The following is a 57,671-nucleotide window of genomic DNA, read 5'->3' as shown; positions in this document are numbered from 1 at the left end:
TTGATATGTCCCTGAATAAAAGCCGAAGAATATTGGTTGGCGTCCAAAAGTTCCGGGAAATTAAACACCTCATCCACACTGAAATAAGTATGGTAACGAACCGTTGATTGCGCTTTTGTTCCTCGCTTGGTCGTTACGATGATTACCCCGTTAGCAGCATCCTTACCATAAATCGCACCGGCAGCAGCATCCTTCAATACACTGATTGACTCAATGTCCTCAATATTTACGGCCTGCTCCAGGCTGGTTCCGGTACGCACACCGTCCACAACAACCAATGGCGCAGTACTATTCAAGGAGGTGATACCTCGAATACGAATCGTTGCTCCCGAACCAGGCGCTCCACTGCTTTTGGTAACATTTACCCCTGCCGCACGGCCCTGAAGCGCATTGCCTATCGTTGGTGAGGAGATATTCTGAATATCGTCAGCGGCGATGGTGGCCACTGCTCCGGTAATATCACTTTTCTTTTCTTCACCAAAACCCACCACCACAATCTCATCCAATTCTTTCACGCTCTCCATCATCGTGATCTGAAACTCGCTTTGGTTACCGATTTTCACTTCCGTATTTTTGTACCCTACGAAGGAAAACACCAGTGATGATGTTGGGGTAACAGATTTAGTGGAAAAAGTAAACTTTCCATCAAAGCCCGTTATGGTACCATCATTGGTGCCTTTAATTACCACATTAACCCCTGGCAATGGCTCTTTATTCTTGTCTGTTACTAACCCACTTATAGTGAGGGACGATTGGGCTAAAAGGACATTATTAATAAATAGAAAAAATAATAATGTAAAAATCCCCTTCAACCTTCTGGAAAACAAGTTGATGTTTTTCATAAAAGTTAAGTTGTAAGTATAAAAATTAGACTCATAAGTAAAAAAATTGCAATAGCCGCCAGTATTCCTAAAAGAACCACCGATTGCTTTACTTTTTTATTGGTTTTCTCTGCTTCAATATCATTTATCAGCTCAGCCATAAACTTCTGCTTTGTGAATTCTTAATTTGATGGAAGCAATCTGATAAAAAATTAATAGGAACATTAATAATCTATACTCAGTAGTTGTAAAATTGGATCCACATCCTTATTTATTTGATTTACAGGATTTTACATTGTATTATGGAACTATTTTTACAATAAAATTCAAGCAAAAACAGTTAGGTAGAGGCAAAAATGAATTCAAGACAGCTGTTTACACGCTCGAAAATCACAAATGGGACTCACCATCAACTACCATAGACCTCTTAGCATCCCACTGTTAATTTCTCTGCTTTTCACGAATTTTTCATCCCCCAGACTTTGTAAATTTCTACTAGGCGTTATGCGTAAGTTGATAAAGATGGGTGCTGTTGATTTTTGAAAAGCCCAAATTTGGCTTAGCTTGCTTTCTCCTCTTTCCCCTACTTTGTTGGAAAAAAATTGAAATAGAAAATGATTGCTTCTTTTTCCCACCTTGCAGCAAAACAAGGATTGAGAGCGAATTTAAAGCCAAAATTCGCAGCGAAAATTTGATGAATGCAGAAGCGATTAAGGATTATTTTAAAAGAATAGCAGCGCTATTGTTGAAAATTATCCAAAACCGCTTCCCATTTTTCTAATTTGCCATCGGATGATGCAGTTTGTATCGCGCGCTTAGGATTGCTTCTGATGAATATAATCTGATGGTGTAATTTTAAAGTGCTCCCGGAAACATTTGGTGAAGTAACTATGACTATTAAAACCTACAGCATACATCACTTCGGTCACATTACTTTCCTGACTTCTTAAAAGTTCGGCGGCATAATTCAATCGCTCAATTCTGATATATTCATGCACACTCCTGTTGGTCAGCGCCTTGACCTTACGATACAATTGCGCACGACTCAGACCCAGTTCACGACAAATCAATGTGTTGTTGAACTCATTGTTGGACATATTGTCCTTGATCACCTGATTTAAGGCATTGATGAATTTTTCATCCGCCTTATTTCGGTGCAATGGCTTGAGTTTATCCTTTTGGTTACCAACCAGTTTTTGAGCATACTGCTGTCGGTTATCAATGATATTTTTGACTTTCAACTGCAGTTCCGCACTTTGGAACGGCTTGATGACATAGTCTTCGGCTCCCAGTTCGAGGGCCTGATGCACGTTGTCCTTATTGGTTTTTGCCGAAACCAGAATGATCGGAATATGGGAAGTGGTGGTATCAGCCTTTAGCTTTTTGGTGAGCTCAATCCCGTCACACACAGGCATCATCACATCACTCAAAATGAAATCAGGCACATGCTCAGTAGCCAGTTCATAGCCTTTTTGCCCATCTTCAGCCGTTAAAACTTTGTAATCTGAGAAAATATGAACCAAATAATCCCGCATATCGGCTTCATCCTCAATGATCAATACCGTCGGCAGGTTGAGTTCATTGTCCAGGTGTTTGTCCTCATAAAGGGTATTGTCATCCTCCGATACTTCCTGAGCCGAGAGCATCTCCGCAGGAATACCCGACTGACCGACTTCTTCTTCTTTCTGTTCCTGTGAAACAGGCAGGTCTATAGGAAGATCCACCGTAAAAATCGTCTGCTCGCCAGGTTGTGAGCTGACCGTAATTTCTCCCTTATGCAGCTCAACCAATGATTTGACAATATACAATCCGATGCCATTACCGGCCGTAGATTTATCATGGTAAAATCTGTCGAAAATAAGCTCCAGTTTCTCGGGGCTAATACCCTTGCCGTTATCCTCAATCTCAATCCTTACCGCTTTATGCTTCGATTCGACCAAGGATAGGCGCAATTTCACCACGCCCTGAACATCCACATTTTTGATGGCATTGGAAACAAGGTTATACAAAACCTTCTCAACCTTATCTACATCAAGTGTTCCCTGATAGTCGGCAGGGGCAATCTGTAAATCCACCTTCTTGTTTTGCTTCTGAGCCTCTATCGTCCAGTTTTTATAAATATTGGTAACGACCTCCTCAACATTGCACGGACGGATTTGCATATGCATAAATCCATTCTCAATTTTAGAGAAATCCATGATCTGAGTGGTTAGTCGCAAAAGGCGCTGCGCATTTTTGTACACCAGCTGCAGGTTGAACTGTGCCTCTTTATCCTCCTTATAATTATTCATCAGGTCCACGATCGGCCCGAGAATCAGCGTCAATGGTGTTCTGAAATCATGGGAAATATTGGTAAAAAACTGAATTCGTGTGGATTGCAACTCCTGATCCTTCTTATTCAGTTTGTCCTGGTTATCAATATGCAGGTTTTGAATCTGAACCCTGTGCAATAATTTCTGACGCATAGAAGCCACATACACGATGAGCCCTATAATAAAGGTGATCAAAACAAAGTAGCAAAGGAAAGCGAAAGGTGTACGGTACCAAGGTGGTAAAATCGTTACTTTGAGTCGCTTACCTTCTCTGTTCCAAACCCCATAATTATTACTTGCCATAACATGCAATTCATATTTACCGGCAGGAAGATTGGTGTAATTGGCGATTTTTTGATTATTGATATAATTATAATCTTCCTCAAAGCCAATAAGCCGATAAGCATACTGATTTTTTTCAGGCTGCATAAAATTCAGAGCGCTAAACTGAACAGCAAAATTGGACTGATCTGATTTTAGTGCAATGGAATCGGTCGACGAAATGAGTTTATGTAAAATATCACTATTTGAATTTTTATCCACCTTGTGATTTTTAACATACAACTGCGTGAACGCTATCGGAGGAGGGGTGTTATTAATGGGAATCCTAAACGGGTTGAATCGGAACAGCCCCTTTTTACTACCCAAAATCAATTCATTTCTCCTAAACCGAATACCATCATGGCCTCCGACCATCGCTCCGTCTGTCTCATCATAAAAAACAATCGACTGATCTTTTATGCCATATCGGATTAACTGGCGGGGAGTACTGAGCCATAAATTCCCCTTTCTATCGCGAACGATATTCTTCACCGGACTAATAGGCAATCCGCCAGAACCAGAAATTTGTTTAAACTTTTTTGACACCGGGTTAAAGGCGATCAGCCCTTTGTTTGTCCCAAGCCAAATTAAATCCTGATCAACAATATCTATACAATAGATTTTATCCGTTGTCAGGCCGGAACCGGAAAAATCCGTGTAGAAACGTTCGATCGTTTTTTCCTGCCGATTGAATTTTATCAATCCACCATTAGGGGAAGAAGAAACATAAATATTATCATCAGCATCCACGGCCATATCATCGACCTCAAGTCCGGTCAGACTATCTTTATCATAGACCATATAATGCTCGAAACATTTATCATATGGATTAAAATAGTCCAGATTTCCTTTGTACATTCCTAGCCATAAACCACCGTCTTTGGCTTTACGCATGACCTTGATATCCACGGAGGATAGCTGTTGATGCGCTTTTTCACCGCTCTGCATATTGATGGTAGTGAAATTTCCATTTTGGAACAAGGACAGTCCTCCCCCCCAACTACTGACCCAAATACGGGAAAGGCTGTCCACCACAAGCCCGGTTACACCACCCGCAGGTAAATTAGACTTCCCATTATGCTGATAATGGTGCTTCAGTTCAAGTTTTTTATCATAAATAATCAAGCCATTGTCCACCCCCACATAAAGATCACCCGAAGGATGTTCAAAAAGCGACTTGACGAAATGAGTCTTGGGGTCAGGGGATTGATTAATATAGGGGAAATTCTCATAGAAATTTTTCTGATAAGTGGGCAACATACACAGGCCATTATCACGGGTGCCAATCCAAAGCAAGCCCTCATCATCCTTCATCAGGTAATCTACAATATTGCTCTGTAATGAATTCTGATCCAAGGGGTCATACTGATAGTTCTGGAAAACTCCCGATCGTTCATCAAGATGACTGAGCCCTTTTTCAGTACCAATCCACAGGTTATTTTTTCGATCTGAGATCAAAGTATTGATCCGATGATCGCTCAAACCGTCTTTTAGTCCGAAATGATCGAACTCCACCACAATGGTATCAGAATAGTAAGATATCATTCCCTTGGACAGTTGACCTTTAAAAGCGCCCACCCACAGGTTGTTGCGCTGATCCACATGAACCACCTTGAGGCTATCAGTCTTTAAAGTAGTATTTGTTTTATTGTAGGTAAAAAAGCTCTCTTTTTCAGGATTAAACATCAACATACCACTATGAGAGGTCATCCATAGGTTGCCATGCATATCTTCTGAAATACTTAAAATGGCCGATATTTTCCCACCAACCTTTGTCTTATTATTATGTAAAAATCGCTTAAACTTTCCGGTATTCAAATCAAAAAGACTTAAGCCATTAAAGGTACCGACCCAAATTCTCCCTTTGCTGTCCTGGTACAGGCTACTCACCCAATTGTGGGATAAACTTTCGGAATGTGCTGTTTGCTGAAAATTAGTGAAAGTACCATAAACAGGATCATAGACATCAAGCCCCTGCCCGGAAGTACCAATTAATATTTTCTTGGAATTTGTTTCCAATAAACACTCAATGCTATTGGAATGAATGGATAGGGAGTCCTGGGGATCATTGGAGAAGGTGTGGATTTCATAACCATCATAGCGTTTGAGGCCGACATTAGTGCCATACCAAATAAACCCCTGATCATCCTTTATGATCGTTTTAACCCATGCATCAAAGGCAGGATCATTGGCTTTGATTTGCTGAAATTTGGGCTGTGCCCAAACGGAGGTATAGCTCAATAAAAGAAATAGTAGTAGGTAGCGTTGGTTCATAAGAAAAAATAAAAAATATATATTCAAGATAATAAAAAATTACTCAGACAAGTATCGATCAGTAGATAGATCATTTTAAGCCGGATTATTCAAGCCTGAATCCTCCTTTGGAGCATGCTTAAAAGCCAAAATTCGAATTTGAAGCCGGATCGTGTGCTTTTTAGCTACAAGGCAGGATAAGTGAAGGAATAGTTCCCTATTTCATTTTTTCCCAACAAAGCAGATGCATAAGGAGAAAGCAAGCTTGCCCAAATTTGGACTATTCATAATTCAGCAAGAACAACCTTATTGAAATTAAATTTCTTAAGGTGAGTTACCAAATCTACTGTTGTTTAATTCGGCTTAAACTAACGGAATATATGCTAATCGTAAGTCAGCATACTTCCCCACCAATCTGCATTAGGCTCATAATCAATACGCTGCTGTTCCTTTCGGATTTCCTCCACCTTAGGCAATAAGCGCAGCTCTAATTTTTTTAGATAAGCCTCTTCCTTTTTGGCATCATACTGCTGATCTATGGGAGGTTCCTGAGCACCTACCGCATCCAAATACTCCTTCATCATTACGAGTAAGGCCTCCCTTTTTTCCGGATAAGCTGCACTCAGGTCAAATTGTTCGCCTACATCATTTGCCAAATGATAGAGACTGCTTTTTTCATGGTCATAATCATAGATCAACTTCCAGTTGCCCAAACGGATCATACTTGCTGGTGCTCCACCCTGGTTACTATAATGCGGATAATGCCAGATCAAGGGCCTTTCCTCCACATTTCCACCATTGAACAAGGGGCTTAAATCCTTACCGTCAAGATATTGGGAAGGATACTTTTTCCCTCCGGTCAAAGCTAAAAGCGTAGGGTAAAAATCGGACCCAATCACCGGATAATTCACCTTCAATTGGGCAAATTCCCTATTGGGTAATTTAATAAAAAAGGGTACCCGGATTCCTCCTTCAAACTCGAACCCTTTTCCGGCCCGAAGCGGAGCATTGGAGGTTGAAAACGAATCTCCAGCAACCACTCCACCATTATCAGAAGTAAACACAACGATCGTATTATCAGAGGTGCCACTTTCTTCCAGGGCTTTCAAAACATGTCCAACAGCCTGATCCATATGCTCCACCAGTCCGGCATACACCGGATTATCCTGATGCAGTCGAATAGGTTTTCGCTCCCCCATTTCAAACCCTTTGGGACTTACCCCTTTTTGTTCAATCTTATTTCTATATTTAGCCCATGTGTCCCGATCAGTCTGTATAGGGCTGTGAACGGCATAAAAACTCAAAAAAGCGAAAAAAGGCTTTCCTATATCCGCCTGATTCTGAATAAAATCACCTGTTTCTTTGGCCAGACGAAAACTAAGGTTTTCCCCCGCCTGATGGTCTTCCAAAGCAGGGTTTTTAAAAGGAGAAAAATAACCACCCTTTGGGCTACCGCTTTCATAACCTCCTTTGTTGATGTCAAAACCATGATCTTCAGGCAAGGAACCATGATCTCCGATATGCCATTTCCCTGCGAAGAAAGTAGTGTAGCCTTCTTCCCTGAAAGCCTCAGCAATAGTGAACTCTGAGGTGCTTAAGCCTTTGGCATAGGTCGCGGGCAACCGTTTGGTATGTCTGCCCTCGGTGCGCCATGCTTCTCCCTCCTTCGCGCCGATCCATTCCGTTATGCCATGACGTGCCGGAAATTTTCCGGTCATGATACTTGCACGTGACGGACTGCACACTTGGCAATTGGCATAGCCCTGTGTGAAATTAACGGAAGCAGAAGCGAGTTGATCGATATTCGGAGTTTCATAGCATGAACTTCCGGTAAAAGACAGGTCATGATAACCCAAATCATCTACCAGTATAAATAACACATTCGGACGATTTTGCGCCCTACTAATTGGCATTGCTAAAAAAATAAAAACCAGGATAAAAGCTAAAATTCTCATAAGGGTTCATTTTTGATAAAATGAAAGTACAGTATTTCTTCCAAAAGAAATAATGGCATTTTCTCAAAGCCTGTCGCTCGTGCACGCCCATCTTTCACCACTTGCAATGGGGTATCATATCATGTAAATCGGGTATCATTTTCATGTTTTTCGACCATCATAACAATTGAATATAAAGCACTTGAATACCTTAAGCTTGTTATTTTTTTATAAATGAATTCAAGAACATGAAACGATCACCTTTATTTTTTCTTTGGCTTTTGCTGTTGCCTTTTTCCGTTTTTGCTCAGAAAATAAATGCGCCCAACGGGAAATTATCTGCAGAAATAACTCATCAAAAAACGCTGAAAATTGAGGTCTTCTACGAAGGGGAAAAAGTGGTCAGCCTGTCGGATCCTCAAATAGCACTCGATGGCAAAAAACAGGTCCGTGGAAAAGTCAAACCTGTTTTAGGCAATGGAACCGATCAGTTCGAAGCAGCAGTTCCCTTGAAGTTCAGTCAGATTAATCAGCCCTATACCTCAGCCAACTTTTCCTTTAATGACGTACAACTTCAGCTACGTTTGTACAATGATGGTTTGGCTTATCGATTTAAAGGAAGCAGGGATAAGGTGATGGGTGTAAATGAAGGCCTGAAAATCCAATATCCTGAAAAAAGTACCGTTTGGAGCACCAATATCAAGGATGATTTCGCCTCAGCATACGAGAAACCTTACAAACCACATGACATCAAAAACTTCAGCGAGTATGAGGTCAACTTCCTGCCCATGTTGGTTACTACACCCCAAAATACGCAAGTCCTTTTGACGGATACGGATGTTCTGGACTATCCCAATATGTTTGTCCGAAAATCAGACGCTCCCAATACACTTGAGATCTGTTTCCCCAAAAAACCGAAACAGGTAGTTTATAGTGGCGATCGCCGAAGCGTGGTCAAGAGCACCGAGACCTATATTGCCGAAACGAATACCAAGCGAAATTTCCCTTGGAGGATCTTCGTCATCGGAAAAGATGCAGACCTGCTCACCACCACTTTGCCTTATCATTTAGGACCAAAGCCTGTCAGTGATCAAACCGACTGGGTAAAGCCTGGGCAGGTTTCCTGGGAATGGTGGAACGGATGGAACCTCTATGGCGTGGATTTCGAGGCGGGCATCAATACGCAAACCTATTTGTATTATATTGATTTCGCCTCAAAGAATGGCATTCCTTACTTACTCTTGGATGAAGGATGGTCGATCTCCACAACCGATATTTCCAAACCTGCCCAATCGCTTGACCTGAAAAAAATCATTGCTTACGGGAAAGAAAAAAAGGTTGATCTGATCCTCTGGGCATCATGGATGACGCTGGAAAAACAAATGGAGGTTTTACCATTGTATCGAAAATGGGGCGTTGCCGGCATCAAGGTGGACTTTATGAACCGCGCCGATCAGGACATGGTCAATTTTTATGAAGAGGTAGCCAAAGCCTGCTGGGATAATCAACTGTTGGTGGATTTTCATGGTTCCTACAAACCTGCCGGCCTTCAGCGAAAGTATCCCAACATCGTTTCGCACGAAGGCGTGCTTGGACTGGAATACTCAAAATCCAAAACGTGGGTAACACCTGAGCATAACCTGCGCTTGCCATTTATCAGAATGACTGCCGGACCGATGGACTACACCCCTGGCGCTATGCGCAACTTCCACCCTACCGAGTTTTGTCCTTCCAATGATATCCGCGCTGGCGGACAAGGCACTCGGGCTCATCAGGCGGCCATGTATGTGGTTTATGAATCGGCAGTGAACATGCTATGTGATACCCCATCCAACTATGAACGTGCGCAGGAATGTACCGACTTCATTACGCAGGTTCCCACTACTTGGGATGAAACACGAGTGCTCGATGCCAAATTTGGAGAGTATGTGGTGATGGCAAGAAGAAAAGGAGAACAATGGTTCGTCGGCGGAATGTGCGCCAAAGGAAATTACAGCAAAACATTCAAGGCAGATTTCCTGCAAAACAAAACAGCGCAAATACTCAAAGACGGCATCAATGCTGACCGATGGGCAGAGGACTTTCAGTTCGTCAACAATCAATCTTTGACGGGAGAGCTAACAGTAGAAATGATCGAGAACGGTGGGTTCTCAGCCATCATTGATTAACTTTTTTAATAGATAGCAAATGAGACGATTTATAAAATTTTGGAGCATATTGCCGATTTGCATTATGATAAATAGCCTTGTGCTATATGCTCAAAACGGGCAGTACTCCCCTGATTACCTCAATACCACATTGACTACCGAGCAACGCGTCGATGACCTCGTTTCGCGGATGAGTCTGAAAGAAAAGCTGAGGCAACTCTTCAGTGCTGCCCCTGCGATTCCCCGTCTGCAAGTACCTGCTTACAATTACTGGAATGAATGTCTGCATGGGGTGGCACGAGCAGGAAAAGCGACTGTTTTTCCGCAGGCGATCGGCCTCGCGGCTTCCTTTGATCAGGAAATGATTTACAAAGTTGGCACTGCCATTTCGGACGAAGGCCGTGCCAAGCACCATCATTTTGTCCGCAACGATGTCCGTTCCATTTATACAGGCCTTACCTATTGGTCGCCGAATATCAATATTTTCAGGGATCCGAGATGGGGACGCGGACAGGAAACCTATGGTGAGGACCCATTCCTGACCGGCTTGCTGGCGACTCAATTTGTCAAAGGTTTGCAGGGTGATGATCCCGACCACCTCAAGGCAGTGGCGACCATCAAGCATTTTGCAGTTCATAGCGGACCCGAATTCAGTCGGCATTCCGATAATTTTTACACCAACAATATTGACCTGTACAACACCTACCTGCCTGCCTTCGGGACGGTCGTCAAAGATGCCAATGTGCAGTCGGTGATGTGCGCCTACAACCGCTTCCGTGATCAGCCCTGTTGTGGATCTTATTATTTGCTGGAGGAAATTTTGCGCAAGCAAATGGGATTTACTGGCTATGTGGTTTCTGACTGCGGGGCGATTTCTGATTTTTATAAGGAAGGAACACATCAGGTGGTGGATCAGCCCTCGCAGGCATTGGGTTGGTCGCTTTCGGCAGGTACAGACCTGAACTGTGAGGAGTCAAAACAATTCATGGAGGATCATATTGAGGAGGCCGTAGCTAAGGGAATAATCAGTGAAAGCGATATTGACCGGTCGGTGAAAAGGTTGTTCACGGCACGCTTTAAATTGGGGCTATTTGATACGGAGGATCAACAAAAGTATGCACAAAACCCACATGAAGTAGTGGGTAGTAAGCGCCATCAGCAGATCAACCTTGAGGCTTCGCAAAATGCATTGGTGCTGATGAAAAACAATGGCATTTTGCCCCTTGACCCTTCGCAAAAGATAGCCCTGATCGGCCCAAATGCAGATAATATTGACGTACTGTTCGGGAATTACAATGGTCTGCCGATTGCTCCTTCTACCCCATTGATTGGCCTGAAAAAAGCTTTTGGTGAAAATCAAATTTCCTTTTCGAAAGGCTCCGCACTGACTGCCGATAAATATGGTCATTACGATGTGGTACCCGCTGAAGTGCTCTTTCATAAAACAAAAAGAGGCAAACTGAAAGCTGGGCTCAAGGCGACTTATTTTAACCCCAAAAAAGCGGAACAATCCTTCACCCAAGTGGATCGACAAATAAATTTCACCTGGGAAAAAACACCTTTGAATCAGCAAATACAAGAACAGTTTTCCGTCAAGTGGGAGGGCATTTTGATTCCTCAGCGCAGTGGGCAATACCGTTTCGGAGGAAATGTAGAAACTAAAATCAAGGGCAAAAAAATACACAGCATCGTTGATCTGAAAAAAGGCGAGCAATATGAAATATCGATCAGCTACCAAACCAAGCCCGCCTGGTACAAAAACAGTATTTGTCCGCAGGCAGAATGGACATGGGTGCAGACCGATTTTGATTATCAAAAGGAAGCCATAGCAATTGCCAAAAAGGCTGAGGTGATCGTTTTCTGTGGGGGGATTTCACCGAGGCTCGAAGGAGAGGAAGGCAAGGAAATGGACATTGACCTCGAAGGGTTTTATAAGGGAGACCGCACCTCCATTGACTTACCGCAGGTGCAACAGCAACTATTTGATGAGTTGTACCAACTCAACAAACCGATCATTTATGTAAACTTTTCTGGTAGCGCCATCGCATTCACAGAGATCAACCAAAAAGCAGAGGCAGTCATTCAGGCCTTCTACCCTGGCGAACGAACAGGTGATGCCCTGGCAAATTTACTGTTGGGGAAATACCAACCACAGGGCCGCCTGCCGGTTACTTTTTATCAAAACCTTGATCAGATGCCTGCGATGAATGATTACAGCATGCAAGAGCGTACCTATAGATATTTCTCAGGCAAACCATTGTACCGCTTTGGTGCCGGACTTGATTTTTCCACCACCGAGCTGAGCAAGCTTGAGCTTCCTGCAAAGCTAACTGCAGGCGAAAATCTAAAGGGTACTTTTTATGTTAAAAACACAGGAAACGAACCCCTGACAAAAAAATACCAAGTCTACTTTAGCAGCGAAAATGCGCCTGACAGATCGATTAAAAAGCTGGTGCAGATTGTAAAAGTGGAGCTGAAAGGCAAACACACGCAGGAAATCGCTTTCGAAATCTCAACGGACAATATGGGAATTTATGATGCCGACCTTCAGAAAAAGATCAATGAGGGGAAGGCAAGCATCGAGATTTTTGATGGAAAGCAACAACTCGTCGGACAGTTTGAAATTGTAGGGAGCTGTGCGGTGAGTACAATGAAGCCAACGCGTTGATTACATTTATCGATCTTGTAAAGGCGTATTATTTCTGGTCGTAGGCTTCGGTCTACGACCAATTATTTTTTTTACCAAGGATAAAGCCTTGGCCTATCAATATAAAAAACCATTGAAATGGGTTGAAGCCCTCACCCATCGAAAATTGAACTCACAAATCGGATATTGATAGTTTTCTATTGTCCACAGATGACACAGATTTCCACAGATTATTTTTTCACGTTATTCTATTCAATCTATCGCGAGAGTCCCTCTCGTGATAGCCCATTTCAATAATCCGCCACAGGCTTATTCTGGTCGTAGGCTCCTGTCTACGACCCATTTTTCAATTTATGAGCCACCACACAACCATTTCCACAACTCACCCCACCTCATTAAACATGGAATGAATTCCATGTCTATTACAAAAAGGCCTTACAGGACTGCTGTGCCGAAGGTACATTTGGTAATAGCTGCGGGTTTTAACCCGTAGGACATAATGACCATTGATCACCCATCGGCAACCCAAAAGGATAGTAATTGGAGGCGGAAATCAGATCGCCTTCCCCACCGGCTTTGACCATTTTATCGGAAGAGACGGCAAGTACATTCCCCAAATGGTTACTGTACTCGTATTGTCGGTTACCGTGGGTGAATTCTCCTTCGGTATCCAGCGCCTTGATCATTCCAATGCGCTGACTACCATAAATCGGCATTTCTTTCAGTACACCCGCTTTGTCATAAACCGCCATAGTATTGCCAGAGGCATCCCACTTCGACAGGCTCAGCGACCACGGATGTAGATGCTACTTTGTCCATTATGTTGTTTAGATACCCGGTTGCCCGTGGCATCATAGGCGTAAGCGGCGTTTCCACTGGCCTGGCATTTGTTAATTTAACTACTTAATTATTAAATCCTTATTAATGGCGTTTGAGTCTAATGGAGTTTTATAATCGGCAATAAAATAATATTTTTCCTTATTTCGAATCACGTATAGTGTGTCACTATTTGAGTGTTTAACTATTCGGTCTCCTTTTTGAATAAATATACCAAACTCATAGTCCATTCCTCTTTTGGAATAAGATAAGTTGTCAGCTCCATTGAACAATAAACTATCCTGTTTTGCGCCTATTACCTTACTCCAACCTTTATCAAATGAATTTTCTTTAATTATAATATCAACCGAGTTTTTTAAAATAATTAATCGATACCTTCTTAGATTTTCATATCTACTCCCCTCAATCCAATTAACAATGTAAAATAAAGGTGGAATAAATAATAAAATTATTAAAATTGATCTAAAATATTTCTTGTTACTCTTCATCATATGCTGGGTTATCAAAAATAGTTATCGTTTTAGTTGTTGTCTTGCCATAATTAACTCCTCCTGTAATTGGAGAAATAGGAACTGATAAGCCAATAGACACTCCAGCAGTAGCCATTTTTTGATTAAAATCATCAGCAACAGATAGACTGCCATTTAGAGAAACTTCCCCGATAAATTCAACACCTAAACTTCCAGAATACCTATTTCCTGCAAACTGTTTATTGATCTTGAAATTTCTCGCTTCACCTGAATAAAAAGCCTTACCTTTCCCTATACTCACTGAAGCTGGATCCAGTCCTACTCCCACACCACCATCAGCATAAAGTGCTATTTTGCCAAAATCAGGGCCATGTAATGGGATAAACAGCCCTAACGAGCCTGAAGCACCTGCTCCAGAATACATATCAGCACCAACTTCATAGTATAATCCATCTCCTGTATATGCTCTCATAGCAGGGGAATCCCATAGCTTCAAGGCAGAATACATAAAATCAGGATTTGAATTATCCCGCCAATGTGGATTGTAAGAGATTGTACTTTGATCTCCATTCTGATAAGAATCAACATACAAAGCGCCCTTAGAAGGTCCATTATATTGGTTATCGTAACCTCCGTAGCCCATTCCCATGGTATAACTGTTCCAACCTTCAGTCCAAAAAGCATCCTTATTTTCTGCAGTAGTATATTGCCACATCGCATTCTTTATTTCAGAAAATCCTTTGTCTCCATATTGATAAGTAGATAACTTGGTAGATCCATCATCCAAATGACGGGTGATTACTATCCGCTCTTCCAATCCATCCAAATCCACTGCCCAAATAGGCATGTTCCCCGCAAACTGATATGGCGTATACCAAGGAAATTCCTTCGTCAACGGATCCACACTCAAGAACTTCCCTATCGCTGGATTATACAACCTGAATCCATAATCCTGAATCAGTTGGCTATTGGAGAAATTTCGGTCGTCTTCTTTACCGTTAAAGCCATATCGATAATCCGCCGTCCTCATACTCCGATCCCCAATCCTCAACCCAAAAGGATAGTAATTGGAAGCGGAAATCAGATCGCCTTCCCCACCGGCTTTGACCATTTTATCGGAAGAGACGGCAAGTACATTCCCCAAATGGTTACTGTACTCATACTGTCGGTTACCGTGGGTGAATTGCCCATCGGTATCCAGTGCCTTGATCATTCCAATGCGCTGACTGCCGTAAATCGGCATTTCTTTCAGCGCACCCGACTGGTCATAGACCGCCATGGTATTGGCGGAAGCGTCACACTTCGACAGGCTCAGCGACCACGGATGTAGATGCTACTTTGTTCATCATGTAGTTTAGATACACGGTTGCCCGCTGCATCATAGGCGTAGGTGGCGATTCCACTGGCCTTGGATACCTGCGCTACTTTGCCCTGCAAGTTCCATTTAATATTAGTGATTTCTTCGGAATTATCCGAGATTAAATTGCCTATTGGGTCATATATAAAAACATGGGTTCTTCGCCTTGCAATTCCTCCTTGAATACTTTCTTAAGCTGAATCAGCTGCTGCTGTTCTGTGTCGGCAAGGTTTACCTGTTCTTGCGTATCAGCTTGTAAATTATACAATTGTTCATCTACGGATCGACCCAATGGAATCATGATGTCAGGGTTGATTGCTACGCCTTTTTGAGGTGGAATATAGGCCCAATCCCCTTTTCTGAGCCATAGTCGAGCATTGGCCTCAAGCATTAAATGACTTCGCCCTTTTTCATTCAAACCGAATAACGTATTGGTCAAAGGCTGTGCATCAAGGTGTTGATCGACAGCTAAATGTAGACATTCGTTAAAGGTATTAATCAAATCCATCTGACAAATAAGGGCGTCTGAGGTTCCTTTTTTGACCATCTTGGGTGCCCAAACGATGAATGGAACGTTCGTCCCGGCATTGAACAGGCTGTATTTTCCACCTCGGTATTTACCCCATGGGCGATGGGTTCCGTTGTCGGCAATGGCATGATCGGCATAGCCATCGCTCAGCACAGGGCCGTTGTCGCTACTGAAAATGATCAGGGTATTATCCGCAATTTTTTGCTCTTTCAGAAAACTCATCAGACGGCCAATGGCGTCATCAGCTTCCAAAATAACATCCCCTCGGGCTCCCAGACCACTTTTTCCTTTGAATTTTGGATGGGGCAAGCGAGGAACATGCGGCTGATGCATGGCATAATATAAAAAGAAGGGTTGTTGGCTCTGATTGCTTTTTTGAATAAAGTGTTGGGCTTCAGCGAGGAAGTCATTGGTCATGTTTTCATCGACCCAATGGGCACTTTTCCCTCCTTTGACAAAGCCGATGCGTGGCACTCCATTGACGATGCTTTGGTTATGGCCGTGTGACCATTTCAGACGCAACATTTCAGGATGGGTCAGTGCAGTGGGTTCTCCCTCGAAATTTTCTTTATAATTCACCGCAATAGGATCTTTCGGGTCCAAATTATCTACCTTCCCATTTTTTACATAAACCGTGGGGACGCGGTCATTAGTCGCTGCCATGATATAGGAATAATCAAATCCGAGATCGTTCGGATTGGGACTGATGGTTTGGTTCCAGTCTATGTTTCCATTGCCGAGACCCAGGTGCCACTTTCCTACCACAGCGGTTCGGTAACCCGCTTTCTTGAATGTTTTGGGAAGAGTCGGGGCGTCGGTAGCGATGAGCATCGGTGCATCTCCATTGATCACATGAGCCTTCTTTTTCCAGGGGTACATTCCTGTCATCAGGGCATATCTTGAAGGCGTACAGGTGGCACTTGACGCATAAGCATTGGTGAACATCAGGCCTTCCTGTGCAAGCTGATCGATGTTGGGTGTTTGCAACTGTTTGCTGCCATAACAAGATAAATCACCAATTCCCAAATCGTCGAGGTAAATCAAAATGACATTCGGCCGCTCGGGACTGTTTTGCTTTTTGTTTTGGCAGCCCATTGGCAAGACCGCCATGAGCAACAGGTAAAGAAGCTTTTGCATATTTTGAGTTGAAAAAAACCACACACCGGTTAGGGTGTATGGCTGAAGTTGAACAGTGTGCTAAAATTATTTCTTTATGAACTTAATCGACTCTATACCATGGTTCGTCGCTATTTGCAACAGATACATACCGCTCGATAAAGATTGAATATCAATACCCTGAGAAGGTGTTGTCGTGCCTGTCCAGACTTCAACACCGCTGATACTCAAAATCTTGAAAGGTAAAGTCTGGTCTGTATTAAGGTTGATCACTGATGAGGCGGGATTTGGGAACACCTTTATCCTCGCCTGATCAACCGAAGTAACTCGATCTTCCTCCACCGTAACGGTACAAACATCTGTGAAATAGCCGAAGCTTGTTTTAACATAAATCTCGGCAGTACCAGGAGCGACCGCACGCACCAATCCCGACACATAATTTACGGCCACTACCTCAGGATCAGAGCTTTCATAATAAAATCCTTTTTCATTGGCATCCGAAGGAAAAACTTCCGCCTCGAGATCCTGACGGTCCCCTACTTTGAGTGTCAGTGTTTCATCGCTGATCATGATGCCCTCAGGGTACACTTGCTTAATGCCTGCCAGCTCAAATATTTTTTCCTTAGAAAGCACCTTTTGATAAATATAAACATCATCTATCAGTCCTGTAAAACGGTGCCCTGTTTCAAAACCATTACCAAAACAATCGCCTCCATTACGGGCACCCAAACCCGCACCATTGTTATGTCTTCCTACAACTTCAGGTGCATCTACGGTATTCATTTCCACTCCATTGAGGTAGAGGCTGAATTTTTTGTTACCGTAAACGAAAGCGACAAGATTCCAATCGGTGGAACTGAAGTTGGTATTGATGGTCGCTCTTTCAGATCCATTTTTGGCCATGGCCTGCAAGCTGTTGTTTTTTATCTGGAGGCCAAAACCTTTTTCCCATCCCCCTTCATCGAACAACAATTGTGTGCCTGAGGTGCTGTCTGCCTTAAACCACATGGCTACTGAACGGACGCTGGTTTCGTCAATCAGGCGGTCATCGCTGATATCCATCCAGCTTTCGCCATTCAACAAGGCGGAGTGGGACCCTTCTTTGGCCTCTTCGCTGTAAAGTTCATCCCCCTTGAATGCGATGTGATTTTCTCCCACCAAGTCATCACCTGACTCATTCAATGGCCAATACATCATCGGTTCCACCACACCATCAAATCGAAGGCTTTGAATGTTAAAGCCTCCTGTCTGAAAATGAACATTCAACTCTGCCATCTCTCCGTCTATGGCCAGCTCCCCAATTTCGATTTCCTCAAAAGTGGTCATTCCCCCTGTATTTTTCACGGCGATATCAGAGAAAACTTCCTCTCCATTGATTTCAATGGCCAACTTACCATTCGCATTATCTGAGGCGACGGTGGCATAAACCGTAACCGTTTGGGCAGAGGCTACCTGAATAGAATAAGACAACCACTCATCCGATTCAATATCGGTGATATAATAGATGTTTCGATCCTCTTCGGTTATTTTAGCAATATCCACCCCTTCATTCATTCGATACTCCCCACCTGTATTGACGTCGTCGCTGTCGTGGTAGGCATGGCTTTCTCCACCGATGTCAAAATTGTGCAATAGCACCTCGCCCGGTAAAGAGATTTTATCAAAGAAAGGATGTTTATAATTCACCATCGAAAGGGTGTCGGTGTAAATCGCATCGGCTCCCTGATCATCGGTAACGGTCAGGGTAATCACGAAAGTAGCAGAATCCCCTTCGGTGGTGAAAGTATGTTTAGGGTTCATTCCTGTGGCATTTTCCCCATCGCCAAAACTCCAGTGGTAGTTGGTGATTGTTCCGTCAGGATCTGCGGATGCACTTGCATCGAAGGTAACATTCAATGGGGCCACACCACTTTCAGGCGTCATCGTAAAGCTTGCTGTTGGTGCCAGATTTGGTGTAACATTACCAATCTCCAGGATCTGGATATAATCTTTGAGCATCAGGTCATATTCGGTAACATTTTCTGTGGAAGCAATCGCCCCTGAGGATACTCTTGGATTGTAGAGATTGATGCGTGGCTGAGCGCTCGCAAATTTCACTTTCACGGCACGCTCACTACTTGTCACAAACGAGCGGGTATCGAAATCATAGTTATCACCTGCATTCCAGATCATCAAATAATAAGTACCATCTGATTTCTGGAGTAAAGTGGTATAAGTATCATCATCTGCCCCTTCAATTTCAATATCCAATGGCGTGATATTGGTATGTTGCTCGTCCTCTTCGATAATCTTGATCAGGTTGCGCACGGCGATATAGGCAGGCGTGTAGCTCATATCGAAGCGAACGATTCCGAAGTCATCCTGAGCGTCACGAGGATCAGGTGATTTGTGATCCATCAGCTCGTAAATGAACGTACGCTGAATACCATTATTAAAATAATGAGCCAACATTCGTGGCAGGTAATAGCCTTCAGACTCTTCATGAACGCCATTTGGATTACTGTGCTGATAACCAATTTCGTTGTGGAAACCAGACTCTGTGGACCACATATTATCAGCCGTATTCGGATCATCGGGATTGGCCTCGGCTGTTTTAATGAAATAATTAAAGAAATGGCTATCGGCATACTCGGGGTAACGCGTCCCGTGGTAGGAGTGAATATTATAATGATCAGACTTATCATTCATCGGCCCCATCCAAGGTACGCGATTCGGGAAGGTTGGGGAAGGTGCCAATACAGGTTTGCTGTTGATCTCTGTTGCCTCATGGTTTTTTACGGCATTATACAGATAGGTATGATTTTCCTGCAAATCGTCTGTCCATCCTTCAGGGACATTGTAGTCCTTGGCACTGTGGTCGGCTTCATTGGCTCCTTCGATGGCAATGATCATGTCCGAATAATCTACCAGGCTGTTCAGCTTGTTATCCACCTCGTCAAAGCTTTTGTATGGGCTTCTCCATGGAAAAACGGCCACGGTTTTAATACCATAAGTATTGTACAAATATTCCACATGATCCTTGCCCTGTTGATTATCAGAGATGGCACGGTCACGAATATAACGGATACCCGAATTACCCAACACATGGGCTACGGTATCAAAGCGATCAACGTAAGGCTGACCCCGAAAAGAAAAGTGGGTACAGATACCAATGCTTTCCACAAAATCGAAGCCTGTACGGGGCGTAACCGCCTGTTGGGCAATGGCAGAAAGACTGCTTATAAAAAATAATAACAGTAATAAACGAGTTTTCATAAACTATTAAAAGTATGGGTTGACAGGTAAAAAAAATCTTTGATTGAAGGTAGCCAATCAGCATCAGCTACCTTATAAGTATATTCCTTTTGGCTGTGAAAATCTGCTCAAATGGACGAGATTAAAGGTAAATTGCAACGCATCTGGTCATGTTTTGGCTGTGAAATTCCTATGAGTAAAAAACACAAGATGACACCATAAAGGGTGGCTGGTGACTTGTGATCGGTGACTGATCGTTGATGTAATCCCAGGCACGAGGCACTGATCACTCCTCACATTTTACCGAATATGTCAGGCTTACAGGTTCACTTCCGATGGTTTGATTTCCAGGATCTGAATGTGGTCTTTGAGGGTGAGTTTGTAGGATTTACTTTGTGTTTTGGTATCCGATGGTTGGTCTGAAACCAATGGATTGTACAGGTTGATGTCCTTTGATTTACCATTGAATTGGATACTGATCTTTTTGTGCTTTCCTTCAACAAAACTGCGACTGTCGAAATCATAATTGGTGCCTGCATTCCAGATCAACAAATAATGCGTGCCGTCTTTTTTCTGTAAAAGCGTGTGGTAGGTATCGCCATCGGCTCCGTCTATTGAATAATCCAAAGCAGTCAGTGCGTTGGTTTGCTCTTTTTCATCAAGAATTTTAATCATATTCTGCAGCGCCAGATAGGTCGGTGTTTTGCTCATGTCATAGCGTACAATACCAAAATCATCCTGTCCGCCATTGGGGTTGTGGTCCGCATGATCGACCAACTCATAAATATAGGTGCGTTTGATGCCAAAGTTGAAGTAATGACAGAGCAATCGTGGCAGATAATACGCCTCTGACTGCTCATGAATACCATTTGGATTTTTGGCGACATAGCCAATTTCGTTGTGATAGCCCGCCTCGGTAGCCCATACATTTTGATTGGCGTGAGGGTCATTGGGGTTGGCCTCATTTACTTTGACCATGTACTTTCTCAAGTTACTGTCCTCGGCTTCGGGTTTGTTTGTTCCGTGATAGGAATGAATGTTGTAATGATCGGATTTATCAGTCATCGGGCCCATCCACACCACTCGGTTGGGGAAAGTCGGCGAGGGCGCAATCACGGGCATATTGGCGATGCGTTGGTTGGGATGTTGCTTTATTTTGTTGAACAAAAACTTTTGGTGCTTTTGGGTATCATCCGCCCAGTTGGCAGGCTCGTTGGGGCCTTTGGCCTGGGCATCGTTTTCGTTGGCGCCTTCTATCGCTACGATGGCATCGAGGTAAGGTGCAAGCCCATCGATTTTTTCGCTAACCTCTTCAAACGACTTAAAGGGTTTGTGCCATGGAAAAACGGCAATGGTTTTGATACCATAGGTATCGTAGAGGTGCATGATGTTTTTTCTTCCCAGGTCGGTATCGGCTACGGCACGGTCACGAATATAGCGGATACCCAGGTCGCCGAGCAGTTGGGAAAGGGTGTCGAACCGCTGAACATAAGGCTGACTGTTGTAGGAAAAATGCGTGCAGATACCGATCGACTCCATGAAATCAAAATTGGAGCGGGGCATTTCTTTTTGTGCGTATGCGAACGAGCTGATGAACAGCAATAAAAATAGGAGATGTCTTTTCATCGTAAAAAATTTATAATTGATGATATAAAAATAGCCACCAGAATCTCCAGTGGCTATCTCCATAGGCGCAAACGCTATAATCATTTACTCAATAATGACTTTGTAGGTGCCTGCATCCAACTGAACAAGGTACACCCCTGCCGATACGCCTTCGACATTGATCTGTGTACCTTCCCCGCTCAAAATTAATCTCCCTGTACTGTCAAGTAGTCGGTAATGCTGATCTCCTTCCCCACTGAAATAAATCACGCCATCTTTCACGGGGTTGGGATAGATCACGCTCCCACTCTCCGATGCAGCCATTCGTCGGGCGTTGCCCAAACTGCTGATCTCCCACTGCACGCAATTGCCCGTACCATTGTGGGTAACGATGCGGGTGCCGGATGTTTTGAGGCAGTCTTCGTTCTTCATCCTTACCCCTGCCCCCACTTTGCTTTCCAGCAGGAAGCGATCCGAATGGCCACTAAGGGGGATTAATTTCCATTTGGTGCCATCGCCCGTACCATTATGGGATTCTACTTTTTCTCCCAGGGTAGCGCTTTTATTGTCGGGACGAATCCACAGGTTTCGCTGTTGGTTTTTGATAAAATAATAACCGTCCTCCTCGGATTTGGTGAACTGCCATTGGTGATCAGTATTATTGCTGTTCATATTTCCCAGCGTAACAGCCTGACCTGCCGAGCCCGAAGGCATAGAAAGGTAGCGTTGGCTGTCAATGTTCTTCAAGGCATAAGTTCCTTCTTCAAGCAAGAAACCCGAAGGCGTAACTTCTACCACCAAAATATGATCATTGACCTGCAAAGAAACGCTCTGCTCGTTGTCATAAGTTTTCAACGGATTCAGTCCATTGGCCAGGGTAGATGGGTTAGTTGGCTTGAAGGTTCTGATCTTCTTTATAGGTTGATTGAAGGTAATCGTTGCCCCTTTGCTTGGTGGGTTGGTCAATTGCCCCGTGGCATCATTGAAGCTGTCCACCGCCTGCCACAAGACAATAAAATATCGGCCATCGCTGTGCTGAAATACCATTTCTTCCACCACGTCCAGACCAGCGCCACTTATGCTGTAATCCAAATCCCGAGTACTGAAATTAGAGCTATTGTCCTGCATTAGGGCAATCAGATTTTTCAGGGATTTGTACTGCGGTGTTTCGTTGAGGTTCCAGTCTATCATTCCCCAGTGTTTACCTCCTTCGTGAGTGCTGTTTTCATCCGCAAAGCGGAAATTGGCAATGTACCGGAAGCCCATTTTATAGAGATAAAGGTAGCTACGGGCAATGTAAATGGCGTCCGCTTCCGGAGAAACACCACCCGTACTCAGGTCATTGTGTGTCCCCATTTCGGTTGCCATCTTCACCTGCCCATTATGAATCAGATCACAACGGTCGAGCCACTCATCAAGTCGGGGGTGGAGCTCAGAGATTTCCCAGGTATAAGGGTGGGTATTTCCCAAATCCGAGTAGTTGGTCAAGTTGTCCAATTTGGTGTAACCATAGGAATGCGCCAGAGACGGGCCTGCTACCAAGACCCCATTGAAATCCGTATCATTTTTCACGGCTGGGTATAAGACTTTTTGCCATTCAAAAATTTCCGTGCTTTCTGTATTGGGATTAGGTTCATTGGGCCCTTCAATGACCATCAGTGAGGAACCATAATTTCTTGCCAGATTGAGGTTCGAAGCAAGGTTGGAGGTGTTTCGAAAGGTTCCGCTGTAGCCTGATACAAAAGAAACTTTTAGCCCATAGGGTGCGGGGTCATATCCTAACCATTTACCTGTCCGAAAGAATCGGGCGCCAAGCTCAGATGCTTTTTGATAAAAATAGGGAACGTCAACATTTTGAGCATCAAAGTCAGTCCAGTTATTTGCCCCACTGACCCCAACATTATCTAAAAAATCATTACACTTAATGACTTGTGCAGACAGTGAAACCGGTAAGCAAATAAAGAGCAGCAGGAGGCCCGATTGTAGGAATAAATTTTTCATAAAAATTAATTTTTGGGTTAAAAAAATAGATGGTGCACTATCAATTACTTAAAGTTCAAACAAATAACACGAAACACTTATCGCTATATTCTCAAAAACAGAACTACAATAAAATGAGACCCCAAGAATAAGTTGAGGCTGCCCTTTTCCTTACTTTTATTACATTCAACTGCTGTTATTATTTTTAGAATACTTTTTAATATGCGAACCGCACTTCCACTGTTTTTTATTTGTTGTCTGTTTTGGGCCTGTCAACCAGCGCAAAAACTTGACCTAAACTTACAATCACCTGATGGGCACATCAACCTTAATTTTGATCCCGATGCTTTCCAGTATACTGTCAAAAAAAATCAAAAAGCCATCATGGCCCCTTCTCAACTTGGACTGATATTTAAAGAAGAGATTGCCAATGGACCGTATCAATTGATCAACAGTACAAAAAATAATCATCAGGAAAAATGGCAACCTGTTTGGGGGCAATTTGATGAATTCGAGGATCATCATAACGAAATGATTTTGAATTTAGAAAATGCCCAGGGGTTTAAAATGAATGTGATCTTTAGGGCATTTAATGACGGGCTAGCTTTCCGTTATCAGATTCCAGCGCAGAAGACCAAAACCAGCCTTCATTTGATCGACGAACTGACGACTTTCGCACTCGCGAAAGAAGATACCGTTTGGTGGACCGAAGGAAATGCCAATACCTACGAGCGACCTTATCAAAAAACATTAACCACCGCCCTTGATTCTGCCAATACGCCCATTACCATTGAAGGGGAAAACGGTCTGATTGTTTTGCATGAAGCCGCTCTGGTTGATTATTCGGATATGCGACTTAAAAATGTAGGAAACAATACCTACAAAGCACATTTGTGTCCGTGGCCTGACGGGACCTTGGTTAAGACGCAAAGCCCGATGCAAAGCCCGTGGCGAACCATTATTTTAGCCGATGACCTCAATGGCTTGGTGGCTTCGTCAATGATTTTGAACCTGAATGAGCCTTCGAAAATAAAAGACACGAGCTGGATTCACCCCTTTAAATACATTGGCATCTGGTGGGGAATGCACACGGGTTATTATACCTGGACCGAAGGAGAAAGACATGGCGCAAATACTAAGAATGCCAAAGCCTACATTGATTTTGCTGCTAAGCATAATATTGAAGGCGTATTATTTGAGGGATGGAACAAAGGATGGGAGAATTGGGGGAAAGGAAATTTCTTTGACTTCGTTACACCCTATGATGATTTCGATTTTGAAGAAGTGGCTGACTATGCCCAAAAGAAAAATGTGCAACTGATCGGACACCACGAAACGGGTGGAAATATCCCGATGTATGAGCAAAAGCTGGATACGGCCCTGAAACAGTTGGTTCATTTTGATATGCATGCCTTGAAAACAGGTTATGCGGGAGGGATCATTCCCGAAGGGCAACCCAAGCATGGACAATTCATGGTCCGTCATTATTTGGAGGTGGTGAAGAAAGGAGCAGAAAATAAAATCATGATCAATGCCCATGAGCCCATTAAGCCAACGGGATTGGAACGCACCTACCCCAATATGATGACCCGTGAGGGCGCTCGGGGAATGGAATACAATGGCTGGAGTAAAAAAATTACCCCGGAGCACACGACGGTTTTGCCCTTTACCCGCATCATAGCCGGACCGATGGATTATACGCCAGGCATCTTCAATATTACTTATGATGGACAAAAACAGCGTTGGCACCCAAAAGATACTTTTGCCATTACGCGCGTGAATACCACTTTGGCGAAGCAAATGGCTTTGTGGGTGGTGCTTTACAGCCCACAGCAGATGGCTTCTGATTTGATTGAAAATTATGAAGGGCATCCCTGTTTCAAGTTCTTTCAGGACCTGCCGTCAAAATGGAATGAAAGCCGTGTGATTGATGGAAAGATTGGTGATTTTGCCGTTATCGGCAGAAGACACGAAAATGACTGGTACGTCGGAGCAATCACCGATGAGCATCCACGAAAGCTGAAAGTTGAGTTAGACTTTTTAGAGAAAGACAAAAAATATCGTGCGGTCATCTATGGCGATGGACCAGAAACGGATTATGATAAAAATCCTAAAGCCTATCAAATTAAAACGATTGATGACTTGAGTTCAGCAGATCGTTTGGAGCTTGATCTGTGTAAAAGCGGAGGCTCGGCGATACAGATTATACCGCTATAAAAAATCAAAAATTTTCCGATAAATCCTTTCGATGCGAGCTCAATCTGGGTTCGCTTTTTTTATGGTCAATCCCCTCCAATAATATCCCTTCCCAAATCCCCTACTTTTTGTATCTTTGTTTGATACAGCACCGAAGCAGTCTATGAAAAAATTACCCATTGGTCGTTCTGATTTTCGCCAAATTCGCCTGGAGGACAATTATTATATTGACAAGTCATTGTTCATCGAGGAACTGATGAGCGGAGGGGCACAAGCCTATCTGTTCCCGCGTCCACGCCGATTTGGGAAGACGCTCAATATGAGTATGCTGTATTACTTTTTTGATATAGACCATGCGGAAGAAAATAAAGATTTGTTCAAAGGCTTGGCCATTGAGAATTCGCCTGCTTGGGCGCATCAGGGAAAGTATCCTGTTATTTTTCTGACTTTTAAGGAATTGAAGCAACGCTCATTTGACGATATGCTGGAGGCCCTTCAAGAGCAATTGGGGCAATATTTAAAGAAAAATTTCAGTTACCTTTTGTCTTCTGATGAATTGGATGAGTTTGACAAAGCATATTTGAAAAAGATCATTTTGGGTGAGGGCCGAAAGGTACAGCTACAACAATTTCTACAATCCATCACAGAATTTTTACATCGGCACCATGGCATAGCACCGATTATTTTAATTGATGAATACGATGCGCCAATCCATGCCTCTTACGAAAATGACTACCTTGCTGAGATGCTGGATTTTATGCGTAATTTTCTCTCAGCAGGCTTCAAGGATAATGAACATTTGACCAAGGGAGTAATTACGGGAATCCTGCGAGTGGCGAAGGAGAATATCTTTTCTGGTCTGAATAATATAGCAACCTTTTCCATTCTGGATGAGCAGTTTTCCAGTCAGTTTGGGTTAACGGAAATGGAGGTTTCCAAAGTACTAAATGACACAGGTTTTTCTGGGGATCGCAGTCAGGTCGATGATTGGTATAATGGCTATACTTTCGGAAAAGTGGCACGCATTTACAATCCATGGTCCATTCTGAATTTCATTTTCAGAGATGGAGAGCTTAGTCCCTATTGGGTAAATACCTCTTCAAATGAACTGATTCAAAGGATTTTACCAAAAGCAGATAAGGTTACCCAAACTCTTTTATTTGACTTGCTGGAAGGAAAATCAGTTGAAACATCTATTGATGAGTTCACTGTCTTCGAGGACCTGTACAAAGGGAAAGCATCGACGGTATTCGGCCTATTGTTGTTCAGTGGATATTTGACAACAGCAGGTAAAGTGCAGAAAGAGGAAGAGCGACTGTATCATCTTCAGATTCCGAACAAGGAGATCAAGAGCATGTACAAACAGACGTTGAAGCGTTACCTGAAAGCGAGTGATCAGGTGTCAGACAATACTTTGCTCGAGGCTTTGCTCAATCAGCAATACAAAACTTTTGCCGATGCACTTCAGCGGTATTTGTTGAACTCATTCAGCTTTTTCGATATCGGTAAAAATGGTGATTCGCCCGAGAAAGTATATCATGCCTTCATGCTTGGGCTGATGGCTCATTTGAGTGGAGATTATCATGTTAAATCCAATCGGGAAACAGGCTTCGGGCGGTCTGATCTGATGATTTGCCCTAAAGATCCAAACGATCCCAAAGCGTGGATTTTGGAGTTCAAAAAGAAGAATCTTGATACCAAAGGGACTTTGGAAGAACTTGCACAAAATGCCCTGGATCAAATCAAGGAAAAGCAATATGTGCATGATCTTCAGGAGGCTGGTCATACGGAGATCTTTGCTATGGGCATTGCTTTCGATGGAAAAAAAGTGGCTTGTGCTTTTTAAGAAAAAAGCCACCCGAAAAAATTCAGGTGGCTCAACTTAGAGAATAATCTATCTTATTTAGCTGATGCTTGGTAATGCCAATATACCGTATCCTTCAACCGTTTGCCATCTATTTTGGCTTCGACGGTCAGTTCATTTTTTCCGCTGTTTAAGTGAATTTCATTGAAAACAAGCGTATGCATTGGGTTCATGTTTTTCTGATGGCTTATCTTTTTGCCATTGAGGTAAAAAGTTACTTTTTCAGCATTAGTAAACACTTTCATTTCTGTTTCTGCCTGTGCGCGTTGATCGTTTCGTCGCCCTTCGATATACAGCACAGGTTCGTCCGACCAGTTGGCTTTATAGAAATAGAAAGCATCTTTTTTGGTTTTGCGGTCATAGCTTACCAATCCTTTGTGGTTCAGAAAAGGAGTACCTCCCCGATTCCAGCCTGCCACCGAAAAGTCAAACATATTCCACACAAAACTCGCCCATACGAAAGGTCGGTCCTTGAGTATTTTCCATGTCAATTCGTGGTATTGGGTTTGTACCATTTCGGGAAAGTAACGTCCCGAAGGTTTTTCAAGCATGTCCGCCTGTTGATGCATCACATTCCCTCCGATACCATACTCACTGATGCCAATCGGTCGGTCAGGAAAGTCATGATGTGATTCATCCAAAAAGGTAGCCATGTCTTCAAATTCTCCATAGTACCACCCGAAATACTTGTTCCATGCCTGTAAATCGGTGATATTGCCCATATTCGATACCATCCCACGGTCACTTGCTGAGGTCGTCAGGCGGGAAGGATCCAATTCATGGGCCAATGAATTCAATGATTTGGTCAAAGGAACACAGGCTTCCTCAGGGCTGTCATAGGCACGTACTTCATTCCATATTCCCCAGAAACAGATACTTGGGTGATTGTAATTTTGCAGGATCAGCTCGGTTAGTTGTTGGTGCGCATTATCCCTTTCTCGTCCGCTGTAATCATGAACAAATGGAATTTCTGCCCAAACCACCAAACCTGCTTCATCCGCCTGCTCGTAGGTGATTTCCGAATGCTGATAATGAGAAAGGCGCAAAGCCGATGCCCCAATTTCCTGAACCAATTCCATGTCTTTTTGATGGTGATCCATAGTTAATGCAGGCCCCACATCCCGCCACTCCTGATGCATCGCTACTCCGTACAATCGGTAAGGTTCGCCATTAAGGAAAAAGCCTTTTTCCGCATCAACGGCAAAGGTCCGCAGGCCAAATTGCTCGCTTACCTGATCACCATTTGGCAATTTGACCACTACCCGATATTGTTTCGGTGATCGTTTTCCGTGCCATAGCTTTGGAGCGTCGATCGAAATTTTTTCTTTCAGAATATACTCCCTTTGATTTTCAGGCAAAGGCAGGTTTTGGTCGAACACCTTTTTTCCTGATGGATCAAACACTTGACAAAGAACAGTTTTAGCATGATCGTCCCCAAGCTGAAGATGAGCAGACAGTTCTATCTCCGCTGTTTTTTGATTTACCTCAAGCTGATTGACAAACACGCCAGAAGTTGCGTGATAAAGCGGTGAGATGTTTGATTTAGGCGTGGAAAAGACGGTAACAGGGCGATAAATACCGCCATAAATATTAAAGAGGTTGTCGGTTACCGGCAGAAATTTAAAGTTGGGTGCATTGGTTACTTTTACAGCAAGCTGATCTGTACCCTGTCCCGAAAGATGGTCCGTCAGTTCGAAGCAAAAAGCACTGTAGCCTCCTTTATGGACACCAATTTTTTTCCCATTCACAAAAACTTCCGCTTTGTTGCCAACGCCTTCGAAGCGAATAAAAATCCTTTCCCCTTTCATGGATGATGGTACCTGAAGCGCTTTCCGGTACCATGCAGGCCCACGGTAATAACCCACTTCCGTCAGGGCTTCCATCGAATAGGTATGTGGTACCTGAACCATTTCCCAATCATGATCCACATAATCAGTTTGTTTCGCTTGATTGATATTTCCTTTATAAAATTTCCATGCTTTTAATTCAATATTTTTGCGGTGGGTATAAACGGTGCTTGATGCAAATACAGAAATATTTATCAAGCACAAAATCAATAGGTTGATGATTATCTTCATTAAATTAACTATTTTTTCGCATCACTTCAGCCAAAATACTTTCAACAGAAAGTTCCGTAGAGGGTACTTTCAAATTTAAAATAATATCCTTGAATTCAGGTTCAAAAAATTGGGCATATTCAAACACGGACATGCCCTTTTCAGGTCGCCACGGGGTGCCAGGCTTGTAATGCTGATCGCCTTTTTCGTATCGGATACGGTCAAATTTCACCTTGGAATTAACCCATTGCGGATAAACCTTTTCCTTACGGGCATAAGGCAAGATATATCGTACTGATTTTTTCACTGAACCCCCATCGGCATTCTGATAGTTGTACCAATAATTTTTTTGCTCAGGCAGGCACAACAGCGTGGATAGCAAAGGCTTCATGCCCCCACAATGATAACTCATCGCATCGCGATAAACCATGTCGAAAGAGCGTCCATCAGCATACAGGTTTTTATCGATGTACTCCTGAATACCTTCATTAGCGTAGGTCAGAAGCGTTTTATTCCCTAAAATGGTCCCTGCCATAGCAGAAATTTTCAGGCGCTTGGATTTCCAGTTGCCCATTTCTTTTTTCCCGAACTGACTGTTGAGCGTCCCCAATTTCAACACCCAGGCATCAATGATTTTTTGTTCGTCCGCCTTAAAATCCGACCGAAAGAAATAGTAGGAGGTCAGAAAGGGCGTCAGCTTATTTTCATTGATCGGATTGCCCGTAGGCTCAAATTCCTTTGCCCAGGCAAGGATATACTCTTTTGATTTGGAAAGAAAACGTGGATCTTTGGTGGCCAAAAAAGCATAGAGCAACGATTGCATTTTTTCAGCATCCTTCAGCTTCTTTTTACATGCCACCCGTTTGGGATCATGATCTACTTTTCCTTCATAATAAATAGCCTTCACGGGTTGAGGAGAAAGTGATAAAACCTTCTTGGCTATAAGGACTTCCTGATCGAATGCCCATTTAGCTTGCGGATGCTGTTTGATGTACTGATAAATTGTTTCGGCATCAGACCGCTCAATCATGATCGTTGGGCGGATACTGAGGCTGACTTTCTCGGCTTTGGCGGAAAGCACAAGCATGCAAAAAAATAAAAATATAAAACGCATGGCAGATTAAATTAAAAGTTATTTGGAGCGAGGACGTTTCCTGTGTTTTGGGTCGTAGTGGGGACACTACTGTTGTACCCCTTAGAGACAGAACGATAATTTATCCACAGATTAATGGGATTTATGAGATTAGATATGGCTCATCGAATAGGTTATTGAGAATATCTAATTCCTCTATTTACTCGAAATAAACCTGTAATATTTATTCATCATTTAAAAAATCCTATTAATCCCATTAATCTGTGGACAATAAAAAATCAAGGACCTTTAAAGATTGGTTTTCGGCAATGAGGGAGGAAGTTGTTCAGCCCCCCATTGGGTCGGTTTTTTGCTCATGGATAATTCCAGCAGACCACCATCGATGATTTCTTTGTGATAAAGGAATGCACGGTTGAGTGGTTTTCCATTGAGCTTGGCACTTTTTACATAGGTACGCTCGGGATGATCCTTGGTAACGGTAAATGTCTTTCCCTCCCCTAATTCAATTGTGGTGGATGGATATTTAGGGCTGCTGATCAGGTAGATGTCCTGCCCTGCATTGGGGTAAAAACCCATGGCATTGAACACAAACCACGCACCCATCGCCCCACTGTCATCATTGCCAGGAATACCATTTCTGGCGGTGGTATATTCTTGATCGAGAATTCCTTTCACCACATCGACCGTTCGGTGATGTTTCCCCATATAGGTATAGAGAAACGGCGTAAAAAAACCAGGTTCATTGCTTACCAGGAAATAGTCTTTTTCAAAGAAAGTATCCAACCTTTTTTCCAGTATTTCCTCTCCGCCACATTTTTTGATAAGGGTCTTAACATCATGTGGAATAGCGAGCGAATACTCCCACGAGCTACTTTCATATAGAAATGCCTCCCAATATCCAGTAGTAAACTCATTGAACCGAATGGTGTCGCCTCCATCTGCTTCACGATTAACCAAGATGAAATCGCTGTGCCATTCCCCATTCGATTTACGTGGCATGATGAATCCCTTGTATCCTTCGGAATCATAATTTTCATCCCAGAGGTTTTCCCAGTTGGATGCTCGATGAAGGTACTTCTGGTAAAGGTCATTCTTCCCCAATCCCTTGGCCAAGGTAGCAATGCTATAATCACACAAGCTGTACTCAATGGTTCGGGATCCTGAGCGTTCAAAATCCGTCGAAACATAACCCAGGGTATTGTAATCCGACAGGCCACCACGTCCTTCTTTTCGTTCGTCACCGCCAGGGGAAACCTCTGCGTTTTTGATCATTGCTTCCAAGGCCAATTCATAGTCAATCCCCTTCAATCCTTTCACAAAGGCATCGGCGATGACAATGTCGGCGGTCGATCCGCCTTGCGTACGGCCATTGTCGTTTCCACTTCGGGCATCAGGCAGGTAGCCTTCATGTTTGTAAATGTCAAGCAATGAATTGATCATCTCCACCTGTCGGTTGGGTGTCAGGATGGTCATCAACGGGTGGGAAGTACGATAGGTATCCCATAGGGCATAGAAGTCATCATAGTTTTTGACCTCGCTTTTCCATTTAGGGTTTTCATCCTCTCGACAGACAGGCATCAGGTAGGAATGATAAAGCGAAGTGTAGAATACGGTTTTCTCCGCTTCGGATTTGGTTTCAATATTTATTTTGGAAAGGATATTTTCCCATTGATTGAAGGCATTGGCCTTCACCTGTTCGAAATTCAATTCTCCCAAACTGCTTTTCAGGTTGTGTTTTGCTCTTGCTGTGCTGAGAAAAGAGATACCAACTCTCAGCTGAATCTGCTCGCCTTCTTTTGTTTGAAATGAAAGACAAGCCTGTGTTTTTTCCTTGCTCGCAAATTGTACTTTTTTGTTGGATTCCTTTCCAGATTTATAGGTAGTGAATCCTATGAATGGCTTTGACAATTCGGCATAAAAATAAACAGTATAAGCACCGCCAAAATTCCATCCATGCCTTACGGTAGAATAGCCCGCCACGGCATTATTACCAATCACTTCAATTTCTGAATCGACAAACTGTTGTGCTTCGCCCCATTGATCACCAAAAAATAAATGATGCCCTGCATCAATCAATATTTTCGATTGGTTGGATTTGGGGAAAGTATATTGGTGAATGCCAGCATTTTCAGTAACGGTCATCTCCGCCCGAATTTTATCCTGATCCAAAGTAGTAGCATAATATCCTGCTTCCGCTACTTCATCCGAAAAAGCGGTAGCCGAAACCCGATCAGTAGATTTGCCGATAAACGGACGAACCAAAATATTTCCGTATTTGGCTCCTCCGCCCGTTCCAGAAACGTGGGTATGTGAGAAACCTTCTATTTTTCCGTTGGAGATATAACCTGAATTGGAATGCCCCTCGCAGTCGGGTCCCAACTTCACCATTCCGAAAGGGAAACTTGCGCCAGGAAAAGTATGTCCTTCGCCCTCTGTCCCAATAAATGGATCCACAAAAGCCGTGTTTTTCTGCGCCACCGCAATCGAAAAACTCAGGCTGATCAAAAAGAATAAATTAAAAAATTTCATGCTAAGGTTGTGCTTCTGTATAAAGTCTGTCAAAATAATCGGTATTCAAATGTTGCTTGATTTGCTCCTGCAACGATTGAATTAATTCGGGATCAGCGGTTGGGGCAAGATTGTTTTGCTCCTTTGCATCTTTATTTGCATCATAAAGCATCTGTGCTGCTGTTTGACCATTTTCATCTATCCACGAAGTATAGACATATTCCTTGTTGATCAAACTGATCCCCTTTTCCCAGTTGGAAATCGCAACACCATCGGATTGCCAGTCTTCGTCCGTCAGCCCGCGCGCAAAGGAATCCCCCTGCAGGTGCTTCGGCTTCGGAAGGGCAAGCAATTCTGTCAGTGTGGGGTAAATGTCCACGAATTCAACGATCTGATCCGAATATTGAATCTGTTTTTCGGGCAGGTTGATGATCAGACTGCTACGGGTAGAGCTCGTAAAGTTACTGTGCTTACACCATAAGCCATGATCGCGCAGGTTCCATCCATGATCTCCCCACAAAACGACCATCGTATTTTTGTCCATTCCAGTGGCTTTAAGGTGATCCAGCACCTGACCGATCTGTGCGTCAACGAAGGATACACAAGCATAATAGCCATGAATCAGGTGCCTTGCCAAAGAATCTGGCAGCGGATGCTTACCGCCTGGAATATCTTTGTAATTTCTCAATTCCCCGAAATTATGAAAAGCTTGCTCGGGAGCCGTTTCAGGGTTAAATCCTCCTTCGGGCAAATCAATCTCATTAGGATCGTACAAATCCCAAAAACGCTTGGGCGCATTAAAAGGCAGGTGTGGTTTCCAGAACCCCACAGCCAAAAAGAAGGGTTGATCACCCTCGTTCAGTTGATCCAATGTGGCGATTGCCTGCTTCGAAAGGATTTCGTCATTATATAATTCACCATCGTCTGGTCGGATTTCTGAACAGACACTCTGATGCCTTTTATTGGTTTTGGCTTGCGCAATATTAGGTGCAAGCGCATAATCCCGATTGTTGTGGGGTTTGTTATTTCTCCAAATCTTGTCCCAAGCCAGGGAATCATCATTCTGAATATGATAAACTTTTCCCAAAGAAATGGTCTGATAGCCGTTTTGCTTCAGGTGAGCAGGAATTGAGGGAAACGCTCCCGCCTGTTCATCTTTTCGGGTATTATAAACCTTGAAACGGCTTTGTGTCGGACGAAGCCCCGAGAGTAAAGATGCCCTTGATGCCCCACAAACGGGTACATTACAAAATGCACGATTGAATACCGTCCCTTCGGTGGCCAATGCGTCGATATTGGGCGACTGAATGTGTTCGGCCCCATAGCAACCGAGCTCGGGACGAAGGTCATCCACGGCGATGAACAAAACATTCATCGGCTGTTTTTGAACTTCGCCACAAGACATCAGTGCAAACAACCCTAAAACTATGCTTAGTCTTTTCATTTAACTTGCCTGTTTTTTCTGACCGATCTTATCGTATGCCTTTCTCATTTTCACCATCACTTTTTCATATTTTGGCAAAGCGGCAATGTTGGTTTCTTCTTTCGGATCGGCTATAAAATCATACAATTCTTCTTCTCCGTTCAGGCATCGGATGTATCGGTACTGATCAGAAACAATGGCTGTGTGATGGTTTCGATAATCCCCTACAACGGCACGATCCTCTCGCTTACTGAAGGAAGCAACAAAGATGGTGGCCATTTTTTCGGCCATTTCATTCCGCTGACCATACAGGTAATCCTTCAAAGAAACCCCGTCCAAAGCAAGTTGGCTACCCGATTGGTTGGGCTTATCCGATACCCCACACAAATCAGTAATGGTAGGGTAAAAATCAAGCAATGAAACGGCGGCATCCACCTTTTTTCCCTTAGGAATATCCATTCCTGCAAAAATATAGGGGATGTGTGTTCCTTTGCGCCAAAGCGTATTTTTGAACAACCACTGCTTTTGTCCCATGTGATAGCCATGGTCCGAAGACAAAAAGACAATAGTGTTGTCTTTATAAGGACTTTCCTCCAACGCATCGAGGATTTTTCCGATCTGATCATCCACATAAGTGATACAAGCCAAATATGCCTGCGTCCATTTCTTCAAACCATCTGGTCCGAGGCTCTGTACGGCACGGTAATTTTTGTAGCCATGATCCAATGTTCCATAGTCGGTATCTCTCACCAGAATTTTGGCGCAGTCAGTAGTGTCATTGATCGGTGCATATTCTATTTTGATATCTTCGAGTGGATACATATCAAAATATTTCTGAGGCGCAATATAGGGCGCGTGCGGTTTATTGAAGCCTACACAAAGCATAAAAGGCTTATCATGTCTTTTTGACAATTCTGCCACCGCATATTGGGCATTGAGCTCATCGGGCATCGGATCACGATCATCTTCGCTGTTGTATTTATAGTCCTTATACCAAAGTCTCCATCCGTTGTGGCCAGGAATTCCATTGGCAGGATCGGCGGGAATATTCGGCACATTTTCCAAGGACGTACAAAGGGCATCGGTATGAAGCGTCGGGAAGTCAGGGTGAGTGATTCCCCAGCCATTGATATTTCTTTTGCCGTCCCATGGGAATGGTCCAAAGCTGAAATTATGTCCGTGTTCGTATTTTCCCTCATTGATCCAAACGGTGGTATCGGCATGCTTATGATGGAATATTTTTCCTGTACCCATGACCTTATAGCCGTTGTCCTTGAAATGCTCCATAAAAGTTTTGGACTCGGCCAGGGTCGGTAACTCCCGCCAGTCATATTGTCTTGCGCCGAAGTAGCCAGAGGTCTGAGGAGATAAACCCGAGAGCAAACTCGCTCGGCTCGGAGCACACAGCGGTGCGTTGGCATGGGCATTGGTAAAGGTGGTGCCCTGCGCCATCAGGCGATCAATATTCGGGCTGATGACCTGTGAATTACTGTCCATCACAATGTCATTCAAATCATCACAAAACAAAAACAGCACATTGGGTTTGCTGACTTCTTGTTTTTGTGGCACCTGCTTGCAGGCTCCAAAACAGGTAGCGATCACCAACAATAAAAAGTAATTCGTTCTCATAAGCTAAATAAAAATAAGGTCGATATCAGGTAAAAAAGCATAGAGACGTTAAAAATAACGCCTCTATGTCAATAATCAACTATTTGATAATCAAACGTTCTATATATGTTACCCCTTCAATTTCAAATCTCAATATATACACCCCATGAATCAGTGAGGAAACATCCACCTGTCCCTGTTGTACTTGCAAGCGAATCTGATTACCCAACACATTGATGAAGGTAACCGATCCGCTATCTATTCCTTTGATAAACAGGTAGCTATCAGCAGGATTTGGATATACCAATTGCTGATTTTGTTCGGCCGATAAGGCCTGCTCCACCAACAAAGTAATTTCGGCTTCCGTTCCATTCTGCGTTTCAGCGGTGATCGTTACTGATCCCACGCCAAAAGCATTTACTAAACCGCCTGCCGTAACTTCGGCAATTTTTTCATCCGAACTGCTCCAAGTGAGTTGCTTCTCAATCGCATCCTCAGGTAAAACGGTCGCGACCAACTGCACCGATTCCCCTACCTTTAGTGGAGATTCAACAGCTTCAATCACTATGCTTTCAGGTAACTGAACAATGGTCAAATCCATCTCTGCCATCAATTCGGTACCTTCAGCTTTGACCATGATTTTTACCGTACCAACAGCGACAGCAGTAACCATCCCTTTTGCATCTACTGTGGCGATATTGTCGTCGGCAGAGCTCCACTCATAAGTCGGTGCATCTGCTTCTACAGGCGAATAGCTTGCGGTCAGTTGCAAAGTCTCTCCCACTTCAATGGTTTCCGACAAAGGCGCAACTTCAATCTGCTCCAACATCACCTTGACCGTTAGGCTGGTCATCACTTCGTAGGTATGTTCCATGTAGGTTACCGTGGCTTTTACCTCCGTTTCGCCTTGAGCAAGGGCAGTGGCTGTTCCCATCGCATCGATTGTGGCGATGCTTTCATTCGAAGCACTCCAAACAGCGGTCGCTCCTTCGGGTAATCCGTTGATGGTAAATTCCTGCTCACCACCGACATAGAGCGTCGGCATTTCAGGGCTGATCGACAACTCATCAGCAAGATCAAGGATGGTAATGCTTACTTCATCTGACAATCCATTGGCCGTTGTGGCTGTGATGGTTACTGTTCCCGCACTTAGGGCAGTAACCAATCCTTCGGTGCTAACAGTTGCCATGGCCTCATCTGAACTCATCCAGCTAACAGATTTGTCCACCGCATTTTCGGGTAAAACCGTCGCCATTAATTGAGTGGTCTGACCAAAATACAAGTCTGCCGTTTCACCACTGATGGCAATGGACTCGGCTGTCTGAATAATTTCAAGGTTTACTTTTCCTTCGATTCCATTGACAGCTGTTGCGGTAATTTCCACCGTTCCCACAGCAACAGGCGTGATGATTCCTTCTGCTGATACGGTAGCAACCGTTTCATCTGAACTGTTATAAGTCAATGATTTATCAATGGCATTGGCAGGTAGTATGGTTGTTTCTACAGCATAAGTTTGCCCCATTTCAATCGTTCCTGTCGGTGCATCGATCGTAACGGATTCCACTTCTATATTCACTGAGACAGTGATCTCTTGCGTCAATTCAGGCTGCCCCTCAACGGTCGCAAGTACCGTACACTCCCCACTTCCGATGGCAGTTATTACCCCTTGGGCATCGACCGTAGCGATTTCTTCATCCGTAGAGGTATAATTAATCTTCTCCGTTCCTTTGGACCATTTGGGGTAAAGCACTGGCTCAACCGCATACGTTTCAGCATCCTTCAGGCTGATCGCCTCTATCACTTCAAAAGAAACAAAGTCAGGTTTCTGCGCCTCAACCTCTTCAGGAGTAAGCGCAACATTGTACAATCTGAAATCATCTAAATAACCTGAAAAACGTTGTCCATCAAAATCTCCGCGACGGCCACTTCCGATAGTCAAACGCTGATTGTCCATCCTGAAATTCGGTGCTTTGGTGCTATCCGAAACATACCTTTTTCCATTGACAAATAATTGTCGAACAGAATCACTCTGAAAAATGATGGCCACATGTGCCCACTGATCCTGAATGTTGGTTCCTGCATCCACTCGTTTGTCTCCTCCATTCCAGCGAATAAAAGAAAATACTTTTCCTTTCTTATCTGCTGCATCGCCCATTTTGGTTACCCCAATACCTGTATAATCCGTATTGGTACTGTCGTTCAGCGAATAGATATAGGACAAGCCATCCGAATTGGTGATCTTGGTCCATAAAGTAACAGAGTATGGGAAGCCCTGCACGATCTGCTCCGAAAGTGTAACCGTTGGACCGTTTTCCGGATCCTCAGGTTCAAATTTAAAGGCACTACCAAAAAGCCCTTCCTCCGTCGCCAGATCCATTACCTCACCATCGCGAATGCCTGCCTTTCCAGCACCATTGCTACTAAAAATGTGATTTCCATCCTGCTCATCAAAAGTATAATGCAAGACCAAATCGCTCACCTTTACGTTTGCAGTATGAGTAAAAGGGTTTCCTGGATTGGCACGATCATCTGTTGCGGTGATCGTCAAAGTCGCCATGTCTCCCAACTGAGCACCTTCGGTGATCATGATGTTTCCTTCGGCATCAACGGTAAAGATGTTTTCATCTGAACTGCTGAAGGTAACCGCCTTATTGTCTGCGATCTCAGGATAAACCATCCATTTGACTTTGGTATTTTGTCCGTGGTTAATCACATAGGTGGTTTGTGAGAGTTTTACATCACTGACATAAAAATCCGATTCCACATAACCGAAAACAGGAACCATCACATCTTCTACAATCCCCTCTGGATCAGAAATGGTTACCTGCGTTTTGCCCGAACCGACTATTTCATATTGACCATCGGCATCGATGATAATAATGCTTTCGCCGTCTGAGTTGAAAGTCAGCTGAGCGTTGTCAAAAACAACAGAAGGGAATTTATGAGCAGTCAATTGACCCGTAGTGCCCACCAAGCCGTCCACCAATTCTATACTGGAAGCAATTCCTTTATTTTCAACCTCAGTTGTTGGAAAGGCAGCCATCGCTGTTACATCCTCCTGAGTCAAGACATATTTATCATACATTCTGAAATCGTCCAGCATTCCGTCGAAGTATTTGCCACCAAATCCGTTTGGCGTTTGCGTGGAATTGATCCCTCCCAAAGAAGGAGGGTTATTGTGATTGGTAATGGCAGGTACGCCAACATCCTCTGTTACCTGAAGCTCACCGTCAAGATAAATCTTCACTTCACCCGCGTCATATGACCAAGCCAAATGATGCCAGGAAGATTCGAAATCCTCACCATAATCAATGCTTAATTCACCAATGGCCCCGCCCTCTTTGAATCGGACAGTCAACTGGTTTTCTTTGACAAAAAGGCCCGCTCCTTTGCTAACGCCGCCCTCCTCAAAGATCTGACGTGCTTCACTATTGTCTCTTGAATAAATCCAAATGGCGAAACTTCTTTGAGTGAAGCCTGAGGTGAATTTGCCGTTATTGGGAATAAAAGCACCTGCGGTCGCCTCATCGACTCCATTAAAATCAAGCGCATTTCGGCCAACAACCGAGGCTGTGCCTAAAAGAACGGCCTCGCTGTTGCCGATCTTTCCTACTTTGTTGGTGATGGACTCTGTTAAGTTCCCATCGAAAAGGTAGTGATGTGTTGGCGTCTGAGCCTGCAGGTTAAAGCTTATTAAAAGCAATAGGAAGACTCCTATTTTTTGGTATGTAAAAAAAGTATTCATTGGACAGCTTTGGTTAAAAAATGATATCTAAATTTAAGCAGACCTTCAGCAAAATGATGTGATCTCAATCTCAGTTGCTGTGAACATATTCTCAATCCGCTAAAAGATTGATTTACAATAGCTATAAAGAAAAATGATGCATACTTTTTTAAGTATAGAGTACAATTTGATACCATAATTTCAACCCCAGAACAACTTTTACCTTAGCTTCACCTATTATTTTTTACACAAAATCAGGCATCATGCAACGATTCTATTTTTGGGTTTTGATCTGTGGATTTCTCAACGTTTCATGTAAAGAAATACGGCAATCCACCACCGATACCCGCCCCAATATTCTTTTTATTATGAGTGATGACCATGCGCTGAAAGCCATTTCGGCCTATGGAAAAGCATCACTTATTCAAACCCCCAACATTGACCGTATTGCCAATGAAGGAGCCCTTTTCACCAAAGGATTTGTTACCAACAGTATTTGTGCGCCCTCCCGTGCAGCCATGCTGACGGGAAAGCACAGCTTTGTCAATGGTAAAATTGATAACATGCAAGCCTTCGACTGGGATCAGGACAATTTTGCCAAAAGTCTGCAGGCCAATGGTTATGAAACCGCCCTGATTGGAAAGATTCACCTCGATGGGCAACCGCAGGGTTTTGATTATTCGGACGTGTTGCACGATCAGGGACATTACTATAATCCTGATTTGATCCATAATGGGGATACGGTAAGACATACGGGCTATGTAACCAAGATCATCACGGACAAGGCCCTGAACTGGCTGGATAAAACAAGGGACAAGAAAAAGCCTTTCTGTATGTTGTATCACCATAAGGCGCCGCACCGCAACTGGCATCCCGAACCCAAATACCACGACCTTTATAAGGACACTACTTTTATGCCTCCTGCAAGCTTTTTCAACCCTACACAAAACCGTGGGCAGGCGGCGAAGTCTGCTGAAATGATGATTGAAAAGCATATGGACTGGGGACATGATTTCAAGTTGTTGCACGCTCCCAATGGCAGTCCGACGCGTTTTTCTGAGGAGTTGGACCGCTTTACGCCCGAACAACGCGAGGAGTGGGTGGCACACTATGGCCCATTGAATGAGCAATTCCATCAGGACAAATTAAGTGGGAAAGAGTTGGCGATCTGGAAATACAACCGATATATCAAGGATTATCTGAAGGTGATTAAATCCGTGGATGATCAGGTAGGAAGAGTATTGGATTATTTGGACGAACAGGGGCTGGCAGACAATACCATCGTGGTTTATACGTCGGATCAAGGGTTCTACCTGGGTGAAAACGGCTGGTTTGACAAGCGTTTTATGTATGAAGAATCTTTCCGCACCCCGATCCTGATGCGTTACCCTAAAATGATCCCTGCTAAATCTAAAGTAGATCAACTGGTTCAGAACATTGATTTTGCACCTACCTTTTTGGAGATGGCCAATGTTGATGTGCCTGATGATATACAGGGTAAATCATTGGTTTCCTTATTCGAAAACCCCAAACAATAGTGGCGTGATGCGCTGTATTATACCTACTACGGCTATCCCGCTATTCACCGTGTGAAACGTCATTATGGTATCCGCACCCAACGTTACAAACTGATTCATTTTTATTATGATATTGATGAATGGGAATTATATAATCTGGAGAAAGACCCCGAGGAAACAACCAATGTTTATCAGGATCCTGCTTATGCTTCGGTAAAAAAAGATATGCATGAGCAACTTGAAGAGCTGAGAAAATCCTATGGTGATTCAGATGCCAATGATCAGTTTTTTATTGATAAATATCTACAAATAGAAGCATCGAGAAGAAAGATAAATGCTTATTAATGATTAATTTTTCAATGATGAATACATTTTTTAAAATAAAAAACTGGTGGCCTTGGGCGGCAAAAATTACCCTGCTGATTGCATTAATTGTCGGATTATTGATTCGCTGCCAGCCGCCTACCCAAAAAGCAACGGCAGAAGCTGAAAAACCCAATATTATTTTTATTCTCACCGATGACCTCGGTGCAGGGGATTTGGGATGTACGGGTCACCCCTATGCCCAAACACCTAATATTGACCAACTCGCAATTGACGGGGTCCGATTTACCAAAGCCTATATGTCTGCTTCCTGGTGTGCGCCGAGCCGTTATGGATTGATGCGGGGTCAATATCCTTCCCGGGAATTTTACGGCACCCGCAACCTGATGCCTGAGCAACCGAGTGTGACCAAAATGCTGAAAGAGGCAGGATATGCGACAGCTCACTTCGGTAAATGGCACATGAACATCGGGAAAAAATATTCGAATTCACCGAGTGATTTCGGGATCGATGAGCATTTGACTATCCTAAGCGGCGGACCGACCTGGAGTAAGGAGGAGCGCAAGGATCCGTATTTTCGGGCTAAATCCACGGATAAATATGTGGACCTGACGATGGACTTTATCCAAAAGCAATCCATCGAGAAGGACAACAAACCTTTTTATGTCAATTTGTGGGTAGCACCAACGCACTCCTATATCGACCCAACGCCGGAGCAACTGTCGGTGTACAAAAACCTGAAAGTGAATCTGGAGGATTTCAAAAATCCATGGCAGCGCGAATTTTTGGAGTTTGTTGGACAACACGGCGACATCAACAAAAGTATGCAGGCCTATTGTGCGGATCTGACTGCATTGGATAAGGCTGTTGGCCGACTGATGACCTTTCTGAAAGAAAATGGCTTGGAAGAAAATACCATGATCGTATTCTCAAGTGATAATGGTCCTGGGCCTCTGACCTTTCAGGTGGAAGAAGAAAGCGTGGTGGAGCGTTATAAAAAAATGCCGACGCTGTTGAACAATGTAGGTTCTTCGGGCGATTACCGTGACCGAAAATTAAGTGTGCATGATGGTGGAATCCGCGTGCCGTTGATTGTTAAGTGGCCAAAAAATGCCCCTAAAGGGAAAGTAGATACAGAAACGACCTTCGTGGGCGTGGATTGGTTGCCAACGGTCGCATCAATTTGTGGCATAGATTTGCCTGAGGCAAATTACGACGGTCATGACCTCAAAACTGCTTTTTCAGGAAAAGCTGTGAAAAGGGAGACACCCGTTTTTTGGTCGGAAAATGACTATCAAAAAGCGGTATTGTCGGGCAACTACAAAGGCACAATGAACAAGGCTGGGGAATTCTTTTTGTATAATATTGAGAACGACCCTGGTGAGCACAAAGACCTGAAAAGCATTGAGACCGCCAAGGCAGAAGAAGTCAAATCATTATTGGACAACTATCTCGCTACCGTACCAGATATGGAACAAAGCAAAGCGCAGTTCAAGGCTTACCGCCTGAGCCAAAAGGAAGTGGCGCACTAATAATATACTATTTACGGGTCGTAGGCTATGGTCTGCGATCCGTTTCTTTTTGTATACAGCTTGTCCTGTAAAGGCATCAGTCATTATGTCTCACGGCTTGTTTATTCTCCACGGATACCCCTCGCCCATCGAAAATCGAACATCTTAAATCGGATATCGATTATTCTTTATTGTCCACAGATGACACAGATTTCCACAGATTATTTTTTCACCTTATTCTGGCCGTAGGCTCTGGTCTACGACCCACTCATCATTTCAAAGGATACCACACAACCATTCTCCCAATTGATCCCCCTCATCAACCATGGAATAAATTCCATGTCTACTACAATAAGTCCTTTCAGGACAGCTGTGCCGAGGGTACATTTGGTGATAGCTGCAGGTTTTAACCCCTAGTTTATAAATAGTGGAATAAAATTTGGTCATTGATCCTCAATCCGCTGACTACCGTAATCGGCATTTCTTTCAGTACCCCTGCCTGATCATAAACCGCCATGGTTACCGGAAGCTTCTCACTTCGACAGGCTCAGCGACCGCGGATGTAGATGCTGCTTTGTCCATGATGTTGTTTAGATACCCGGTTGCCCGTAGCATCATAGTGTAACCTCCAATGAAAATAATACCTCCTTCTAATTGAAAAGGGTACCACTTCATCAATCTAATTCGAAATTGAAATAGATTACAAAATGGTATCTATGAACACAAATCAAGAAATTCTGCTAAGGAAATACAGGGATCATCAAAACCAGCGCACTATTGTAAAGGAATTGAAGGTTGGTAGAAGGACCGTAAGAAAATATCTTAAGGAATTTGAAGAGTTACGGCCTCAACACAACGATCTTCAAAGTGCCCTGAGAGCGAGTTTAGCAAAACATCCAAAGTATGCTCCTCTAATCGAACTAATTCGAAGCTGACAGATAAAATCATCGCAAGAATTGAATCTCTTTTGGAAGAGAACGATCGCCGACAAGGTTTGGGGTTAAAGAAGCAACTTTTAAAGGCGGTTGATATGCATGAATGCTTGGAATCTGAGGGTCATTCCTTTCAAGTGTATGTGCTGACCTGACAATAAAACACCCTGCAGCTAGGCTCAGGCCGAAGCCTTGCGCATACTAATGCTTCGGGGCTTTACTCCCGCGCATAAGGGACTTGCAGCCTCTAGAATATTATTCTATATTCGAATAGAATAATGGTGCCCATGTTGGGCAGACGCAATGTATAAAAGTAATAGCGGTTTTCGTGGGTTTTTGGGCGTTAGAGGTTCTAATCAGCCCCGCCAAATCTGCCGATTTGACTATTTAGATAGTGTGCAGCTTTGGCTACTTAGTAAATTGACAAGAAACCGCCTTGAAGTCCGCTACTACTCTTATACGAGCCGTTGTAGCACATCCTAAATAATTAAACTAAAACTTATTAAACAAATACATATCATGAAAAATAAACTAATTAGGTTTATTTACCCCTCTTTAATTTGGGGTTTGCAAATAATTACCCTTTACTATTTTTTACTACAAACTAATGAAGGAAATAATGATGCAGAAACTGATGCAGTTATTCTTCTTTTTTCTCTGATTTCATTATTTGTAATCGCCATTGCTTCAATTATGGTTATGTTTAAGTTTGAAAAACAACTGAAATTTAGAATTGTAAATATTATTTTACTACTTATAATTCCAACAATATGGATCTTCATGATTTATCTATATGGAAATCCATTATATAGATACTATATCAAAATATAATAGTGGAATAAAAAAAAGTGCTACAGTCGAGTGAGCCAGGGAAATTCCACGCCTGACTTCTCACAGACCCCTTGGTAAACCTCTCCATTCATAGGCTCTTGACATACAGAGCGTTTCAAGAAACTATAGCCCAGAGGCCAGTGATAGAATATTTGGAATCATCCTTCGTCATACTTATGAGCAAACTGGCAGCTTTTCGAACTGGCCCTTATTCTCCCTCCACTTTTTGTCAGTCCTCAACATCTGAACTTCATAGTTTAGTGCTAAATTTGCGAAGCGACAAGGACAAAATCCATGGAATTCAGAGCTTGGGTTCGATGTAACACAAAGGACCAGAGCGGATTAAAAAGTTAAATTAAAAATATGGGAATAATTATCATACCTATTTTACTGTTAGCATTAATACTTGGAATAATATCAATTGCAAAAACATTCAAACAGCTAAAAAGGAGTCAAATTACAATAAAAGAATTAATATTTGGTCTTTTATTCGCCGGTACCATCTTCGGGCTGATTTGTTTAAGTTATATTATGGAAGGCAGTGCCTGGGGGCTTAGTCCTGCATTTAGAATTCCAATATTCATGATATTCATCCCATTTGCTATTCAAATTGCGACAGAAAATAGTGGGAATTATAAATTACTATATTTTTCAAAAATCATTTTGGTAAGTATTGCAATAACTACCATATTAGGCGTGATTTTCAACGACTTAATTTTTGGATTGATTGACTATTTGGGAATTGAAAAAACTTATTAAATCAGAAAAACCAGAAAACCGGCTTACCATCTCCTCCTACTTGTCAAACCTCACCGTCAAAACTTCATCGTTTAGTGCTAATTTCACGAAGCAACCGCGGCCAGCACGCCGGCATTTAGGTGCTTAATGGTGCTCACAGCGCTCGCCATAACACAAGCCCATTCAATGATAAAAATTATAATAAATAAAAAAAGCCCCTCCTTCCGGAGGGGCGAACTATTATAGATTAGGTTTATTACGTATAAATATTCCCGCATTTCAGGATCGGTTCCTCATAGAAAGCGCTTGCATATGAATGCTGCAGATACCGATCTTAAATGTGCAGTCAAGATACTTTAATAGCCATCATTCTGCATCAGGCTCCCTTCGGCCAGATTGATCTCGCGGTTAGGGAATGGAAATAATAAGTGATGAGCCTTGATATTACTCGGCAATTCGGCCTCTTTCAGATAGGCATCGATGGTTTCCACCGCATTACCATAACGTTTCAGGTCGAACCAGCGATGATTTTCGAAAGCCAGCTCCACTCGTCTTTCCTGAGCGATGGCATCAGCCAGTTCCTGCTGCGTACTAAAAGTCAGCTCCGGCAGGCTGGCACGACCACGCACAAGGTTAAGATAACTGATGGCATCGGTATCCAGAGGATTGCTTTCATTGGCCAGTTCAGCATAAAGCAACAGGATATCAGCATAGCGCAGGGCCACCCAGTCCACGCCGGATTGCTCTGTGGAAATACCAATCGACTGGTATTTATTAATGATACGCTGACCGCCATCATCACCGGAGCTGATGTCTTTCCGGATATCACCCGGCTCATAGCTGTTCAGTAAATTCTCCGTGGCCATTACCCCTCCGAATTCGCCTTTAGGGCTGAAGGTATAGGAGAAAGTCTGGTGTTCATTGTCGGAGGCACTGTAGCGAACGGCAAAAAGAATTTCCTTGTTCATTTCCACACTAAAAATTTCAGCATAGTGCTCCATCAAACCAAAGCCTCCGTTATCAATAATATCTTTCAGTGTGCTTTGGGCATCCAGCTTATTCCCACCGGAAAGGTAAGCCTTGGCCAAAATCCCTTTGGCGGCCCATTGAGTAACCCTTCCGGCATCTTCTGAAGGGCGACTGGCTGGCAATTGATTCACGGCCAGTTTCAGATCAGCAATGATTTGGGCATATACATCGGCTACAGGCGTATTGCGCATGGCCCCGTAATCATCATGGCTGATGGGCGTCAGAATCAGCGGAGCGCTTCCGTACAGCTGTACCAACTGATGATAAATATAGGCCCTCAGGAATAATACTTCTGCCTGCAACTGCTCTTTTAAAGTTTCATCCGCTACGGCATCCATATTGGCCAGCACCAAATTGGCATTACTGATGGCCGCATAAGATAATCTCCAGTATTCGTAAAACAGGCCGGTAAAGGGATCAAAAGAAAAGGTATTCATTTCGGCATAAAAACCCTCATTTCCCGGATAGGCATTGTCATCCACTATTCCCTCTATGGACCAGGCGATATCTGTCAGGTCCTGTAAATTACTGTAAACCCCCATTACGGCAGATTCTACTTCCTCCGGGCTTTCGAAGAAATTATTTTCACCTATGGAATTCGGAGGGGTCAATTCCAGAAAATCTGAACAAGCCGTCAGGCCTCCCATCAGCAGGAAGCTGAAAAATATATATTTTAATTTCATGGTATTCAGGTTAAAAAGTCAAAGATTAAAATTCCAGTTTCAGGCCTAAAGAAAAGCTTTTCGCCAATGGCATTGGCCCTCTTTGATAACCGTAAGTATAGGCAGACTCCGTATTGGCGTTGATTCCCTCAGGATTCAGACCCGTATATTCGCCGGAGGTCAGATACAACAGATTACTGCTGGCGAAGAATACGCGGAAAATACGGATGCGTTCTCCTTTTACAGGGATGGTATAGCCCAGGGTCAGGTCACGCAAGGCCACATAAGAGGCATCCTGAACATGCCAGTCCGTCTCCGTTTTTCTTTGTGTCAGACCATCGGGATCCTCCAGACCAATATTGCTGTTGGTACCCGCCCAGTGTGTTTGCAGATAATGGTCATCAATATTAAAAACAGAAGCCCCGTGAGAACCCTGAAAGGTGAAAGTCAGATCAAAACGCTTGTATCGGATATTATTGGTGAATCCCCAGACAAAATCCGGATTGGCCTTACCCAAAACTTCCATATCATTTTCATCAATCACGCCGTCTCCGTTCAAATCCTGAACATAAACATTATTCGCCTGAACGCCTATGGGCCAATAAAGTCCGAATTCCTCATCTGATAATTCGCGCTTCACCCGGTACCCATAAAACTGAGAAATCGGAGAACCTACCTGCGTCAGGAAATGTGAAGGACGTTTGGATTCCACTGTAGACTGGAAAGACTCATGCTCCCCGAAATTCAAGACCTCATTTTTGGTTTTGGAGAACGTCATGGTGGTGGACCAGCTGAAGTGATCTTTTTCAATATTACGAGTGGTCAGCTCCAGCTCCACCCCGCTGTTCCGCACTTTACCATGGTTCACCCACAGACGCTCAAAACCGGACATAGCCGGAATGTCCATTTCCAACAGCAACTGATCCGTCACCGAATTATAATACTGTGCCCCCAGATAAATTCTGTTCTCAAACAAGCCCAAATCCACCGAAGCATTGTACTCAAAGGTTCGCTCCCATCCCAGATCAGCATTTCCCTTATTCTCCAGCGTATAGCCCGGGACAATATTATCGCCCCCGGTAACGTAATTCTGAGTCGACATATTACCGGTGTGCAGGTAATCCCCGATGGCATTATTTCCTGTCGCACCATAGGAAGAGCTCAGCTTTAATTCACTCACTACATCCCGGATCGGTTGCATAAATGGCTCTTCCATCATTCTCCAACCCACACTCACTGCCGGAAAATATCCCCAGCGGTTATTACTACCGAAACGGCTGCTGCCATCCCATCGGGAACTTACCGATAATAAGTATTTACTTTTATAAGCATAGTTCACCCTTGCTAAAGCAGAAACCAGATTATCCCCCGTCTCATAAGTATCATCTGCTGCCAGCCAAACATTAGAAGCCGCCGAGAACACCCGCACTTTATCATTCAGGAAGCCGTTGGCCTCCATGCCGATACTGGTCTTGCGGTTGATCTGCGCAGTGAAGCCGGCAATGGCAGAAATCTCATGATCACCGATGTTTTTGTTATAAGAAAGGATATTCTCATTCAACAAATTATAGGTATTCTGCCCCACATAAGTGGCCTCAGGAGTTCCATTGCGGTGTCCCCAGGAAGTCTGGAAGAAGTTACGCTCAAAATTATTGTAATAAGCTCCGGCAGAAGTTTTAAAATTCAGATCATCCGTGATCTGATAGGAAAGGTAAGCATTGGCAAAACCACGGATGGTCACCTCATTCAGATCACGACCATGCAATTTCGCATAACCACTCACATTACTGGTATTCCGCAAATGCGGATAACCCTGAGCGGCATAAAAATCATTGGCGGAGGTACTGAAATCATTCTCCATTGCCAGAGAACCCACCGGCATACCGGTCATGGCCGAAGTTTTTTCATTATGATAAATGGGCAACCAGGAAGCACTTCTGGCCACATCGTGCATGCGCACTTCAATACGGTCACGGTCCTGATAGGAAGCGTTCATGTTCACGCCCACCTTAAATTTATCATTCAGTTTCGTATCCACCTTTACTCTTAAAGAATATTTCGTAAAATCATTGCCGTCTACCACCCCCTGATCATCCAGGATCTGTGAGGAGATATAATAATTAGTTTTCTCACTGCCACCACTCAGGTTTACCTGGTAGTTTTGTGAAAAACCGGCCCTGGTCATTACATCCATGGCATCATAATTATAGCCAATATCCTGAGCAAGCAGAATTTTCTCCCGATCATCCTCGGATAAATTGGCTTTGGATAAAGCATAATCCGCCCAGGAATTCGGATTATCCAAATCATAAGAAAGCGCAGGGCTTTTAACATTGGTGCTGGCCGTAAAGGTCACTTTCATTTTCCCTTTTGAGCCGCTTTTCGTAGTAATCAGAATGACCCCGTTAGCCCCACGGGAACCATAAATCGCTGCCGAGGCGGCATCTTTCAATACTTCAATGGATTCCACATCGTTCATATCCACGGCAGAAAGATCATCCGGAATAGGGAAGCCATCCACTACAATCAGGGGACCGTTGCCCGCATTAATGGTCGCCTGACCACGAATCTGAATATACGGGGTAGCACCGGCATCCCCATCGGTAGTTTGAATTTGTAAACCGGCCAGTTTACCATAAAGGGCCTGGTCCACGCGATTCACCGGAATCTCTTCCAGATTGGTATTTTCCAGCTTGGCAATGGCGCCGGTAAGGTGAGATTTTTTTTGGGCGCCGTAACCGGTCACGACGATCTGTTCCAGCAGGACATCGTTAGTCTTCAGCGCCACATCGATGATAGTTTGATTTCCCACCAATACAGACTGCGCTTTGTACCCTACATAACTGAAAGTTAAAGTATGGTCTGTTCCGGGCACCTCAATAGTGTAGTTTCCGTCTGGTCCGGTAATGGTTCCGGAGGAGGTTCCTGCAATTAATATGGATACACCGGGCAAAGCCATAGCGGCCTCATCGGTGACTGTTCCTGAAATAGTGATAGATTGCGCAAAGGCAAACCTGGCCGTAAAGGCAAAAAACAGGAGCAGGAATAGCGTTAATTTTGTCGGGTTGTTTTTCATTAAAAAATGATTGAAAAGTTAAAAATACAACAAATAAATAGTAACGCAGGGGGTTGTTGCATTAAAATTGGTGAACCAAAGCCCAAAAACCAAATGTTTTTTGAGAATTTTTCATCTACCATCTAAATTTTATTTAACCTCGCCCTCAGCTTTTCCTAACCACCACCCATAAAAACTCCAAAATTTAGGTCCTAAAACATTTTAGCAGAAATAGGACGATCTACAAAAATTACCATTTACGCAATGCCTTGTTCAATCAATTGATTTATTAGCAAAAAATAAAATCAATACTTGAATTTTTAATAAAATAGTGGAGCGAATATTCCCCATTAATAATTGATCATCACCTTCCACACAGACTCCCTTAATTTGACCGGAAAAAGTGCACCACAAAATGGGATGAGAGGTCGAGAAAAATTTTATAAAAACCATTCAAAAAAATGGGCAATTAGCCTAAAGCTTCATGCGCCCTTAGCCGGATTATTCATGCCAGGAACATTTCTCAACAATAGCGCTGCTATTCTCTTAAAGTAATCGGATATCGCTTCTGCAATAATCAAGTTTTCGATGCGAATTTTGGCTATTAAACACGTCTACATCCTCATTTAGCTGCAAGATGGGTAAAAGGAATGGATAATATCCTATTTCCAGTTTTTTCCAACGAAACAGATGAATGAGGAGAAAGCAAGCTTGTCCAAATTGGATTAAATAAAAAAATTAGACCATCCGAGTATAACAAATTGATAATATGGTATCGGATCACTAAATCTAGCTGTGATAATTAGGGTTAAAACAAAAAAAAGGCCTGCAAGATCACTATCCTGAAGGCCCTTAATTCTGATCGCCATAAATTACCGCTTATTGCTCAGCTTTTTTTCCGAAAATTCTATCACCATCGCCATATGCACCTCCATGGCCTTACGTGCAGATTTAGAATCCCCTTCTTCAATATATTTCAAGACTTGCTTATGCTCCTCAATGGATTTAAGTTTACTGCTGGTAGAACATACGGCCTCCGCATCAAAGAAATCAATGACATCCGGCATGATCACCATCATCAGGCTTTTTAAGGTCGCATTATGCGCTGCCTCACAAATCGCCAGATGAAAAAGAAAATCCAGTTCGGAAGTATTTTTTTTCTTTTCCAAAACCGCCGCTTCATGCTTGGCTAGTGCCTCACGAATGTTAATCAGGTCAGATTCGGTTCTTCGCTTAGCCGCCAAATGAACCGCATTATACTCTAACATCGCCCTGGTTTCTACCAGCGAATGAAAGTCAGTATCATGCAACTCCAATATATTGGCAATCACGCCCCGCATAGCGTCTATTCCCAAACCGGCCACGACGGTCCCGCTTTGAGGCAAAGTTTTCAGCACCCCATAAAACTCCAACTTTTTGATGGCATCCCTCACATAACTTCTTCCCACGCCAAACTGCTCGCTCAACCTGCGCTCGGGAGGCAATACATCTCCTGCATTCAAAGTCCCCCCTTCAATTAACTCCCGGATCTGTCGAATAATAACATCGGCAGGCTTCTCTACTTTTATGGTATCAAAAATCATATGCTAAAAATTAAAAAATTTCATATAGAGAAATTTAATATTCAATATATAAAAAAGCAATAAATTAAAAGAATAGAGGAGCAGAGCCCCTCGATTTTAAAACTATTCTTAATAAATCACTAATCTTTGTGATTGACTAATATTATTACTGAAATTAATATTCAAAATATAAATACCTGCAGGCAAGTCCAGATTTAGTTTTTGCTCTTCTATCGGAGCAGACATCAACTGACGCCCTTCCATGGTGATCACCGTATACTGAACGGCATGCTCATTGAAAAATTTCACCGAAACCTGTCCCCTTGAAGGATTTGGATAAACCATAAACTGTGCCTCATCGGTCGTTGATAATGGCGCCTTTTCAGTTTTCACCAATAATATTTCAGAGTCTTCCGATACATAACCGGCACCATCCTCTGCCAGTACCATGAGCTCATACTCCTGATCTGAACTTAAGTCCAGGAATCCATAGGAGAAAGTGGCGCCATTCAGGTGAGCAGCCAACTCAAAATTTCCTCCGCCCACTTCTCTGATAAACACATAATAAGCGGTGATCCCATTCAGGGAATTTGACGGACGCCAGTTAAGGGTAAAGGAATTCAGGGAAATCTGACTCGCAATTAAATCCTCTACCACTGAAGGCCGATCACTCACTTCATCATCCTTATCCCGGGTGGTTACCGAAATACTCTCCGATAGTTCCGACTCATTACCCGCCGCATCAAAAGCGGAAACGGCAAAGGTATAGTTGGTTGAGGTATTCAAACCACTCACTTTATAGGAAGTAGCACTAACCGTCTGAATAATAAAGCCATCCTGATAAATATGATATCCTAAAACGCCCACATTATCGGTAGAGGCGGTCCAGCTTAATGCCACGCTCGTCCCCTGCGTATCGATGGACTTTAGATCCGTTGGGATTGAGGGAGCCTCAAAATCCGGTTGTGAATCCTGACTTACTGAAATCCGAGAAGGAAAGGAATAGAACAATACCGACTCAGAACTGGTACGTCGGAACAGGTGACCGATCTCGATTTTCAATTCCTTCGCCGTACTGAGGCTGGCGTAAGGAATCGCATAAGTATTGCCTTGCGCATGATCCAGTACCACTTCATCTTCTCCCTCCAATTTTAATCGTACACTAAAATTCCGATCAGGAAATATAGTATAATCGGTATCATAAAAATCACCAATCACTTCCGGCTCTTCCCAGCTGACAATGACCTGGCTGCCGTCATTTTCCTGAATGCGTACCTTCGGACGACTGATCACTGGGAACATACGCTGTTCCGGAACCAGGGCAATTTTAGCAATTTTGATATTCGGATAAGCTTTGAAAAGATCCAATTCATTGATACCGGCATTCAACATGGTAGTTCTGATTTCATAGCCAATCAAAACCCACTGCCATTCGCCTACCATTTCTTCAGAAATTCGAGAACCGAAAGCTGCACCGTAATAATCCGGATTAGTAGGATCATTTGGCGTATCCAAGTTACGCTTATCAATATCAATCTGATTAACAGAACCGTAAACCGTTCCAGATTTTACATCGCCCTCATTCACCAGGGCCCAGATATAAAATCTGCTGGCTTCCGGCATGGAAATATTGTAACGCAACATCGGACTGTCAAATCTTTCCACCGAAACCTTATTCGCATTGGTGGTAGTATCCGTATTGGCCAGATACATATAGCGGCCCATTTCAGGATCGGTCCCGATCAACCATCTTTCGCCATCATATTGCCCTTTACCGCCGATATTCGCGGCATATTCTGCGGCAGCGAATTCAAAAATTTCATCTCCATCGGCCATATGAATGGTGCCCGGCAGGTCATCTCCGTCTCCTCCAAGGCTGGCGGTAGTCACTACATGCGCCTCAGACTCTGCGGAATGATTGCCCGCAGCATCGTAGGCCCTAACGGTAAAAGTGTACTCCGTCTCCGGATCCAAACCGCCAATGGTCACACTGGTTCCCTCCGTCACATCATTCGGTAATTCTGTTCCGTCTCGGGTAATTTTATAACCTGCAACGGCCACATTATCTGTTGAAGCCTCCCAGGAAAGGGTCAGGGAATTGGATGCCACTTCTGAGGAGCTTAAGTTCCCGGGAATGGTTGGCGCTTCCGTATCGACCTCACCATCAGGCAGGCTGTTTTGATCAACTGTAATTACCGTAGGGATGGAATAAGTCAAATGCTCCGAAGAACTATTCGCTTTAAACTCATGTGATACTTCCACAGCAACATCAGTAGGATCTGCAATATCGGTCAATGGAATTTCAAAGAAACGATCTGTCACTTCCACAGCCTCATTTTCCCCCAACTGAACCCGATAACCGAAATCCTTGGTAGCATAAATAACATCTGAACTATTATACAAATCTCCAGTTAGCGTAGGTTCCCCCAAATCTAATTTTAAGCTGGTGCCATTATTCTCCACTACCTTCACCTCAGGAGCATCAATAATCATATTGATATCCTGTGAAGGCGTAAAGGCAATTTTTGCGATCTTAATATTAGGACGTGCCTTAAAAATTTCGATCTTATTTACACCCTGCTTTACAATTTCACTCTTCGCCTGATTATTACATAACATCCACTGCCACTCCCCTTTCATGGCATCAGAAATTCTGGATCGTGCAGCGGAACCATATTCCCCTTCTGCCCGCTTGTCTAAATCCAAATCATTGAAATTCACGTAAATCCGACCGGCATCTTTGGAACCTTCATTAACCAGCGCCCAGACATAACCGGTTTGCGCTTCCGGCATATTGATTTCAAATACTACAGTTGGACTTATATAACGCTCTGAAGAAGTTTCATTTCGATTATCCGAAGTGGTATTTTCCAAATAAAGAATAGCCCCCATTTCAGCATCATTGCCGACCAACCAGTTTTCTCCTGTAAAGGCATCGCTTCCTTCTTTCAATTCAGCATACTGATTCGCCTGAAACAAATAAATCCCATTGGCATCCGCTTCGTGTGGTACATCCGACCCATTTCCGTCCTCCGGTTGGCTGTTGGCATCCACGCTTAGCAAAGTTGGAATGGAATAGGTTTGCATATTACTACTACTATTCTTTCTGAATTCATGGCTCAGCGCTACGGAAACAGTCGTCGCTGCGGCCAAATCCGATACCGGAATCGTAAACTGTTGCTCCGTTACTTCTACCGCTTCCGCTTCCCCCACTTGCACCCGGTAAGCATATTCCTTCGTCGGATAAATACTTTCGTTGAAATCATACAATTCCCCTGTTAGAGAAGGGGTACCCAGGTCCAAAGTAAGCTGCGTACCATCATTACCCACCACCTTCACCTCAGGGCTATTAATGATCATATTGATATCCTGCTGAGGGGTAAAGGCCAATTTTGCAATCTTGATATCCGGACGTGCCTTGAAAATTTCAATTTCATTCACACCCGCCTTGACCACATCGTCATTGGCTTGATTATTACACAGAATCCACTGCCACTGCCCGGCCATTTCTTCGGAAATTCTGGACTTTGCTGCACTACCATAATCACCTTCGGCACGCTTATCCAAATCCAATCCATTCATATTGACATAGATCCGCCCCTTGTCTTTGCCCCCTTCATTGATTAATGCCCATACAAAGCCTTTTTGTGCTTCCGGCATATCAATTTTGAATACCAAAGAAGGACTTTTGTATCGATCCGCAGAAGTTTCATTACGATTTTCATCTGATGTGTCATCCAGATAAACGTAATCTCCTACTACCGGATCAGTGGCCACTAACCATTCTTCTCCCACAAACAAGTCCGTACCTGCATTAGATACCGCATACTGACTCGCCTGAATTTGGTAAACACCGAACTGGTCCGCCTCATGGGGAGTATCGGTCTGCTGGGCCAAAGCCAGCGGCAGATAGCCGAGTACCATTAAGGCCATTAAAAAAATATGACTTAATTTTCTCATTATAAAATCGTATAAATTTCCAGAAGTATTTAAAAAATTAATATGTTTCTTTTAATTCAATGCTGCGGACATTCACCTGTCCGTAAGCCGTTAATGGTTCATTTTCGGTGAAACTACTGTTGAATTCACTTAAAAAAATGGAAGATTGGGTATAGCATCCCACCTTAAAATAACCGGTCTGATCCTCCGACAGATAAGTCTTGCTCCAGCTTTCCCCTCTGTCTAAATTCTCAATCCGGCAGGTGATTGAACCATGCGCTACCGTCACTTCCACCTCCAACAGCTCGCCTAATGTATAGGCCAATTCAGTTTCCTCTTTATTGGTTTCATTCCAGATAATGTGTAATCCATGCTTTCGCTCAGAATATTGCACCCGTAAGGGTTCATCTTCCGGGCCATGAATCTGAACCATACACACTTCCGGTTTAACTTCAGGCAGGTGCACCACCCTTAGTTGTGTTTTCAGGTATTGATATTGATGAACGGACCAATAATTATCCCCACCCCCAACGCGTTGGCGTAATTCTGAACGCGGATATTTGGACCCCCGGGTAGTTGCTCCGGCACAATGCGCCATAAAAGCCACCTCCCCATCTTGAACAGTGAAATACGGGTCGTATTGATAATCAATCAAATGATCGTCTTTAATTTCAAAAGCCTGGTTATTTCTCTCCTCTACATGAGCAGCATCACGGCTATCGTTACCGTTTTCATCTACAGGCAGGCTTATTTTCCATTGGGTCAGGGAAGGGATAATATCTGTAGGGAAAACATCCTCTACAGGAATTTCCTCCTCTACTTCATCGGCATAATCAATGCTGAAATCATCCATGCGGCCTTCTGTTTCAAACCAACTTCCCCCAATGGTAATCGCATCAAAATCACCCACAGAAAAGTGAAGGGAAAGTAAAGTATATGAAGTAAAATTACCTTCTATAGTATAATACTGTCCACCCACTTCTGCCCAAAGTTGCCCGCTTCCTTTCAGATAAACCTGCAATACGTAGGTTTCATTCGGACTAATGGCAATTTCCTGCGAAATATATGCCCCTTCCCGAGCAAATTTCACCGCATTCTTTCCGGAATAGGTAATGCTACTGTTATTCACCTCTTGAGATTGCCAGTCCGGGAAATCTGTTTGTTCCAGACCTGCATCCACAATAAACAGATTAATGCGTTCGTTCTCGTCCTCTTCAGCATCTTCCTCATCAGCATCCGGAAGTTCAAGATCCGGAAGCGAGGGAATGGCCAAATTGGGCTCATGACCCACACAGGCCATCAACAATAATGAAAAAAAGAAGAAAACACGTACCGCCATACCAGCTTCTATTTGGAAAAAGGAGTGGGAATTAATCCCACTCTTCACAACAATATGGAAAATGCATTCCCTACGGAATTAAGTATCAATGGTTAAGCAGGAAGCCTGCATAATCCGGATTAATAACCCGGGTTTTGTTTTAACATGCCGCGGCTGGTATCAATCTCGCGTTGCGGAATGGGCAACAACAGAAATC

Annotated in this window: 31 protein-coding genes and 1 pseudogene (2 of these 32 only partly in view); 9 read left to right on the top strand and 23 right to left on the bottom strand. The window is 43.4% G+C overall.

The window, feature by feature from the left end; all coding sequences use genetic code 11:
• Positions 1-842: the 5' portion of a SusC/RagA family TonB-linked outer membrane protein gene (locus tag AAA970_RS23045; RefSeq protein WP_338239242.1), read on the bottom strand. The gene continues 2,281 nt to the left of window position 1, outside the view; the window shows 842 of its 3,123 coding nt (coding positions 1-842); it begins with the start codon at positions 840-842; its stop codon lies beyond the left edge, outside the window.
• A gap of 511 nt (positions 843-1,353) precedes the next feature.
• Here AAA970_RS23045 and AAA970_RS23040 point away from each other — a divergent pair.
• Entirely contained in the window at positions 1,354-1,602 is a 249-nt protein-coding gene (locus tag AAA970_RS23040; RefSeq protein ID WP_338239241.1) for a hypothetical protein, read from the top strand.
• 34 nt (positions 1,603-1,636) lie between these two features.
• Here the strand turns inward: AAA970_RS23040 and AAA970_RS23035 are convergent, their stop codons facing one another.
• Positions 1,637-5,728 (bottom strand): hybrid sensor histidine kinase/response regulator transcription factor, encoded by a 4,092-nt coding sequence (locus AAA970_RS23035; protein WP_338239240.1) that lies wholly within the window; start codon positions 5,726-5,728, stop codon positions 1,637-1,639.
• Positions 5,729-6,090: 362 nt separating this feature from the next.
• On the bottom strand, positions 6,091-7,662 hold the full coding sequence (locus AAA970_RS23030; protein ID WP_338239239.1) for a sulfatase: 1,572 nt from the start codon (positions 7,660-7,662) through the stop codon (positions 6,091-6,093).
• 227 nt (positions 7,663-7,889) lie between these two features.
• Here AAA970_RS23030 and AAA970_RS23025 point away from each other — a divergent pair, with 227 nt between their 5' ends.
• Both AAA970_RS23025 and AAA970_RS23020 read left to right on the top strand, forming a co-directional pair.
• On the top strand, positions 7,890-9,809 hold the full coding sequence (locus tag AAA970_RS23025; protein ID WP_338239238.1) for a glycoside hydrolase family 97 protein: 1,920 nt from the start codon (positions 7,890-7,892) through the stop codon (positions 9,807-9,809).
• A gap of 64 nt (positions 9,810-9,873) precedes the next feature.
• Positions 9,874-12,456 carry a beta-glucosidase gene (locus AAA970_RS23020; protein WP_338239237.1) on the top strand — a complete coding sequence of 861 codons (2,583 nt, stop codon included), beginning with the start codon at positions 9,874-9,876 and terminating at the stop codon, positions 12,454-12,456.
• A gap of 461 nt (positions 12,457-12,917) precedes the next feature.
• Here AAA970_RS23020 and AAA970_RS23015 read toward each other — a convergent pair whose 3' ends face one another.
• From AAA970_RS23015 to AAA970_RS22980, 8 genes are all read right to left on the bottom strand, one after another.
• A complete protein-coding gene (locus tag AAA970_RS23015) occupies positions 12,918-13,187 on the bottom strand; it encodes a hypothetical protein (protein WP_338239236.1) in 270 nt (89 codons plus the stop codon).
• A 147-nt stretch (positions 13,188-13,334) separates the two neighbouring features.
• Positions 13,335-13,763: a hypothetical protein gene (locus tag AAA970_RS23010; RefSeq protein ID WP_338239235.1), complete on the bottom strand. Its 429-nt coding sequence runs from the start codon at positions 13,761-13,763 to the stop codon at positions 13,335-13,337.
• On the bottom strand, positions 13,750-15,021 hold the full coding sequence (locus AAA970_RS23005) for an RHS repeat domain-containing protein (RefSeq protein WP_338239233.1): 1,272 nt from the start codon (positions 15,019-15,021) through the stop codon (positions 13,750-13,752). The genes AAA970_RS23010 and AAA970_RS23005 overlap by 14 nt, the downstream gene beginning before the upstream one ends.
• Positions 15,022-15,053: 32 nt before the next feature.
• On the bottom strand, positions 15,054-15,179 hold the full coding sequence (locus AAA970_RS23000) for a hypothetical protein (protein WP_338239232.1): 126 nt from the start codon (positions 15,177-15,179) through the stop codon (positions 15,054-15,056).
• Between the two features lie 50 nt (positions 15,180-15,229).
• Complete coding sequence (locus AAA970_RS22995) at positions 15,230-16,765, bottom strand: sulfatase-like hydrolase/transferase (RefSeq protein WP_338239231.1); 1,536 nt, start codon at positions 16,763-16,765, stop codon at positions 15,230-15,232.
• Positions 16,766-16,831: 66 nt separating this feature from the next.
• Complete coding sequence (locus tag AAA970_RS22990; RefSeq protein ID WP_338239230.1) at positions 16,832-19,999, bottom strand: LamG-like jellyroll fold domain-containing protein; 3,168 nt, start codon at positions 19,997-19,999, stop codon at positions 16,832-16,834.
• A 297-nt stretch (positions 20,000-20,296) separates the two neighbouring features.
• Positions 20,297-21,604, bottom strand: coding sequence for a hypothetical protein (locus tag AAA970_RS22985; protein WP_338239229.1), 1,308 nt, complete (start codon positions 21,602-21,604; stop codon positions 20,297-20,299).
• Positions 21,605-21,688: 84 nt separating this feature from the next.
• On the bottom strand, positions 21,689-23,584 hold the full coding sequence (locus AAA970_RS22980; RefSeq protein WP_338239228.1) for an RICIN domain-containing protein: 1,896 nt from the start codon (positions 23,582-23,584) through the stop codon (positions 21,689-21,691).
• 201 nt (positions 23,585-23,785) lie between these two features.
• Here AAA970_RS22980 and AAA970_RS22975 point away from each other — a divergent pair, with 201 nt between their 5' ends.
• Together AAA970_RS22975 and AAA970_RS22970 are read left to right on the top strand one after the other, a co-directional pair.
• Entirely contained in the window at positions 23,786-25,780 is a 1,995-nt protein-coding gene (locus AAA970_RS22975; RefSeq protein ID WP_338239227.1) for a glycoside hydrolase family 97 protein, read from the top strand.
• Positions 25,781-25,922: 142 nt separating this feature from the next.
• Positions 25,923-27,605 carry an AAA family ATPase gene (locus tag AAA970_RS22970; RefSeq protein ID WP_338239226.1) on the top strand — a complete coding sequence of 561 codons (1,683 nt, stop codon included), beginning with the start codon at positions 25,923-25,925 and terminating at the stop codon, positions 27,603-27,605.
• A 53-nt stretch (positions 27,606-27,658) separates the two neighbouring features.
• Here AAA970_RS22970 and AAA970_RS22965 read toward each other — a convergent pair whose 3' ends face one another.
• The 6 genes from AAA970_RS22965 to AAA970_RS22940 form a co-directional block, all read right to left on the bottom strand.
• Positions 27,659-29,701, bottom strand: a complete 2,043-nt coding sequence (locus tag AAA970_RS22965; protein WP_338239225.1) for a glycoside hydrolase family 2 protein — start codon at positions 29,699-29,701, stop codon at positions 27,659-27,661.
• 4 nt (positions 29,702-29,705) lie between these two features.
• Positions 29,706-30,794, bottom strand: coding sequence for an alginate lyase family protein (locus AAA970_RS22960; protein ID WP_338239224.1), 1,089 nt, complete (start codon positions 30,792-30,794; stop codon positions 29,706-29,708).
• Between the two features lie 267 nt (positions 30,795-31,061).
• Positions 31,062-33,302 (bottom strand): GH92 family glycosyl hydrolase, encoded by a 2,241-nt coding sequence (locus AAA970_RS22955; RefSeq protein WP_338239223.1) that lies wholly within the window; start codon positions 33,300-33,302, stop codon positions 31,062-31,064.
• A 1-nt stretch (position 33,303) separates the two neighbouring features.
• Entirely contained in the window at positions 33,304-34,725 is a 1,422-nt protein-coding gene (locus tag AAA970_RS22950) for a sulfatase (protein WP_338239222.1), read from the bottom strand.
• Positions 34,726-36,333: a sulfatase gene (locus AAA970_RS22945; protein WP_338239221.1), complete on the bottom strand. Its 1,608-nt coding sequence runs from the start codon at positions 36,331-36,333 to the stop codon at positions 34,726-34,728.
• Positions 36,334-36,412: 79 nt separating this feature from the next.
• A complete protein-coding gene (locus tag AAA970_RS22940; RefSeq protein ID WP_338239220.1) occupies positions 36,413-40,057 on the bottom strand; it encodes an Ig-like domain-containing protein in 3,645 nt (1,214 codons plus the stop codon).
• Positions 40,058-40,299: 242 nt separating this feature from the next.
• On the opposite strand from AAA970_RS22940, the pseudogene AAA970_RS22935 reads away from it, so the two are divergent.
• The 4 genes and pseudogenes from AAA970_RS22935 to AAA970_RS22920 all read left to right on the top strand — a co-directional run bounded on the left by AAA970_RS22935 (position 40,300) and on the right by AAA970_RS22920 (position 45,910).
• Positions 40,300-41,898: pseudogene (locus tag AAA970_RS22935) on the top strand (sulfatase family protein).
• The gene (locus tag AAA970_RS22930) at positions 41,898-43,409 is read left to right on the top strand and encodes a sulfatase family protein (RefSeq protein ID WP_338239219.1); all 1,512 of its coding nucleotides are present in this window, start codon (positions 41,898-41,900) and stop codon (positions 43,407-43,409) included. Before AAA970_RS22935 ends, AAA970_RS22930 begins: the two are co-directional and overlap by 1 nt.
• 1,430 nt (positions 43,410-44,839) lie before the next feature.
• The gene (locus AAA970_RS22925; RefSeq protein WP_338239218.1) at positions 44,840-45,151 is read left to right on the top strand and encodes a hypothetical protein; all 312 of its coding nucleotides are present in this window, start codon (positions 44,840-44,842) and stop codon (positions 45,149-45,151) included.
• Positions 45,152-45,514: 363 nt separating this feature from the next.
• Entirely contained in the window at positions 45,515-45,910 is a 396-nt protein-coding gene (locus tag AAA970_RS22920) for a hypothetical protein (protein ID WP_338239216.1), read from the top strand.
• 335 nt (positions 45,911-46,245) lie between these two features.
• On the opposite strand, the gene AAA970_RS22915 is transcribed toward AAA970_RS22920, so the two are convergent.
• The 6 genes from AAA970_RS22915 to AAA970_RS22890 form a co-directional block, all read right to left on the bottom strand.
• Positions 46,246-47,601: a RagB/SusD family nutrient uptake outer membrane protein gene (locus tag AAA970_RS22915; RefSeq protein WP_338239214.1), complete on the bottom strand. Its 1,356-nt coding sequence runs from the start codon at positions 47,599-47,601 to the stop codon at positions 46,246-46,248.
• 25 nt (positions 47,602-47,626) lie between these two features.
• On the bottom strand, positions 47,627-50,656 hold the full coding sequence (locus AAA970_RS22910; protein ID WP_338239213.1) for a SusC/RagA family TonB-linked outer membrane protein: 3,030 nt from the start codon (positions 50,654-50,656) through the stop codon (positions 47,627-47,629).
• Positions 50,657-51,507: 851 nt separating this feature from the next.
• Entirely contained in the window at positions 51,508-52,218 is a 711-nt protein-coding gene (locus tag AAA970_RS22905) for a FadR/GntR family transcriptional regulator (protein ID WP_338239212.1), read from the bottom strand.
• 108 nt (positions 52,219-52,326) lie between these two features.
• The gene (locus tag AAA970_RS22900) at positions 52,327-56,157 is read right to left on the bottom strand and encodes a fibronectin type III domain-containing protein (RefSeq protein WP_338239211.1); all 3,831 of its coding nucleotides are present in this window, start codon (positions 56,155-56,157) and stop codon (positions 52,327-52,329) included.
• Positions 56,158-56,194: 37 nt separating this feature from the next.
• Positions 56,195-57,475, bottom strand: coding sequence for a polysaccharide lyase family 7 protein (locus tag AAA970_RS22895; RefSeq protein WP_338239210.1), 1,281 nt, complete (start codon positions 57,473-57,475; stop codon positions 56,195-56,197).
• A 119-nt stretch (positions 57,476-57,594) separates the two neighbouring features.
• A protein-coding gene (locus AAA970_RS22890) for a RagB/SusD family nutrient uptake outer membrane protein (RefSeq protein WP_338239209.1) crosses the window boundary here: on the bottom strand, positions 57,595-57,671 show its final stretch. Its footprint extends 1,291 nt past the window's final position; the window shows 77 of its 1,368 coding nt (coding positions 1,292-1,368); the start codon falls outside the window, past its right edge; its stop codon occupies positions 57,595-57,597.

Source organism: Persicobacter diffluens (genome assembly GCF_036244895.1).
GTDB classification, from domain to species: domain Bacteria; phylum Bacteroidota; class Bacteroidia; order Cytophagales; family Cyclobacteriaceae; genus Persicobacter; species Persicobacter diffluens.
The sequence above is the reverse complement of the archived record's forward strand: the minus strand, read 5'-3'. Positions and strand labels throughout refer to the sequence as shown.

Excerpts from the sequence above, each read along its gene's own strand:
- AAA970_RS22980 (WP_338239228.1), bottom strand. The coding sequence starts at position 23,584 with ATGAAAAATTTATTCCTACAATCGGGCCTCCTGCTGCTCTTTATTTGC.
- AAA970_RS22895 (WP_338239210.1), bottom strand. The coding sequence starts at position 57,475 with ATGGCGGTACGTGTTTTCTTCTTTTTTTCATTATTGTTGATGGCCTGT.
- AAA970_RS22900 (WP_338239211.1), bottom strand. The coding sequence starts at position 56,157 with ATGAGAAAATTAAGTCATATTTTTTTAATGGCCTTAATGGTACTCGGC.
- AAA970_RS22930 (WP_338239219.1), top strand. The coding sequence starts at position 41,898 with ATGATTAATTTTTCAATGATGAATACATTTTTTAAAATAAAAAACTGG.
- AAA970_RS22995 (WP_338239231.1), bottom strand. The coding sequence starts at position 16,765 with ATGCAAAAGCTTCTTTACCTGTTGCTCATGGCGGTCTTGCCAATGGGC.
- AAA970_RS23010 (WP_338239235.1), bottom strand. The coding sequence starts at position 13,763 with ATGATGAAGAGTAACAAGAAATATTTTAGATCAATTTTAATAATTTTA.
- AAA970_RS22945 (WP_338239221.1), bottom strand. The coding sequence starts at position 36,333 with ATGAGAACGAATTACTTTTTATTGTTGGTGATCGCTACCTGTTTTGGA.
- AAA970_RS22910 (WP_338239213.1), bottom strand. The coding sequence starts at position 50,656 with ATGAAAAACAACCCGACAAAATTAACGCTATTCCTGCTCCTGTTTTTT.
- AAA970_RS22965 (WP_338239225.1), bottom strand. The coding sequence starts at position 29,701 with ATGAAGATAATCATCAACCTATTGATTTTGTGCTTGATAAATATTTCT.
- AAA970_RS22975 (WP_338239227.1), top strand. The coding sequence starts at position 23,786 with ATGCGAACCGCACTTCCACTGTTTTTTATTTGTTGTCTGTTTTGGGCC.
- AAA970_RS23025 (WP_338239238.1), top strand. The coding sequence starts at position 7,890 with ATGAAACGATCACCTTTATTTTTTCTTTGGCTTTTGCTGTTGCCTTTT.
- AAA970_RS23035 (WP_338239240.1), bottom strand. The coding sequence starts at position 5,728 with ATGAACCAACGCTACCTACTACTATTTCTTTTATTGAGCTATACCTCC.
- AAA970_RS22905 (WP_338239212.1), bottom strand. The coding sequence starts at position 52,218 with ATGATTTTTGATACCATAAAAGTAGAGAAGCCTGCCGATGTTATTATT.
- AAA970_RS22990 (WP_338239230.1), bottom strand. The coding sequence starts at position 19,999 with ATGAAAACTCGTTTATTACTGTTATTATTTTTTATAAGCAGTCTTTCT.
- AAA970_RS23015 (WP_338239236.1), bottom strand. The coding sequence starts at position 13,187 with ATGGCGGTTTATGACAAAGCGGGTGTACTGAAAGAAATGCCGATTTAT.
- AAA970_RS23005 (WP_338239233.1), bottom strand. The coding sequence starts at position 15,021 with ATGGCGGTCTATGACCAGTCGGGTGCGCTGAAAGAAATGCCGATTTAC.
- AAA970_RS22940 (WP_338239220.1), bottom strand. The coding sequence starts at position 40,057 with ATGAATACTTTTTTTACATACCAAAAAATAGGAGTCTTCCTATTGCTT.
- AAA970_RS22985 (WP_338239229.1), bottom strand. The coding sequence starts at position 21,604 with ATGAAAAGACATCTCCTATTTTTATTGCTGTTCATCAGCTCGTTCGCA.
- AAA970_RS23020 (WP_338239237.1), top strand. The coding sequence starts at position 9,874 with ATGATAAATAGCCTTGTGCTATATGCTCAAAACGGGCAGTACTCCCCT.
- AAA970_RS22925 (WP_338239218.1), top strand. The coding sequence starts at position 44,840 with ATGAAAAATAAACTAATTAGGTTTATTTACCCCTCTTTAATTTGGGGT.
- AAA970_RS22915 (WP_338239214.1), bottom strand. The coding sequence starts at position 47,601 with ATGAAATTAAAATATATATTTTTCAGCTTCCTGCTGATGGGAGGCCTG.
- AAA970_RS22920 (WP_338239216.1), top strand. The coding sequence starts at position 45,515 with ATGGGAATAATTATCATACCTATTTTACTGTTAGCATTAATACTTGGA.
- AAA970_RS22950 (WP_338239222.1), bottom strand. The coding sequence starts at position 34,725 with ATGAAAAGACTAAGCATAGTTTTAGGGTTGTTTGCACTGATGTCTTGT.
- AAA970_RS22960 (WP_338239224.1), bottom strand. The coding sequence starts at position 30,794 with ATGCGTTTTATATTTTTATTTTTTTGCATGCTTGTGCTTTCCGCCAAA.
- AAA970_RS22955 (WP_338239223.1), bottom strand. The coding sequence starts at position 33,302 with ATGAAATTTTTTAATTTATTCTTTTTGATCAGCCTGAGTTTTTCGATT.
- AAA970_RS22970 (WP_338239226.1), top strand. The coding sequence starts at position 25,923 with ATGAAAAAATTACCCATTGGTCGTTCTGATTTTCGCCAAATTCGCCTG.
- AAA970_RS23030 (WP_338239239.1), bottom strand. The coding sequence starts at position 7,662 with ATGAGAATTTTAGCTTTTATCCTGGTTTTTATTTTTTTAGCAATGCCA.